Consider the following 56,472-nt stretch of genomic DNA (forward strand, 5'->3'; position numbering starts at 1 on the left):
GCGTACGACGGCTCCCGCACGGCGGCCGGCGGGGCGCTGGTCGGGCTCGGGCGGAGCCTGGGCCGGGCGCTCGTTCAGGAGACCCCGGACTGGCGGAAGTTGGACCAGGCCGGGCTCGAGGCATGGTGGGCACAGGCGGACGGAACCGGTGTGTTCGGCGGGAAACAGCTGGATTCCGGCACCGGCCCGCATCCCCGCTGAGCACTCGTTTTGTTGTGTGCGTACGTTGATCCATAGGATCCGGCGATGATCATAAGAAAACGGCTGGCGGCGGGAACCTGTGTCCTGTTCGCCGCCCTGACCATGGGGCTGACGCCCGTCGGCGCCTCTGCGGCGGACAACCCCGACGGGCAGCCCACGGCCGCCCCGAAGGTCGAGCTCGTGCTCGACGTGAGCGGTTCCATGCGGGCTCGCGACATCGACGGCGGAAGTCGCATGGCCGCCGCCAAGCAGGCGTTCAACGAGGTGCTCGACGCGACGCCGAAGGAGGTCGAGCTCGGCATCCGCACGCTGGGCGCCAACTACCGCGGCGAGGACCGGAAGGTGGGCTGCAAGGACACCGCGCGGCTCTACCCGGTCGGCCCGCTCGACCGCACCGAGGCGAAGACCGCCGTCGCCACCCTCTCGCCGACCGGCTGGACGCCGATCGGTCCCGCGCTCCTGAAGGCGGCCGACGACCTGAACATCGACGCCGGCAGCGACGGATCGCGCCGCATCGTCCTCATCAGCGACGGCGAGGACACCTGCCAGCCGCTCGACCCGTGCGAGGTCGCGCGCGACATCGCGGCCAAGGGCATCAACCTCACCATCGACACGCTCGGCCTGGTCCCGGACGCCAAGACGCGTGACCAGCTCAGCTGCATCGCCGAGGCCACCGGCGGCACCTACACCTCCGTGCGGCACACCGACGAACTCACCGACCGCGTGGGCCAGTTGGTGGACCGGGCGGCCGACCCCGTGGTCAACCCCGTGGCCGTCGAGGGCGCCAAGGAGTGCACCGGCGCGCCGGAGGTCAAGCCCGGCCTGTACACGGACCGCGAGACGTTCGGCGAGCACCGCTTCTACCGCGTGGCCGTCGCCCCCGGACAGGAGCTGCGCGCCTCTGTCAGCGTCGCCGCGGACCGCGCCGTCGACAAGGACTACGGCGTGCTGCTGCGCGCCGTCACCGAGCACGGGCGTGAGATCGTCCGGGGCTCGGAGGCGGGCGACGGGCGTACGGACGTGATCTCGACAGGTCTGCGCTACCCGAAGCCCGAGCAGGACGACGACGAGGCGGCGACCGAGACCGTGTGCCTCCAGGTGTCGAATTCCTACTCGGCCCCCGCGTCGGTCAAGACGACGCCGGGCCTCCCGGTCGAACTGACCGTCGACGTCGTGGACGCGCCGAGCGCCGCGTCCGACGTGGCCGCGTTCGGCCTGGGCCGCGGCTGGTGGCTGCTCGGCGCCCTGGTGGTCACCGGCTTCGCCGCGGGTGTGCTGTGGGGCTGGATCTCGCGCTGGCGGGTCGCGGTCTGGAGGACCAACTGATGCGTACGACCAAGCTGTCGACGACGGCCGGACTCCTCGGCGCGTGCGCGCTGACCGCACTGCTCGGGGCGGGTACGGCGTTCGCCGGCTCCGGCGACTCCGGCTCCTCCGGTGACGACAGGGCCCCCACCGAGGCGGGCACGTCGTTCCGTACCGCGCAGGAGGTGCAGCAGGGCCTGCGGGCCACCGCGGACGCCTCCACGGGCGACTACCTGTACTGGTCGTTCCCGGCGGACGCCGGGCAACGGCCCACGGTCAAGGCGACGGTGAAGCTGCCGGACTCGGCCGCGCGCCCCTCGGGCGCGACGTGGCGGATCGACGTGTACGACGGGCTGAGACGCCGTCAGTCCTGCATGTACGGGACGCAGTCGAGGGCGGCGGCGCAGGACGCGACGTCGGTCGGGCTGTCCTGCACGCTGCGTACGGTGCGGGCCTGGTCGGAGCAGTGGGCGAACGACCCGCTGCCCGGCACGTACTACGTCCGGCTCACGGCGGCCGTGATGACACCCTCGGACCAGGGGCTGCCCGTCTCGACCGAGGTCGAGGTGACCTCCAAGGAGGTCGGCGGCTCCTCGGCGGTGGACGGCTCGCTCGCCGCCCCCCTCGTGCCGGGCTCGACGACGCAGGAGGCCGCTGCCGCCTCCGACGACGCCTCCGACGACGCCTCTGCCGACGCCTCCGACGAGAAGAACGGCTCGTCGGCGAGCCAGGCCCTCGCGACGGGTGAGCCCGAGGACGGCTGGTCCTCCGGCTGGTGGTCGGACCGCTGGGTCTGGACGGCGGCGGGCGGCATCCTGGCGGCGCTCGCCGGTATCGGCGGCTACGCCCTGACGCGCGGCACGGGCCGCCCGTCCCGGGTACCGCCGGGCATGTGACACCCCCGCCCATGGCGCCCGCGCACACCAAGTGCCGGGTGCCATGGGCGTGTCGGCCCCCGCCTCACGCCACCCGCAGCGCCTTCGCCAGGGCGCCGTCCCCGGACACGGCGACATGGCCGGCGCGGGCCGCCTCCTCCAGCGTCAGCTCGCCCCGCACCACGGCGACGCAGGTCTCCGTCCCCAGGACGAGCCGCGCCTCGGGCTCACCCGCGACGGGCCCCTCACCGTAGACAGGCCCGTCCGCGCCCGCGCCGCCGACCCGCACATGGAACTCCCCCTCGTCGAGGCGCACTTCCACCACACCCTCGCCACCCAGCCGCTCCAGATGGCTCAGCAGAGGCAGGGCGAACCAGTGCGCGCGCACCGCGTCCGTCGGCCCGCGCTCGTCCAGAGCGGGTGCACCCCACTCCCCGAGCGCCTGGAGCACCGGCAGCAACTGCCGCCCGCGCGGGGTCAGTTCATAGACGTATGCCGAGGCCGGCGCGGGCAGCCTGCGGCGCTCCGCGACGCCCTCGCGCTCCATGTCCTTCAGGCGCGAGGCGAGGACGTCCGTGCTGACGCCGGGCAGGTCGGCGTGCAGATCGGTGTAGCGGCGCGGCCCCGCGAGGAGTTCACGGACGATCAGGAGCGTCCAGCGGTCCCCGACGGCGTCGAGGGCGCGGGCGGCGGCGCAGTACTGGTCGTAGCTTCGGCGTGGCATGGCTCGCAGTCTATGCAACTTGTTGGACTTTCCAAGCAGTCACTTGGTAAAACCAAGTCACACACGTCACGGGCAGTCCGGGAGGGCACCACATGGAGTTCCGGCAGTCGAGCAAGCTCAGCGAGGTCTGTTACGAGATCCGCGGCCCGGTGATCGAGCACGCCAACGCCCTTGAGGAGGCGGGCCACAGCGTCCTGCGCCTCAACACCGGCAACCCCGCGCTCTTCGGCTTCGAAGCGCCCGAGGAGATCGTCCAGGACATGATCCGGATGCTCCCCCAGGCCCACGGATACACCGACTCACGGGGCGTCCTGTCCGCCCGCCGCGCCGTCGCCCAGCGCTACCAGGCAATCGGCCTCGACGTGGGCGTCGACGACGTGTTCCTCGGCAACGGCGTGTCCGAGCTGGTCACCATGGCCGTACAGGCACTCCTGGAGGACGGCGACGAAGTCCTCATCCCCGCACCGGACTTCCCGCTGTGGACGGCCGTCACCACGCTCTCCGGCGGAAAGGCCGTGCACTACGTGTGCGACGAGTCGGCCGACTGGTACCCCGACCTCGACGACATGGCCGCGAAGATCACCGACCGCACCAAGGCCGTCGTCATCATCAACCCCAACAACCCCACGGGCGCGGTCTACCCGAAGGAGATCGTCGAGGGCATCCTCGACCTCGCCCGCCGGCACGGCCTGATGGTGCTCGCCGACGAGATCTACGACCAGATCCTGTACGACGACGCGGTCCACCACAGCGCCGCCGCCCTCGCCCCCGACCTGGTCGTCCTCACCTTCTGCGGCCTCTCCAAGACATACCGCGTCGCGGGTTTCCGTTCCGGGTGGCTGGTCGTCACGGGACCGCAGCAGCACGCCCGCGACTACCTGGAGGGCCTGACAATGCTCGCCTCCATGAGGCTGTGCGCCAACGCCCCCGCCCAGTACGCCATCCAGGCCGCGCTCGGCGGCCGCCAGTCCATCCGCGAACTGACCGCGCCGGGCGGCCGGCTCCTCGAACAGCGCGACAAGGCCTGGGAGAAGCTCAACGAGATCCCGGGCGTCTCCTGCGTGAAGCCCAAGGGCGCCCTGTACGCGTTCCCGCGCATCGACCCCAAGGTCCACCCCATCGTCGACGACGAGAAGTTCGTCCTCGACCTGCTGCTGCGCGAGAAGATCCAGGTCGTCCAGGGAACCGGCTTCAACTGGCCGCGCCCGGACCACTTCCGCATCCTCACCCTCCCGTACGCTGACGATCTCGACGCCGCGATCAGCCGGATCGGCCGCTTCCTGAGTGGGTACCGCCAGTGACGTTCTGCACCACCTGCGCCCTGCCGAGCCTGACGCAGTTCGCCTCGCCCGAACTCGTCGAGGCGATCGTGGAGGGCGGCCACGACCGCGCCGACGACCCCGCATGGGAGACCTCGGGCGCGGCCACGGCGGAGGACTACGCTCTGTGGTGCGGCCATCTGTGCGGCATGACGTGCCTGCGCATGGCCCTCGGCCCGGACGCGCCCAGCCTCTTCGACCTGCGCGACGGAGCGCTCAAGTACGGCGCGTACACGGTGGACACGGAGGGCGGCATCCACGGCCTGATCTACGCACCGTTCGCCGAGTACGCCCGCGAGGAACTCGGCCTGGACGCGACCGTCCACCGCACCCTGACGGTCGACGAGATCGCCGGGCTGCTCGATCAGGGCCGTACGGTCATGGCCTCGGTCCACTACGGGATCCGCCGCCCCCGGCGGCCCGCGCCCGGCCGGGGCGGACACCTGGTCCTGCTCACGGCCCGCGAAGGCGACCGCCTCCACTTCCACAACCCGTCGGGGATCAGCCCCGAAACCCGTTGCGCGGAACTGCCGTCGGCGACGTTCGAGAACTTCTTCGCGGGGCGGGGCGTCTCGCTGGGCCGGGCATGGAGCGGGTCCGAGGGCGTAGCCGGCCCCCGGACCCCATGAATGCCGCTCACATCACACGCCGACTCGCTTGAGGACCCGGGTCAGTGTCAATGCCCTGCGTCCTGCCTTTGGACTACCGCCCATCGAGCTGGGCGGGCCGGATTCGAACCGGCAATTCGGGGCCTGGGGCCCGGGTCCGATCGATGCGGCGATGAGCGGCGCATACTGAGTCTGGAGCAGGAGTCTGAGATTGATGGCGGTCCGCGTGTGCTGTGCGGACCGCACCGTCACGACAAGCTTCAGCTTCAGCTTTGCGCTCCTCGCGCACCCCGGCCGCCGGCTCTGCGGCGCCCGGGGAGTCTTGAATGTGCCGCTGGATCAGCCGAAGAGGTAGCTGAACACGGGGTCACCCGCCCGCTGGTCGTCGACCTCCGCCGCGTTCGCCTCCTCGCGGGCGAACTTGACGGCCTGCTGGAGCCTCTCGATCCGCTCGAGCAGTTCGTTCACCCTGCGCGCGGGCAGCGCGCCGGAGAACTTCACGGTCGTCCAGTACCCGACGGGCACGTCCTCGTAGTAGACCTCGACCTGCGCCGGGTGCTTCTCGGTCGCCTCGGCCTTCACGTGGTTGCGCGGCACTTTCTTGGTGCGCAGCGTCCGCACCGGCTCCGTCTTCCAGTCATCCGTCGACGGGTCCTGCGTCCACGCCTCGGAGGCGTCGAGCACGGGCAGTTTGCGCACGAAGGCGTTGAGGTCGACGAGCTGCTTCTCCAGGAAGAGCAGGTACGCGACCGGCACCTGGCTCAGGACGGCCCGTCCGTCGACCGTGACATCGGCCCGCGCCTCGCAGTTCGCCCAGTCCTTGGTGGCAGTCACATCGAACAGCCGGGTGAGCGTCTTCGCGGTGTCCCGCAGCACGTGCTCGGCCCTCACCTGGACCCGCGTCGACTCGGGCGGCAGCTGCTCGCCCTCCTCGTCCTTCGGCTGGTAGGTACGCGAGATCCCGGCCAGGAGCGCCGGCTTCTGAAGCCCGTGATGGGCCGCCGTCAGGTCCTGGTGTGCCTTGGACTTGACGCCTTTCTCGACTGCGATGATCTGATTGAGTTTCGTTGCCACGCGAGAACGGTAGTCAGGCACCGCACTTCGAATCGAATGGTTTTTCCCCGGACCACGAGGAGCAACTCACCATGGATGCGGCGCTGATAGCCGTGCTCGGCACCCTGCTCGGTTCCGTCGTCACCCACTTCTTCCAGGCGCGGTCCACGGAGCGGGTCGCCGGGCTCGCCCGTGCCGAGCAGCTGCGTCAGGAGCGGATCTCCAGTTACAGCGCGTTCGCCGGGGCCCTGTTCGACTACCGGCGCAGTCAGAACGACCGGTGGTTCCGGGCGCAGGAGGTGCCGGGTTCCTCCCAGGCGGAGGAGGCCCGCTTCGCGTCGTACGAGGCACGGATCAGCGCGCGACAGGCGCTGGCGCGGCTCCAGTTGGTGTGCGACCAGGCAGACACTCGTCAACTGGCCGAATCAGCGTTCGAGTTGGCGAACTGTCTGCACGAGTCGGTGGACGAGGAGGACCGGGACCGGCGGTCGCGGCGGTGCAAGGACGCCCTGACGAGGTTCATCGAGTCGGCGGCCCCGAGCGTGCGCTGACCGTGTCCGACGCCGCGATGAGCGATCACCGGTCCCGGTGGGCAACACCTGTGCATGACAGACAGACCGCTGCTCCTCCTCGACGTCGACGGGCCCCTCAACCCGTACGCCGCCCGCCTGCCCCGCCTGCGCGGATACACCGCTCACCGCTTCCACCCGGCGTCCTGGCTCTCGCGCCAGACACCAGGCTCCCGCCGCCACCGCCGCGGCTTACGGGTCGTGCTCCACCCGTCCCACGGCCGGCGCCTGGTCGGCCTGCCCTTCGAACTGGCCTGGGCGACCACGTGGATGCACGAGGCGAACGAGATGATCGGCCCGGCGATCGGACTGCCCGCCGCGCTGCCCGTGATCGAGTGGCCCGAGCTGTTCGCCCGGGACCCCGACGGCCTCTACTGGAAGACCCGCCCGCTGCTCGACTGGGCTGCCGGACGGCCGTTCGCCTGGGTCGACGACATGATCACGGACCTGGACTCCCGCCATGTCACCGCGCACCACGACGCTCCGGCCCTGCTCCTGCGCATCCACCCGCGCCACGGGCTGCGTGAGAGGGACTTCACGACGCTGACGCGGTGGGCCGCCGCGTTGTGAACCGTCGCACTCGGCCTCCGCCGGCCCGGCCCGTCAGCGGCCGAGCAGCGCGGTGAGGGCGCCGACCGGGTCCGTGTCGGGCGTGCCTCTCGGCCACCAGTCCTCGCGGCCGGGGTCCGACTCGTAGCCGTACCAGAGGCCTTCGCGGCCGAGGCGGAGCTGGAGGTTGTCGGTCGAGAGCCTGTTGCGGTGGGGGCGGAAGTGGGGGAAGTCCGCAGCGATGAGGGCCGGGCGGGCGCGGTCGAAGGGGCCGGCCGGCGGGTCCCACTCCCCTTCGAGGACGTCCAGGCCCGCGAGTCCGCCCTGGCGCCAGGCGGCGACGGCACGGGCCAGGTCGGTGGCCGTGCGTCCCGTGCCCTGGGCGAGAGACTTGTACAGCGTGCGCGTGGACGCCGCGAGGCCGGAGCCGGGGTGGGCGGCGGCGAGCCGGACCGCGTCCTGCCAGGGGGTGAGTCCGGCGATCGGGTCGATGCCCCGCGTGAGGAACGTGTGGGCGCGGGCCGCGGCCTCGGTGGCGAGGAGGTCGAGGGCGAGCGGGTCGGGGGCGCCGGACGCGTGCGGGTAGACGGGCGGGCGGCCCGGGTGCGCGGGGGCCGGGAACGGCGGGGGCAGGAGCGGCAGGGTACGGGGAGCGAGGGCTTCGCGGGCCTCGACCGAGGGCAGTGCGGGGGCCGTGGCGGCGCGCTCTCCAGCGGCGCGCGCCGCGTTGCGCCGGGTCAGGTCGGCGAGGAGCTCCTGTTCGCCGCGGCCACGCAGCAGGAACAGGACGAACGGGTCCTCGTCGAGCAGACGCGCCGTCTGGTAGCAGAGCGCGGCCGCGTGCTTGCAGGGGTGACCGTCGTCCGGGCAGGAGCAGTCGGGGATCAGGTCACCGACGGCGGGCAGGAGGTCGGCGACGGCGGCCAGCGCGTGCGGGACGTCCTTGTCGAGGAGCGCGGCCATGTGGTCGGGGCGGGCTGCCGCCGCGTCGAGGATGCGCTCCCAGTCGTCGTCGTGGAGGGTGCGCAGACGGATCTCCGTGCGGTACGGCCGGGGGCGTGAGCCGTGGACGTAGGCCATGACGCGGCCGGGGGTCGCGGTGATGGCGTCGACGTGTCCTCGGTCGGCGTAGGCGCGGCCTCGGGTGAGGCGGGCGGTGTCGAGGGCCGTGTCCACGAGGGCGTCCACCCACGCGTTCCCCCACCAGGTCAGCGCGAAGGCGTCGGCCGTGCGGGTGCGGGGCGGCAGCGGCGGGAAGGTGCGGCGGCGGTCGTCGACGCGGGCGCGGGCCTGGGTGTGCGCGCCGGCGCGGCCCGGTGTGTGGGGGGTCATGCCGCCCTCCTCAGGGAGACGAGGTCGGCGAGCTCCCGGTCGGTCAGCTCGGTCAGCGCGGCTTCGCCGGAGCCGAGCACGGCGTCGGCGAGGGCCTTCTTGGCGGCGAGCATCTCGGCGATGCGGTCCTCGACGGTGCCCTCGGTGATGAGACGGTGGACCTGGACGGGCTGGGTCTGGCCGATGCGGTAGGCGCGGTCGGTGGCCTGCTCCTCGACGGCCGGGTTCCACCAGCGGTCGAAGTGGACGACGTGGCCCGCGCGCGTGAGGTTGAGGCCGGTGCCGGCGGCCTTCAGGGAGAGCAGAAAGACGGGGACCTCGCCGGACTGGAAGCGGTCGACCATGCGCTCGCGTTCGGCCACGGGCGTTCCGCCGTGCAGGAGCTGGGAGGGGATCGCGCGGGCGGCCAGGTGGGTCGCGAGGAGGCGGGCCATGGACACGTACTGCGTGAAGACGAGGACGGAGCCGTCCTCCGCGAGGATCGTGTCGAGGAGTTCGTCGAGCAGGGAGAGTTTGCCGGAGCGGCCGGTGAGGCGGGATCGGGGGCCGTCCGCCTCTTTGAGGAACTGCGCCGGGTGGTTGCAGATCTGCTTGAGCGATGTCAGGAGTTTCATGATCAGGCCGCGGCGTGCGATGCCTTCGGCGGCCTCGATCTCGGCCATCGCCTCGCGGACGACCGCCTCGTAGAGCGAGGCCTGCTCGCGGGTGAGGGGGGCCGGGTGGTCCGACTCGGTCTTGGGCGGCAGCTCGGGAACGATGCCGGGGTCGGACTTCTTGCGGCGGAGCAGGAACGGCCGCACGAGGCGGGCCAGGCGCTCGACGGCCTCGGCGTCCTCACCGGTCTCCACGGCGCGCGCGTGGCGGGCGCGGAAGGACTTGAGCGGACCGAGCAGCCCGGGGGTCGTCCAGTCGAGCAGGGCCCACAGCTCGGAGAGGTTGTTCTCCACGGGCGTGCCGGTGAGCGCGACACGGGCGGGCGACGGGATCGTGCGCAGCGCCTTGGCGGTGGCGGAGAAGGGGTTCTTGATGTGCTGCGCCTCGTCGGCGACGACCATGCCCCAGGTCTGCCCGGCCAGTTCGGCGGCGCGGGTGCGCAGGGTGCCGTACGTGGTGAGGACGAAACCGCCGTCCAGGCCGTCGAGGGTGCGGTCGGTGCCGTGGAAGCGGCGGACCGGGACGCCGGGGGCGAAGCGGGTGATCTCCCGCTGCCAGTTCCCGAGGAGGGACGCCGGGCAGACGACGAGGGTGGGTGCCGTCTTGTTCCTGCGCAGGTGGAGCGCGATGAGGGTGACCGTCTTGCCGAGGCCCATGTCGTCGGCGAGGCAGCCGCCGAGGCCGAGCGAGGTCATGAGGTCGAGCCAGGCGAGGCCGCGCAGCTGGTAGTCGCGGAGCGTGGCGTGCAGGCCGGCGGGCTGGCCGGCGGCGGCGGGGCCTTCGACGAGGCGGTCGCGCAGGTGGGCGAGGACCCCGGTGGGGACGGCCTCGACGCGCTCGCCGTCGATCTCGGCCTCGCCGGTGAGGGCCACGGCGAGGGCGTCGACGGGCTGGAGCAGCCCCAGTTCGCGTTTGCGGGCCTTGCGTACGAGGTCGGGGTCGACGACGACCCACTGGTCGCGCAGCCGGACGACGGGCCGGTGGGACTCGGCGAGTTCGTCCATCTCACGCTCGGTGAGCGGGTCCCCGTCGAGCGCCAACTGCCAGTTGAACTTGAGGAGTTCCTCCCCGTCGAAGAACGGGGTGCCGTCGGTGGCGGAGCCGGGCGCGGCGGCGCGCACCACGGCGGTGGCGGTGAGGGCGCGGGCCAGGTCCCTGGGCCAGTGGACCTCGACGCCCGCGTCCGCGAGGCGGGCCGCGGCCGGCCCCAGGAGGTCGAGGAGTTCACCCTCGGAGAGCGCGAGGACGTCGGGCACGTCACGCTCCAGGACGCGGCCGAGCGGGGGCCAGACGCGGGCGGCGCGGCGCAGGGCGAGAACGGCGTCGATCCTGGCGCGCGCGCCGAAGTGCGCCTCGCCGTCGCCGGCCCAGAGCCGCGCCGCGTCGACGACCTGGGTGGGGTCGGCGAGGCTGTGCACCTGGACGAGGGCGGCCCCGGCCCGCCGCCGCTCCTCGGCACCGGCGCTTCCCGGGCCGTCCTCACCGGCGGATGTGTCGGCGGGGTCGGGGGCGTCGTCCGTGTCGAAGAGGGTGAAGTTCGACAGGTCCAGGCGCAGGGAGACCCGCACGCCCGCGTCCATGCCGGCCGCCGCCTCGACCGCCCAGGCACGCGCGCGGGGCAGGTGCTGCGGCGCGAAGGAGGCGAAGGGCGCCCCGGCCGCGAAGGGGGCGGCGGGGCTGCGCGGCAGGGAGTCGGCGACCGCGTCGAGGAACGCGCGCACGAGAGCTTCGGGCTCGGGCAGCCGCAGCGGCTTGGAGCCTGCCACCGGCGCGGCATGGGCCTCGTACGGCATGGCGGCGGCGATGGCGCGCAGCTGTGCGATGTCGTCCGCGTCGAGCGGGCCCGCGCGCCACGCGTCGTGATCGGAGGCCGTGAGGCCGGGCAGGAGACGGCCGCGGCCCACGAGGTGCAGGGCGTGCAGGGCGGCGGCGCCCCAGCAGGCCGCGGCGGGATGGGCGCCGGGCGTGTGCCGGGCTCGCACGAGCAGGGGCAGGGCGTCGGTGACGGGCATCCGGACGGCGGGGACGGTCCCGCTGCGGGCGCCCGCGCCGTGCGGCCGGACGACGGTGAGCGGGGTGGCGCCGGGCAGGTCCGTGCCGTCCGGGTGCCAGAACGCGACCGTGCTCTCGCGCGGCAGAGGCGCGGGGAGGAACACGGCGGCCGCGGAGACGGTGACGCCCCTGTGGTCGGTCTGCTCCGTCATGGCCGGGCTCCTTTCCCCGATCGGCAGGCTTGCGTTCGCCGTGGTCGGTGCGGCGCGTGTCACCCCCGTCCGGCGGGAACGGTGACGTCTACGACCTTACGGGCGGGGTCTGACAATCAAGGCCGGGCGTCCCTCCCGCACCGCGTGTACGGTTCGAACGACGGCCCGTGCAAGATCGCCGGGCCCGACCGACGGCAGCCTCGGAGAGAACAGGACGGTCGCATGGGTGACCTGCTGCTGGTCCGGCACGGCGAGACCGAGTGGGCCCTGTCCGGGCAGCACACGAGCTGGACCGACATCCCGCTGACGGAGAACGGCCGCGAGCAGGCGCGCAGGCTCGCCCCGCTCATCGGCAGCTATCACGTCGGTGCCGTCTTCTCGAGCCCGATGGTGCGTGCGCACGAGACCGCGAAGCTCCTCGGTCTCGGGAACGTACGGGTCGACGCCGACCTGTGCGAGTGGGACTACGGCGCCTACGAGGGCGTCACCACGCTCGAGATCCAGCGCAACCGGCCCGGCTGGTTCCTCTTCACCGACGGGGTCGCGCCCGGACCTCCGGAGCACCCCGGCGAGAGCCCCGAAGAGGTCGGGGCGCGGGCCGACCGGATGCTCGCGAAGGTGGACGCCGCGCTCGCGGAGTACGAGGGCAGCGTCGTCCTCGTCGGCCACGGCCACTTTTCGCGGGTCCTCACCGCTCGCCGGCTCGGCCTGACCCCGGCGGACGGGGCGCACTTCCTGCTGGCTACGGGCACCGTGAGCAGGCTGAGTACCGAGCACGGCCGTCCGGTCGTCGCCGGGTGGAATCTGCGGCCCTGACACGCCTTCGGCCCCGGCCGTTGTCAGACCCGTGCTGCACCATCGGAACGTAGGGAGCACGTACCGGCCGAGGGACGGAATCAGGGGGTGGCGTCATGACCAGGCCGCTGTCCGCCGCGCAGCGGCGCATCGTCGAGGAGGCCCGACCCGGTCACCGGACGGCTGAAGGGCGGCGACGCCCAGCTCGCGCGCCTCGTCCTGATGAAGCTCGCGTTCCGGCACCCGCGCCCGCCGCACGACCACTTCCTGACACCGGCCGGACACCGGATACGGGAGGCGGGGGACGAGACGGAGCGCGCCGAGCGGCTCCCGCCGCCGGAGCCGTCCGGCGGCGGTCCGTTCGCGGCGCGGGTGGGCGGAGAGGCGCCGGGCCCTCACGGTCCGGCGCGGGCGCGCGAGGTGCGCAGCGCCTGGCAGGGGCTCGTGGAGATGCGTCGCATGACCAATCCCGACGGCGCCACCGACCGTCCGTGCGCCTGGGAGCGCGGCCATCTGGTGCAGGCCGCCGCCCTCGCTCTGGAGGCGGCGGGCTGCCGGCCCGCGGAGGGTACGACCGGGGACGGCTACAGGGTCGGCGGCACACCACAGCCGGAGGCCGTGGCCGTGAAGGGGCACGGGCCGGACGGAATCGCGGCCTGCGCCGCCGCGTTGGAGCGGGCGGGGTGGCAGGTCAGCGAGCACGCGGAACCCCGCACCGGGGGCCGGTACTTGCTGGCGTCACCGAGAAGAGCATGACGATCAAGCACCAGCCGAAGCAGCAGACCAGGTAAGCGTCGAAGGGGACATCGTGGCCGAGCCGTTCACCGTGCGCATTCAGGTGCGTGGGTACGAGACCGACTCGCAGGGGCACCTCAATCAGAGCGTGTATCTGCAGTACGCGGAGCACGCGCGATGGGCGCTGCTCCAGCACGGCGGGATCCGGCAGGCCGACCTGCTGGCGAAGGGGGTCGGCCCGGTCGCCCTGGAGACGACCATCCGCTACCGCCGCGAGCTGCGCGCGGGCGACGAGGTGGACGTGAGCTGTGCGTTCGTGTGGGCGGAGGGCAAGACGTTCCGGATCGAGCAGTCGGTGCGCAGGACCGACGGCACGCTCGCGGCGGAACTGACCGGGGTGGGAGGCCTGATCGACCTCAAGGAGCGCCGGCTCGTGGCGGATCCGCGCGAGTACTTCCGGGCACTCGCGTCGGATCCACGCGCCTTCGGCCTCTGATTCCGCAAGGAGCACACGCTTCCCGAACAGGCCCTCCCCCTCCTGGGCAGGACCTCCCCTTCCCGGCCGGCACCTCCCCTTCCCGGGAGGGCCTCCCGCCCAACAGCTCTACAGGAATGCCTCCTTGTGCTCCTCGGCCCACATGGCGAAGGTGCGGGGCGGGCGCCCGAGGACGCGTTCGACGTCGTCCGTGACGATCGCGTTGTGACCGGCGCGGACGTAGGCGAAGCCTTCGAGGACGCTGTCCACGGACTCTTCGGCGATGCCCGCGGCGAGCACGTACTCGCGGGCGGACTCCGGGGGCAGTTCGACGGTCTCGACGGACCGGCCGGCCGCCGCGGCGACGGTGGCCGCCTGGTCGGGCACGGTGAGGAGTTCGGGCCCGGTGAGGGTGTAGACACGGCCGTCGTGCCCGTCGGCGAGGAGGGTCTCCACGGCCGCCTCGGCGATGTCGCGCGGGTCGATCACACCCTGGGCACCGTCCCCGAACTGGTTGGGAACGGGCCTCCCCGCGCGGATCTCCGGCGCCGACCACAGGAAGTTCGACGCGAACGTCGTGGGACGCAGCACGGTCCACTCCATGCCGCTCGCCCGGAGCGCCTCTTCACCCGGGGCGTGCCACATGCCGAAGCGTCCGGCGCCCGGCTCGCCCGTGCCGATCGCCGAGAGCTTCACGACCCTGCGCACGCCCGCCGCCACGGCCGCGTCCAGCAGCGCCTTGTCCTGGACGCCGGGCCCGGAGCCCGAGCCGGGCAGGGTCACCATGAAGACGGCCGTGGCACCGGCCACCGCCGCGTCGAGCGTCCCCGGGTCGTCGAGGTCCCCGCGGACGACCTCGGTGGCGGGTCCGAAGGCGGCGCGGTCCGGCTCGCGGGTCAGGGCGCGGTGCGGGACGCCGCGCGCGACGAGGAGGCGGGTCACTTCACTGCCGATGGTGCCGGTGGCACCGGTGATGAGGATCATGGCTTCGACGTTGCCGGTCAACGGGCTGTCGCGGCTAGGAAATTCCGGCACAGTCGGCGGCCCCCGGGCGGCACAACCCCCGGTTAACGTGGAGGGGTGACCACGCTGCGGGACAGGACGGCCGAACAGGCCGCGACGCCGGACCACACCGGCACCAGCGCCTCCGGGCACTACAGCACCCCCGGACGCTACGGCACCCCTGTCGCGCCGCCCGAGGCGCTGCGGCCGTGGATCACCGAGATCGACTCGATCAACTCCGTCGACGCCCCGGCCGTCGGTCAGGGGGACACCGGGCCGATCACCCATGTTCCGGACGCGGCGACGCGGCTCGTGTTCCGTGTGCTGCCGGACGGCGGCACCGACGTGCTCGCCGTCGGGCCGCGCGCCAAAGCGTCGTACTACGAGGAAAAACGGCTCCCGATGTGTCTGCAGCTGCGGTTCCGGCCCGGTGCCGCGCGCCCTCTGCTCGGGATGTCCGCACGCGAACTCGTGGGCCGGGCCGAGTCGTTGGAGTCGCTGCCGGGCGAGGCGGGCCGACGGCTCGCGCGCGGGCTCGCCGCCCTCGGGCCCGCTCCGGACCCGGAGGCCGTGCTCGCGCGCATGGCGGAGATGCTGCCGGACGGCCTCACGCCTCGCGACCGGGGCGAGCGTGCCCGCGACGGCCTGGTGCGGGCGGCGGTCGAGGCGCTGTCGACGGCCCCGGGGCGTGACCGGCCGGGGACGGTCACGGAGGTGGCCCGGCAACTGGCAGTGAGCGAGCGCCAGTTGCGCAATCTCTTCGCGGACGGCGTCGGCCTGTCCCCCAAGCACTTCGCTCGGATCGACCGGGTGCGCCACGTGCTCGCCGGGGCGCCCACCGAGGGGAACCCGCGGTGGGCGGGACTCGCGCATGCCACCGGTTACTACGACCAGTCGCACATGACGGCGGAGTTCCACGCGCTGTTCGGCGTACCGCCGACGGCATTCGTCTCGGGACGACTCCCGGCCGCGCGCCCCTGCGGCCCGGGCCACTGACCCACCCGACGCCGCACCCCCTCCCCGCCACATGGAGAACCGCGGTCCACGTGCAGGAACGTCTGCGCCGGCACGGAACCCCCTCCCTCGAACCCCCAACTCGCCTCCGCTTGACGGGTATACGTCACCCGAAATCTCTGGTAGGAAACCTTCCTAACAGTTCGCGGAACAACGAGCTCCCCCCATGGAGGTCCCGTGCACACCCCCCACATCCGCACCTCGCGTCGCACCCTGCTCGCCCTGATCGGCGCCTCGCTCGTCTCGGCCCCGCTCCTCACGACCCAGCTCGCGACGGCCACACCCCTCTCCGCCGGCGGGCTCGACGACCCGGCGAAGAAGGAGATCGCCATGAAGCTGGTGTCGAGCGCGGAGAACTCCTCGCTCGACTGGAAGGCCCAGTACGGCTACATCGAGGACATCGGCGACGGCCGCGGATACACCGCCGGGATCATCGGCTTCTGTTCCGGCACCGGCGACATGCTCGACCTCGTGGAGCTCTACACCCGGCGCAAGCCCGGCAACGTCCTGGCGAAGTACCTGCCCGCCCTGCGCGAGGTGGACGGCACCGACTCGCACGACGGCCTCGACCCCGACTACCCGCGCGACTGGGAGGAGGCGGCCGAGGACTCCGCGTTCCAGCAGGCCCAGAACGACGAGCGCGACCGCGTGTACTTCGACCCGGCGGTCGCGCAGGGCAAGTCCGACGGCATCGGCACGCTCGGGCAGTTCGCGTACTACGACGCCATCGTGATGCACGGTGACGGCGACGACGCGACCGGCTTCCGCAGCATCCGCAAGCGCGCTCTCGCCCAGGCGAAGCCGCCGGCGCAGGGGGGCGACGAGGTCGCGTACCTGAACGCGTTCCTCGACGCGCGAGTGTGGGCCATGAAGCAGGAGGAGGCCCACAGCGACACGAGCCGCGTCGACACCGCGCAGCGCGTCTTCCTGAAGAACGGCAACCTGGACCTGGACCCACCGCTGGACTGGAAGGTCTACGGGGACAGTTACCACATCGGCTGACAACTCCACGTGCGCGGCGGCGCGTTCGACACCTGCGAGTGCCGGGGGCGCCGCTCTCGCGCAGGCCGAACAGTCGACATCACGCTCGGCCAGAACGGTCCGCCGTGACACATGGGCATCGCGAGCGCCGTCCCGCCGGGCCTCGCGGTCGTCGTCGCCGGCATCGCGAGCCCGGCGGAAGTCGCCGTGGGAGGAGAAGCGACGGTCAGTGCGGGAGGGCCGGTTCGGGCGCCGTGGCCGAACTCGCCTTCCTGCCCAGGTGATTGAAGAGAAGGTTGAGGCTGACCGCCAGAATGCAGCCCGTCGAGATGCCCGAGCCGAGAACGATCTGCGCCCAGTCGGGGAAGGACGCGTAGAAGGAGCCGTTCACCGCCGGGATGAGGCCGACGCCGATGGTGACGACGGCGATCAGGGTGTTGTCGCCGCGCTGCAGGTCGGCGCGGAGCAGCATCTGGATGCCCGAGAGGGCGATCGAGCCGAACAGGAAGAGGGAGACGGCGGCGAGGACCGGCATCGGGACCACCGCGATCAGCGCGCCCGCGGCCGGGCTGAGACCGATGAGGATGAGGATCGCGCCGGACAGGGCGACGACGAAGCGGCTGCGGACGCCGGAGATCACGACCAGGCCGATGTTCTGCGCGAACGCCGAGTTGTGGAACCCGTTGAAGAAGGGGCTGACGGCCGAGCCGAGTGCGTCGGCGCGCAGACCGCGGGCGATCGTCCTCTCGTCGACCGGCCGGTCCACGATCTTGCCGAGCGCGATCATGTCGGCGGTCGACTCGGTGAGGATCACCAGCATCACGACGCACATGGAGAGGATCGGCGCGAGGGAGAACGACGGCGCGCCCCAGTGCAGCAGGCTCGGGAGGCCGAAGGCGTCCGCTTCCTCGAGGGCCGAGAAGTCGGCGAGGCCCATCGGGATCGCGAGCAGCGTGCCGAAGACCAGTGCGATGAGCATGGCGATCTGCTTGACGAAGCCGGTCGTGAACTTCTGCAGGAGCAGCATGACCAGGACGGTCGCCGCCGTCAGGGCGATGTTCTTCGGGTCGTTGCGGTGCGAGTGGGCCGTCGGGTCGACGATCCAGCCGTAGGCGACGGGGAACAGCGAGACGCCGATGAGGGTGATCACCGAGCCGGTGACCACCGGCGGGAAGAACTTCACCAGGCGCGAGAAGTACGTGGAGACCAGGAAGCCGAAGAGGCTGGACACCAGGATCGCGCCGAAGACGACCGGCATGCCCGCCTGTACGCCGCCCTCGGTGGCGAGGATCGTCAGCATGACGCCCACACCGGCGAACGAGACCCCGTTGACGAACGGCAGGCGCGAGCCGATCAAGTTGCCGATGCCGAGCGTCTGGAGGAGCGTCGCGAGGCCCGCCATCAGGAGGCTGCCGGCCATGAGTACGGCGGTGTCCCCCGCCGACATCTTCGAGGCGACCGCGATGACGATCGGCACGGAGACCGCGCCCGCGTACATGGAGGCGACGTGCTGGAAGCTCGCGACCAGCATCCGGCCGGGAGGCAGGATCTCGTCCACCGGATGCACGTCGGACACGGCGACCGCGTCGGACACTTCGGACTCGGCGTGCGCGTCGAGAACGCCGCGATCGTGGCGCTCGCCGGGCACTTCGCGCCCGTCCCGTACGGCCTGCACGTCAGGGGTGTCATTCATGGGTGGCGCTTCTTCCGTGCTGTGACGCCGGGGCCGGTCCCGTCGCGCTGCGGCTCACGCGGGACCGGCAATCCGGGTTAACTGGAAAGTAACTTCCGCCATACGGTCGGCGGCGTCACGCACGTTACGTCAGTGCACCCCTGCTGCGGAAGACCCTGCCGAGGTGGAGGACCCGGCGACCGTGCGCGTCTCGGCGATCTCACCGCCGGGTTCCATCGGGGCCGTCACGTCGTCCGCGTCCCCGCTGCGGCCGATGTGGTTGAACAGCAGGTTGAGGATCACCGCGGCCACACAGCCCGTGGAGATGCCCGAATCCAGGATGATCTTCGCGGTGTCCGGGAACGCGTGGTAGAACTCCGGGGCCGCGATCGGAATGAGGCCGACGGCCAGCGAAACGGCCACGATCAGAACGTTGTTGTCCCGCTCCAGGTTCGCCTTGACGAGCGTCTGGATGCCGCTCGCCGCGACCGAGCCGAAGAGCACGACGCCCGCGCCGCCGAGGACGGGGCGCGGCACGACGGCGATCAGCGACGCGGCCATCGGGCACAGACCCATCAGGACGAGGAAGCCTCCGCCCGTGGCGACGACGTACCGGCTGCGGATCTTCGTCATCGCGACGAGGCCGATGTTCTGGGCGAACGCGCTGCACATGAAGCCGTTGAACAACGGGCTGAGCGCCGAGCCGAGCGTGTCGGCCCGCAGGCCGGCCGCGATCGTCTTCTCGTCGGCGGGACGCTCCACGATCTCGCCGAGCGCCAGCATGTCGGCCGTGGACTCGGTCATCGAGACGACCATGACGACGCACAGGGAGACGATCGCCGCGGCGGCGAACTGCGGGGCGCCGAAGTGGAACGGCGTCGGGAAGCCGATGACGTCCGCGTCGCCGATCGGGCTGAAGTCCGTGACGCCGAAGGGGATCGCGACGAGGGTGCCGATGATCAGGCCGAGGAGTACGGCGATCTGCTTCACGAAGCCCGTGGTGAACCTGCGCAGCAGCAGGACGATCACCAAAGTGATGCCCGCCAGCGTGAGATAGGTCGTCGAACCGTAGTCCTTCGCCGCGGGATTGGGACCCTGGGCCCAGCCGAACGCGACGGGCATCAGCGACACGCCGATGAGGGTGATGACCGTGCCGGTCACGACCGGCGGGAAGAACCGCACCAGCTTGCTGAAGAAGGGGGCGGCGATGAAGCCGAGGACGCCGGCGACGATCACGGCCCCGAAGATGACGGGCAGCGCGTCCTTCTTGTCGTCCGTCGAGTTGACGACCGCGATCATGGGCGCGACGCCGGCGAAGGTGACGCCGTTGACGAACGGCAGCCGGGCGCCGATCTTCCAGAAGCCGAGGGTCTGGAGGAAAGTGGCGAGCCCCGCGGTGAAGAGGCAGGCGCCGGTCAGGAAGGTGAGCTCCTTGGGCGACAGGCCCACGGCGGCGCCCACGATGAGCGGCGGCGCGACGACGCCCGCGTACATGGCGGCGACGTGCTGGAGGCCGGTCGTCGCCATCTTCAGCGGCGGCAGCTTCTCGTCCACCGGGTGTTTGCCCGCCGGATGTTCGGTGTGCCCCTCGGATATCTCCTCGGGGGTGGTGCCTTGCTTGGTGAACCTGGGCTTGATGGCCACAGCGGCTCCTCCGGTTGTTTTCCAGTGCCTGGGCGGCACTCGCTTCTGGGAGGTGGTACGACGTGCAAGGACTTGCCGGTATTCGGTTGTGGGTACTGCGCCCAGGTAGTGCTCACCGCCCCGGGATCGTGAAGTGTTGGGCCACGATCCGGGGCGGCACTTGAGCAGCCCGCTCGGCAGCTCAAGTCCGGTCGGGGGCCGTCCCCCCCGACCGGAGTTCTAGGGTTGTGGATGGCCGCCGGGCCGCCGCGACGCCGCGGAGATCCGGTGGCCACCCGCTATGCCTCGGCGGTGATCCGCGCGAGGCGCTGTGCCTCCTGACGCGCATCGCGGGCGATGGCGTCCTCGTCGGCGTGCAGCAGGCGTCCGTCCTCGACGACCGGCTTTCCGTTGACGAGGGAGAGGGTGACGGGGGCCGCGGCGCCGAAGACGATGGCGGTGACCGGGTCGGCGATCGAGGAGTGCCCGATGCCGTCGATCTTCCACAGGACCAAGTCGGCGAGCTTGCCCGCCTCCAGGGAACCGATCTCGGCGGCGCGGCCCAGGACCCGGGCACCGCCGGCGGTGCCGAGCCGGAGCGCCTGACGGGCGTTCAGGGCGGCCTCGCGGTGGGCGCCGAGCCGGTTGATGAGGAGCGCGTTGCGCAGCTCGGTGTGCAGCTCACCCGACTCGTTCGACGCGGTGCCGTCGACACCGAGACCGACGGGGACGCCTGCCTTGAGCATGTCCGGGACGCGGGCGATGCCGGCCGCCAGACGGGCGTTGGACGACGGGCAGTGCGCGACACCCGTGCCCGTACGGGCGAAGGCGGCGATGTCCGAGTCGTTCATGTGGACGCAGTGCGCCATCCACACGTCCTCGCCGAGCCAGCCCGTCGACTCGAAGTAGTCCGTCGGGCCCATGCCGAAGAGCTCGTGGCAGAACTTCTCCTCCTCGACCGTCTCGCTGCCGTGGGTGTGCAGCCGCACCCCGAGCCGGCGCGCCAGCTCGGCGCCCTGCTTCATGAGTTCGGTGGACACGGAGAACGGCGAGCAGGGGGCGACGGCCACCTGGGTCATCGCGCCGAAGGAGGCGTCGTGGTGCTGGTCGACGGTCTCCTCCGTGGCCGCGAGCGCGCCCTCGAGCGTCTCGACCGCGAAGTCCGGCGGCAGGCCGCCGTCCTTCTCGGAGCGGTCCATGGAGCCGCGGGCGAGGGTGAAGCGGACACCCATGTCGGAGGCGGCGCCGATGATGGCGCCGGACAGGTCGCCGGAGCCCTTCGGGTACACGTAGTGGTGGTCCATCGCGGTGGTCACACCGCCGCGGGCCATCATCGCGAGAGAGCCCTGCGCGGCGACGCGGGCCATCTGCTCGTCGATGCGCGCCCACGTCGGGTAGAGCGCGACCAGCCAGTTGAACAGGTTGTGGTCCGTGGCCAGGCCACGGGTGATCCACTGGTAGAAGTGATGGTGTGTGTTGATCAGGCCGGGCGTGACGAGATGCCCGGTGCCGTCGACGCGGCGCACGACGTTCTCCAGGCCCGCGGGTGCCTGGCCCGCGCCAATGGATTCGATCTTGTTGTCGGCGACGACCACGTACCCCGAGGCGTACTCGGTGTCGTCGGCGTCGACCGTCGCGATGGCCGCGTTCTCGATGACGATGCGGGAAGGGGCTGCCGAAGGTGCCATGGTGCTTCCTTCATGGATGAGTGGCGATTGGGCACGGCAGGACCCTAGGAGGATTTGAGTGCCGCGGCGGCGGTGGCGCGGCCGCGGGTGCCGAGATGGTGAAAGAACAGGTTCAGCGATACGGCCACCAGGGCGCCCGCGCTGATGCCGGAGCCGAGCACGGTCTGCGCCCAGGCCGGGAATTCGGCGTAGAAGGTGGGCGCGGCGAGCGGGATGATGCCCGCGCCGAGCGAGACGGCCACCAGGATGATGTTCGAGCTGTCGTCGAGGCCGGCCTCCGACAGCGTACGGATGCCGCTGACGGCGATGGAGCCGAAGAGGACGATGCCCGCGCCGCCGAGGACCGGCATCGGCACCGTGGAGACCACCGCGCCGAGCACCGGGAAGGCGCCGAGGACCAGGAGCGCGCCTCCCGCGGCGGCGACCACGTAACGGCTGCGCACCTTCGTCAGCGAGACGACGCCGACGTTCTGGGCGAAGGCCGAGGTGGGGAAGCCGCCGAAGACGGGGCCGAGAAGCGTGGCGAGGCCGTCGGTGCGCAGGCCGCGGGTGATGGTCCTGCCGCTGGTCTCACGGTCGCAGATCTCGCCGATGGCGAGCATTCCGGCGCTGGACTCCGTCATCAGGACGAGCATCACCAGGCAGAGCGAGAGGATCGCGGCGGGCTGGAACTCGGGCGTGCCGAACGCGAACGGCGTGGGCAGCGCGGCGACCGGGGCCGACCCGAGGGCACCGAAGTCCGCCATGCCGAACGGGATCGCGGCCAGTGTGCCGATCAACAGGCCCAGAAGCAGGGCGACTTGCTTGACGAAGCCGCGCCCGAAGCGCTGGATCAGCAGGATCACGACGAGTGTGAAGGCGGCGAGTCCCAGGTACTTCATGTCGCCGAAGTCGGCGGCGGTCTTGTCGCCGCCCTGCGCCCAGGCGACCGGGACCGGCATCAGGGTCACCCCGATGAGGGTGATGACGACGCCCGTGACGAGGGGCGGGAAGAAGCGCAGGAGCCTGCCGAAGAACGGGCCGATCGCGAGACAGAAGACGCCGGCGACCATCACCGCGCCGTAGATGGCGGGGAGTTGGTCACCGCGGGCGTTCGTCTCGGCGATGGCGAGCATCGGGGCGATGCCGGCCGAGGACGCGGCGTTGACGAAGGGCAGCCGGTTGCCGACGAGTCCCTTGACGCCGAGGGTCTGCAGGAGGGTGGCCACGCCCGCGATGAGCAGGCTGGCGGCGATGAGGCGGGTCTGGCCCGCCGCGTCGAGGTGGACGGCCTGACCGATGATGAGCGGGGGCGTGACGACGCCCGCGTACATCGCGGCGATGTGCTGGAGTGCCGCGGGGACGAGCCGCGAGGGGTGGAGCTTCTGGTCAACCGGGTGGACGGTCAAGTCCTGTGCCATTGACGTCTCCTGAGCTGCAGTAAACTGCTCGTCTTCCTACGGGAGGGCGGTCAGGGCTTGACCGTCATGAGGCCGTACGGCCGAGTGAAAAGACCCTTGGGGCGGAGTCACTGCTGTTCCCTCCGGTGATGTCACCGGTCGTTCCGGGAACTCGGCCCCCGGGGCCCGTGCAGGGCCCCGGGGACATCGGTCGCCGTCAGAGGTTGGTCATGTCGACCGGGATGTGCGGCTCGCAGCCGTCGCGCAGGATGGTGGCCTCGATCAGGCCGTAGGGGCGGTCGGCCGCGTAGTACACGGCGCCGTCCTTGGCTTCGTTCTCCAGACCGAAGGCGGAGAGGTCCTGCCGGAAGTGGTGCTTGTTGGGGGCGGAGAAGCGGATCTCGTCGATCTCGCTGCGGTTGTTGATGACCCGCGAACCCATTTGGTACAGCGTCTGCTGGAGCGAGAGCGAGTACGTCTCCACGAACGCCTGGAGGATGTGCTTCTTGGACTGCTCGTAGGACTTCTCCCACTGCGGCATGCGCTGCTCGTCGGAGGTCCAGTTGTGCCGCCACCACGTCGACAGGGACGTGGCGAGGATGCGGTCGTAGTCTTCCCGGAGCGTCGTGTACTTGTCCTTGATGTAGCCCCAGAACTCGGAGTTCGTGGAGTTCATCACGGTCAGGTCCTTGAGCCCGGACAGGACTTCGAACTTCTCGCCGTCGTACGTGATCTGCGCGAGGCGGGTCTCCTGGCCCTTGCGGACGAAGGAGTGCTTGACCTCGTCGGCGCCGATGAACTTGGAGTTGCCGTCGGAGCCGGCGATGCGCTCCCAGGCGTACTCCTCGATGCGGATGCGGGCGCGGTGGATGGACGGCTGGCTGTCCACGAAGTGCCGGGCGAGGTGGATGCCGTACTGCTCGGCCGACTCGATGCCGTACTCCTTGGCGAACGCGAAGCAGGTGTTCTTCGTCGTGTCCGTCGGAAGGCAGTTGGCGTTGGAGCCGTTGTAGTGGACGTCGTCGAGGTCGCCGGAGAGGGCGACGGAGACGTTCAGGTCCTTGATGTGGTGGGTGTCGCCGTCCCGCGTGATCTTGACGACGCGGTTCTCTGCTTTGCCGTACTGGTTCTGGCCGAGAATCGTGGGCATGTCTGCTAGCTCCCTCGGTAAACGGAGTAGCCGAACGGGTTGAGCAGCAGCGGTACGTGATAGTGCTCGCCCGGCTTGACGGCGAACGTGATCGCCACCTCCGGGAAGAACGCACCGCTGTCCCTTACGCGGGGGGCGTCCTGCTGCGCCTCGGCTTGCTTCTTTTCGAAGTACGTCTCGACGGCGAAGTCGAGGCGTACGTGGGTGGTGCCCTCCGGCAGTGCCGGCAGGTCCTTGCAGCGCCCGTCCGCGTCGGTCGCGGAGCCGCCGAGCGCCACCCACTCGGCGTCGCTGCCCGAGCGGGCGGCGAGCGAGATGGCGACGCCCTCGGCGGGGCGTCCGATGCTGGTGTCGAGAATGTGCGTCGACACCGACGCGGTGGTCGCGGTGCTCATCAGTCCTTGTCCTCTTCCACTTCTACGTCTTCTTCGGCGAGGCGGGTCAGGCGGATACGGTTGATCTTCCCCAGTTCGGTACGCACGATCTCGCGTTCCGTCCCGGTGTCGTTCCCGATCCTGGCCTTCAGCGCGTCGCGCATCTGCTCGCCGGTCGCCCCGGTGGCACAGATCAGGAAGACATGACCGAACCGCTCCTGGTACGCCAGGTTCAGTTCGAGCATCTCGGCCTTGAGCTCCTCGGAGGCGCCGGCCATGCCCCGCTGCTCGCGGGACGAGGTCGGGTCGCCCGGCTTCGGGCGGCCGATCGGGGGGTGCCCCGCCATCGCCTCGGCGAGATCCTCCGCGCCGAGCTCGGCCATGGCGGCGTCGCTCGCGGCGAAGAGTTCCTCAGTGGTTTCGAAGGGGCGCTGGGCGAGGAGCCTGCTCCCCCACGCCGAGCTGGCACACACCTCGTGGAGCGCGGCAGCGGCCGCGTTCTCGTGAAGCGCGTTGAACCGGGAAAGCCCCGGCATCGGACGTGAAGTCACGGGAAGCCTCCGTGGCCTTGTGCTGGACGGGCTGCGGATAGCTAACGCCCTCCGAAACACCACGTCAACACTTTGTTGAAAACTCGGAGTTACAAAAACCGCCGCCCGGTATCCGGACGGCGGCTGGTTCGACACCTTGGCGTGCTAGTGGGCGGCCTACTCCCCCTTGGCCGCGTTTTCCCTGTTCAGATAGTTGTAGACGGTGAACCTGGACACCCCGAGCGCCCCGGCCACGGTCTCCACTCCGTGCCGCACGGAGAAGGCGCCTCGTGCCTCCAGTATCCGTACGACCTCCTGCTTGGCCTTGCGGTCGAGAGCCGACAGGGGCATGCCCCGCCCGCGCTCCATGGCCACCAGGATGTGATCCAGGGAGTCGGCCAGCTGGGGCAGCCGTACGGCGATGACCTCGCGCCCCTCCCAGTGCAGGACGACGTCGTCCTTGCCGGCCTCCTGCGGCGGCAGCATCTCGCCCCCCATGGCGTCCACCAGCGGCTTCACCGCGCTGACGAAGGGGACGTCTCCTGTAGCGGTCACTTATCGCCCTCCCCCATCACATTGACCTGGAGCGAGACGCGGGTGGCGCCGGCCGCCAGGGCCTGGCGCAGCAGCGCGTCCACCGCACCGAGCACGGCGTCCGCCTCCCCTTCGGCGGTGTTGCCGAAGGGCCCGACATCCACCGCGTCCAGTTCGGCCTTCTGGATGACCTCGCGGGCGACGACCGCGTGGGGCGGTGCCTCGTCGAGGTCGAAGGGCTCGGTCGTGAACTCCACTCTCAATCGCACGGGGTCAACCTACTGCCGCGAGCTGTTTTTCCGGCAGCCCCTCTTGACAAGAGCGAAGCATCCCCGGCAGTCTTCCATCAAGCAGAAACGAACTTCCGCAATACGGAACTCGACATCGAGTGCCGTACGGATCTCGATACGGAAGGGAGCGCCGACCCCCATGGGATTCGCAGACCAGCGCTTCAACGTCAACCTGTCGATCCTCTTCACGGAACTCCCGCTCCTGGAGCGCCCCGCGGCCGCCGCCGCGGCGGGCTTCACCGCGGTCGAGCTGTGGTGGCCCTGGGTCGACGCCCCCACCCCCGAGCAGTCCGAGCTCGACGCCCTCAAGAAGGCGATCGAGGACGCGGGCGTACAGCTCACCGGGCTCAACTTCTACGCCGGACAGCTGCCGGGCCCCGACCGCGGCGCCCTGTCGGTCCCCGGCGAGGAGAGCGACAGGTTCCGCGCGAACATCGACATCGCGGCGGACTTCGCACAGTCCCTCGGCTGCAAGGCGCTCAACGCGCTGTACGGCAACCGCGTCGACGGCGTGGACCCGGCCGCGCAGGACGAGCTCGCCCTGGAGAACCTCGCGCTCGCGGCCCGCGCCGCCGACCGCGTCGGCGCGATCCTCCTGATCGAGGCACTGAACAAGCCCGAGTCGCCGCTGTGCCCGATCGTGAGCGCCCCCAAGGCGATCGAGATCGTGGACAAGGTGAACGCCGCCACGGGCCTCGGCAACGCCAAGTTCCTCATGGACCTGTACCACCTGTCCATGAACGGCGAGGACCTGCCCGCGGTGATCGAGCAGTACACCGCGAAGACCGGCCACGTGCAGATCGCCGACAACCCGGGCCGCGGCGCCCCCGGCACCGGTTCGCTCCCGCTCGAGGAACTGCTCGACCAGCTGGCGAAGACAGGCTACGAGGGCTACGTCGGCCTGGAGTACAAGCCCGGCGACAAGCCGAGCGCCGAGGCCTTCGACTGGCTGCCCGCCGCGGCCCGCGCCGCGCGCTGAGCGCCATACGGCGCGCCAACTCACCTACGTACGACCGCAGTTAGAGAGGCACCCTCATGAGCAACCTCCCCAAGATCGCGTGGATCGGACTCGGCATCATGGGCTCCCCCATGTCCGAGAACCTGATCAAGGCTGGTTACTCGGTGACCGGCTTCACCCTCGAGAAGGACAAGCTGGAGCGGCTCGCGGCCGCCGGCGGCACCGCGGCCGGCTCGATCGCCGAGGCCGTCAAGGACGCCGACGTCATCGTCACGATGGTGCCCGCCTCTCCGCAGGTCGAGGCCATCGCGTACGGCGAGAACGGCATCCTCGAGAACGCGAGGTCCGGCGCGCTGATCGTCGACATGTCGTCGATCACGCCGCAGACCTCGGTGGACCTCGCGAAGGCCGCCAAGGACAAGGGCATCCGCGTCATCGACGCCCCGGTCTCCGGTGGCGAGGCCGGCGCGATCGAGGCCGTTCTGTCGATCATGGTCGGCGGCGAGCAGGCCGACTTCGACGAGGCCAAGCCGCTCCTCGAGGCCCTCGGCAAGACCATCGTGCTGTGCGGTCCGCACGGCTCGGGCCAGACCGTGAAGGCCGCCAACCAGCTGATCGTCGCCGTGAACATCCAGGCGTGCGCCGAGGCCGTGGTCTTCCTGGAGAAGTCCGGCGTGGACCTGACGGCCGCGCTCGACGTCCTCAACGGCGGCCTGGCCGGCTCGACCGTCCTGACCCGCAAGAAGGACAACTTCCTGAACCGGGACTTCAAGCCCGGCTTCCGGATCGACCTGCACCACAAGGACATGGGCATCGTCACCGACGCCGCCCGCAACGTGGGCGCCGCCCTGCCCGTCGGTGGTGTGGTCGCCCAGCTCGTCGCCTCCCTACGCGCCCAGGGCGACGGCGGCCTCGACCACTCCGCGCTGCTGCGCGGCGTCGAGCGCCTCTCCGGTCAGCAGGTCTGACCCCCCGGACTTCCGGGCCGTGGCGGCGCTGACACCTGTCCTGTCGCGCCCAGGCGTCGCCACGGCCCGGAACCATGCCTTTCAATTCAACAAACTGTTGACCACAACTTCAACAAACTGTTGACGTAGCTGTTCAGAGCCTCTTACGCTCCGGTTCACCGTCAGCAGTCCCAGCAGTTCCGTACGGAAGGTCACCCTCGCCACCATGTCGAAGCGTGTGCTCACGACCGAGTCCGGCGCTCCTGTCGCCGACAACCAGAATTCCGCCACCGCCGGCGTCGGTGGCCCGCTTCTCCTCCAGGACCAGCACCTCCTCGAGAAGCTCGCTCGCTTCAACCGCGAGCGCATCCCGGAGCGTGTCGTCCACGCGCGCGGTTCCGGCGCGTACGGCTACTTCGAGGTGACGGACGACGTCACCGGCTTCACCCACGCCGACTTCCTCAGCACGGTCGGCAAGCGCACCGAGACGTTCATCCGCTTCTCCACCGTCGCGGACAACCTCGGCGGCGCGGACGCGGTCCGCGACCCGCGCGGCTTCGCGCTGAAGTTCTACACCGAAGAGGGCAACTACGACCTCGTCGGCAACAACACCCCGGTGTTCTTCATCAAGGACCCGATCAAGTTCCCCGACTTCATCCACTCCCAGAAGCGCGACCCCTTCACGGGCAAGCAGGAGGCGGACAACGTCTGGGACTTCTGGGCGCACGCCCCCGAGGCCACGCACCAGATCACCTGGCTCATGGGCGACCGCGGCATCCCTGCCTCGTACCGCCACATGAACGGCTACGGCTCGCACACCTACCAGTGGACGAACGCCGAGGGCGAGGCCTTCTTCGTCAAGTACCACTTCAAGACGAACCAGGGCATCCGCTCCCTCTCCGGCGAGCAGGCCGCCGAGATCGCGGGCAAGGACCCCAACTCGCACCAGACGGACCTGCTCCAGGCCATCGAGCGCGGCGTGAACCCGTCCTGGACGCTGTACGTGCAGCTCATGCCGGTCGCCGAGGCGGACGACTACCGCTTCAACCCCTTCGACCTCACGAAGGTGTGGCCGCACAAGGACTACCCGCTGCAGCGCGTGGGCCGCCTGGTCCTCGACCGCAACCCGGACAACGTCTTCGCCGAGGTCGAGCAGGCCGCGTTCTCCCCGAACAACTTCGTGCCCGGCATCGGCCCCTCCCCGGACAAGATGCTCCAGGGCCGCCTGTTCGCCTACGCGGACGCGCACCGTTACCGCCTGGGCGTCAACCACACGCAGCTCGCGGTGAACGCGCCGAAGGCGACCGCTGCCGACAACTACGGCCGCGACGGCCTGATGGCGTCGAACGCGTACGGCCGTGACCGCAAGAACTACGAGCCCAACTCGTACGACGGGCCCGCCGAGACCGGCCGCCCGCTGTCGGCCCCGCTCGCCGTCGCCGGCTACACCGGCACGCACGAGGCGCCCGCCCACACCAAGGACGACGACTTCTTCCAGGCGGGCGAGCTGTTCCGCCTCATGTCGGAGGACGAGAAGTCCCGCCTGATCGCCAACATCGCCGGTGGCCTCTCGCAGGTCTCGCGCGACGACGTGATCGAGAAGAACCTGGCTCACTTCCACGCCGCCGACGCCGAGTACGGCAAGCGCGTGGAGGAAGCGGTCCGCGCCCTGCGCGAGGACTAGCACCCGAGCCGCGTCCGGGGCCTGACGGGAGGTCAGGCCCCGGACGCGAAGCCCGCGCCACTGTGCAGACCCGGATGAGGGGTGGTCACACGGCGGTGCGGGCGGTCCGCCCCAGGCGGACAGGCACGGTCCGCGGCGGCTCTGCGAGCCAGTGCGGTGGTCAAGATCCTTGCGGCTCCTTCTCGACCTGAGGGAAAGGCAGCCGCCGGGGTTCATCCCAGGCCGCCGCGGTACCGGCCACACCACGGAATCCGCCCGGCGGCACGCATGCATGTTTCGCCAGTCGCGTGCCTTCGGGCGGCACCAACTCCCTTCGGGGACAGCTCCCTTCAGGGAATCCTCCCTTCGGGGGAGGCTCGCTTCGGGGGAAGCGCAGAACGCCGAGTACGGACGGTCCCGTACTCGGCGTTCTTGCGTTGCTCAGGACGCGCCGCCGGCCGCCCGCGCGATCAGCTTCTCGCGCAGCACCGTCCACTGCGCCGTCATGTCGTGCACCAGACAGAGGTCGCGCCGCCGCGTCCAGGCCTGGCCCGACTCGGGTCGTACGTGCCCGGCATCTCGAAGCCGGCGGGCGCGTACGCCGTCATGCCGCGGTCGTGCGTGGTCTGCACACAGCGCTTGACGTGGTCGCGGAATCCGATGACGCCCGCCGTACCGATGCCCTCCGGCAGCTTCTCGCTGATCTCCACGACCCGGGCGGCGACCCCGTCCGTGCTCAGGTAGGCGAGGGCGCCGTCCGGCGCGACGACCGGCTCGATCGACGTCACCCGGGTCATGCCGTACTTGGACTTCAGGAAGCGCGATCTCCCACTGCGCGTACACCGGTACGTCCCTGCGGGCGCGCACACGGGCGACGGTGTCCGCCAGTTCCTCGTTGACCGGGCCCGGCTCGTACATGACCTTCGTGGGGTCGCCGCCCCCGGCAGGCGGACGGTTGCCGAAGCCGTGGGCGACGAGGAAGTCGATCCGGTCCAGGGCCGCCGTCGGCGGGTGCCGGTCGAAACCGATGTCGTGGACGTGGGGCTCGACGGCGCGGGCGGTGGCCCGGTCGTCGAGTGCGTCGCCGAGCGCGGCCCGCATGTTCTTCCTCAGCCGGTCGTCGCCGTGCGAGGGGACGGGGGCCGCGCCGAGCAGGGCGGGGGCGGCGGCCGCTGCCGCGATGCCCGCGGCGAATCCACGTCGCTCCATGACCGGATCGTCGCCGTCCAGGACGGCTCACCGCGCCGACACCGGGCAGCGGGCGGGTGTCGGCGCGGTGTCGTACGCGAGTTCCGGTGACATGCCGAGGGGGCGGTCCACCCCCCATCGGGTGGACCGCCCCTGGTCGGACCGGCAGACGCCTGATCAGGCCGTCAGCGGCCGGATCGCGGTCGGCGCGTGGCCGGGCTCGGTGGCGAGCTCCTCGAACTCCTTGACGGCGCTGATGTCGGCCGTCGGGCTCATCGAGATGTTCGTGATGCGCTCCAGGATCGCCTCGACGACGACCGGCACCCGGTACTGCGCGGCGAGCTTCTTGGCCTCCTCGAAGGCCGGCAGGAGCTGGTCGGGCTCGGTGACGCGGATCGCCTTGCAGCCGAGGCCCTCGGCGACCTTGACGTGGTCGACGCCGTAGACACCGAGCTCGGGGCTGTTCTGGTTCTCGAACTCCAGGTTGACCTGGAAGTTGATGTCGAGACCGATCTGCGCCTGGCGGATCAGGCCCAGGTAGGCGTTGTTGACCAGGACGTGGACGTACGGGATGCGGTGCTGCGCGCCGACCGCCAGCTCCTCGATCATGAACTGGAAGTCGTAGTCGCCGGAGAGCGCGACGACCTGGGTGTCCGGGTCGGCGGTGGCGACACCGAGCGCGGCCGGGATGGTCCAGCCGAGCGGACCGGCCTGGCCGCAGTTGATCCAGTGGCGCGGCTTGTAGACGTGCAGCATCTGCGCGCCGGCGATCTGGGAGAGGCCGATGGTGGTGACGTAGCGGGTGTCGGGCCCGAACGCCTTGTTCATCTCCTCGTAGACGCGCTGGGGCTTCATCGGCACGTTGTCGAAGTGCGTGCGGCGGTGCAGCGTGCCCTTGCGCTCCAGGTGGGAGGCGACCCACGCGGAGCGGTCGGGGAGCTTGCCCGCGGCCTTGAGCTCGCGCGCGACCTCGACGAACAGCTCGAGCGCGGCCTTGGCGTCGGAGGCGATCCCGTAGTCCGGGGCGAAGATCTTGCCGATCTGGGTCGGCTCGATGTCGACGTGGACGAACGTGCGGCCCTCGCGGTACACGTCCAGCTTGTAGCCGGTGTGACGGTTGGCCCAGCGGTTGCCGATGCCGAGGACGAAGTCCGACTCCAGGAACGTGGCGTTGCCGTAGCGGTGGCCGGTCTGCTGGCCGACCATGCCCGCGTTCAGGTCGTGGTCGTCCGGGATGGTGCCCCAGCCCATGAGGGTCGGGACGACCGGCGTGTTGGTGATCTCGGCGAACTCGACCAGGAGGTCGGAGGCGTCCGCGTTGATGATGCCGCCGCCGGCGACGATCAGCGGGCGCTCGGACTCCAGGAGGAAGGAGATCGCCTTCTCGATCTGGGCACGGGTCGCGGCCGGCTTGTAGACGGGCAGCGGCTCGTACGTCTCCGGGTCGAAGTCGATCTCGGTCTGCTGGACGTCGATCGGCAGGTCGATGAGGACCGGGCCGGGACGGCCGGAGCGCATCAGGTGGAACGCCTGCTGGAAGACGCCGGGCACCTGGGCCGCTTCGAGGACCGTGACGGCCATCTTGGTGACGGGCTTGGCGATCGAGGCGATGTCGACGGCCTGGAAGTCCTCCTTGTGCAGGAGGTGGCTGGGCGCCTGGCCCGTGATGCACAGGATCGGGATGGAGTCACCGGTGGCCGAGTAGAGGCCGGTGATCATGTCGGTGCCGGCCGGGCCCGACGTACCGATGCAGACCCCGATGTTGCCCGGGTTGGTACGGGTGTAGCCCTCGGCCATGTGCGAGGCGCCCTCGACGTGGCGGGCCAGCGTGTGGCTGATGCCGCCGACCTCCTTGAGGGACTTGTAGAAGGGGTTGATGGCGGCACCCGGCACGCCGAACGCGTTCGTGACGCCTTCGCGCTTGAGGATCTCAACTGCCGCGCTGGCAGCGGTCATACGAGCCATTGAGTTCTCCTGCTTCGGCTGTCGGATTCGCGCTCCCGTCGCGCCCCGCGGCGAGCTGTGAGTCCGTGTCGTCTTCGTACTGTCTTCAGCTTCTAATTTCCACATTGCGGAAACTAGGTTCTGCTATATGGAAGCAATGTAGGCGGCAGCCCTCCGACCGTCAAGGGAGGGCCTCTCTCCGACGGATCCGGAGGGATCTCGCCCGACTCCCCGCCACGGCCGGGGAGTTTGGAGGACGATGGGCACCGAGGGCGGGAAGCCATCGCGTGAGCCCGGGTGCGAAGCCCCGGGCCGATGCCGGGAGTGGGTCATGGCTCAGAACGTGCCGGTGCGGTGCCCCGCCTGCCGGCGTGAACAGGTGTATGTGCCACCGGTCTATCCGTGCTCGTGCGGCGCGCCCGTCGTGGCGCCGCTGCGGCGCGGGGCGGCCGCGGAGCCGGTCACGCACCGCACCTGGCTCGACGACTGGGTGACCGTGCGGTGCGGGGCCTGCGGGCGCCGGGACCGCTGGCCGCGCCCGGAGCTCGGCTGCGCGTGCGGCACGGTGCTGCGGATCCCGGTCGAGGGCGATCCTGCGCCGAGCCACGACGCGTCACCGGACTCCGACGCGGTGGGCGGCGCGACCTGGCCGGGACCCGCGCATCCGCCCATGGCCGACGGTCCGGATCCGGCCGGTACGACGCGACCGGGGCCCGCCCACATTCCGCTGCCGCCCACGGCTCCCGTCCCTCGCCCCGCGTTCCGGCCGGTGGCCATCCGCACGGCGCGCGACGCCGTGACCGCCGTCGCCCTCTATCTGCGCTGGCTCGGCTACCGGGACGTCCGCCGCGCCGACCAGCGCCCCTCGTCGGGCATCGGCCTCGCGGCCCGCGGCGTCGTCGCCCAGGTCGAGCCGTCGGTACGGCCCGCCACCCTGCGGGACGTGGAATGCCTGTGGCTGACCGGGATGACGGAGTCCGCGGTCTGCGTCTACTTCTCCCTCGCGGGCTACGACGAGGAAGCACGCACCCGCGCCGACGAACTCGATGTCCCTCTCTTCGTCCTCGACCTGGCGGGCGTGCCCCAGCCGGTCAACAATCCGGCGGACGAACTGATAGCGGCCGGGGCGTAGGCCCTGCCGGGCTCCGCCTCAGGGACGGGCACGCGGGCGGGGTCTCACCCGGGCCGACCGCGCCCGGGTGAGACCCCGCAGACATCCGTACGATCCACGCGCCTCAGCCGGCGTCGTCCCCGTACCCCTCCCGCAGTTCGATCTTGCGGACCTTGCCGCTCACCGTCATCGGGAACGCGTCCAGGATGCGCAGCCGGGCCGGCGTCTTGTAGTGGGCCAGCCGGTCGCGGCAGTACGCGCGCAGCTCCTCCAGGGTGAGCGTGTCCTCGGGGTCGCGGAGGATGACACAGGCCAGGACCTCCTCCCCGTACCGCTCGTCGGGCACGCCCACGACCTGGACGTCCGCGATCTTCGGGTGGGCGTAGAGGAACTCCTCGATCTCGCGCGGGTAGACGTTCTCGCCGCCTCTGATGATCATGTCCTTGATGCGGCCGACGATCTGGACGTAGCCGTCCTCGCGCAGGACCGCGAGGTCGCCGGTGTGCATCCACCGTCCCGGGTCGATGACCTCGGCCGTCTTCTCGGGCTCGTCCCAGTAGCCGAGCATCACGCTGTAGCCGCGTGTGCACAGCTCGCCCGGCTCGCCGCGCGGCAGCGTCACGCCGCTGACCGGGTCGACGACCTTGACCTCGATGTGCGGAAGGACGCGGCCCACCGTGCCGGTGCGGCGCTCCAGGTCGTCGTCGCGCCGCGTCTGCGTGGAGACGGGCGACGTCTCGGTCATGCCGTAGCAGATGGACACCTCCGCCATGTGCATCTCGGCGACGACCCGCTTCATGACCTCGACGGGGCACGGCGAACCCGCCATGATGCCGGTCCGCAGCGACGACAGGTCGTACGTCGCGAAGTCGGCGAGGTTCAGCTCGGCGATGAACATCGTCGGGACGCCGTACAGCGACGTGCACCGTTCGCGCTCGACCGCGTGGAGCGTGGCGACGGGGTCGAAGGACGGGGCGGGGATGACGATGCAGGCGCCGTGCGACGTGGCGCCGAGGTTTCCCATCACCATGCCGAAACAGTGGTAGAAGGGCACGGGCAGACAGACCCGGTCCTGCTCGGTGTAGCCGACCGTCTCGCCCACCCAGAAGCCGTTGTTCAGGATGTTGTGGTGGGAGAGCGTGGCACCCTTCGGGAAGCCGGTCGTGCCCGAGGTGTACTGGATATTGACCGGATCGTCACAGCTCAACTCGGCTTGCCTGGCCTCGAGTTGCTCCACCGTCACCGCTGCCGCGCCCGCCGTCAGGGCGTCCCATCCGGGGTCGCCGATGAAGACCGTCTCGCGCAGCTCGGGGCACCGCTCCCGCACCTGCCGGACGAGGGCCCGGTAGTCGCTGCCCTTGTGTTCGGTCGAGGCGATGAGGATCGAGACGCCCGCCTGCTTGAGCACGAACTCCAACTCGTGCGCCCGATAGGCGGGGTTGATGTTCACCATGACCGCGCCGATGCGCGCGGTCGCGTACTGCACGAGGACCCACTCGGGGCAGTTGACCGCCCAGATCCCGACCCGGTCCCCCTTGAGGACACCTCTGGCGAGCAGTCCGCGCGCCAGTTCGTCGACGTCCGCGCCGAACCGGGCGTAGGTCCAACGGCGTCCGGACGGCACGTCGACCAGCGCGTCACGGTCGGGGTGGGCGGCCACGGCCCGGTCGAGGTTGCGGCCGATCGTGTCGCCGAGGAGCGGGGCCGGGTCCGTCCCGTGCGCGTACGACAGGGGCGGGGTCTCGGTCGTCGTGAGCGATTCGCGTGTCATCGGAAGTCCTCCTCGCGGTACTCGGCCGTGGAACCCCGCGCCGTGCGCTCGCGCAGCTCGATCCGCCGGATCTTGCCGGAGACCGTCTTCGGCAGCTCCGCGAACTCCAGGCGCCGGACACGCTTGTAGGGCGCGAGGACCTCTCGCGAGTGCTCGAACAGCAGCTTCGCCGTGCCGGCCCCGGGTTCGTACCCCTCGGCGAGGACGACGTACGCCTTGGGGACCGCGAGCCGCAGCTCGTCGGGAGCGGGCACGACCGCCGCCTCGGCGACCGCCTCGTGCTCCAGGAGCGCGCTCTCCAGCTCGAACGGGCTGATCTTGTAGTCGGAGGCCTTGAACACGTCGTCCGAGCGGCCGACGTACGTGAGATAGCCGTCGGCGTCACGCGAGCCGATGTCGCCGGTGCGGTAGTAGCCGCCCGCCATCGCCTCGGCCGTGCGGTCGGGGTCCTCGTGATAGCCGGTCATCAGGCCCACGGGGCGCTCGGACAGGTCGAGGCTGATCTCGCCCTCCTGCGCGCCGGGTTCGCCCGTGACCGGGTCCAGCAGCTCCACCTTGTAGCCGGGGCTGGGGCGCCCCATGGAACCGGTCTTCAGCTCCTGGCCGGGGCTGTTGGAGACCTGCACGGCCGTCTCCGTCTGCCCGAACCCGTCCCGGATGGTGACCCCCCAGGCGCGCCGCACCTGCTCGATGACCTCGGGGTTCAGCGGCTCCCCCGCGGCGACGACCGCGCGCGGCGGCGTCGCGAGCTGTGTCAGGTCGGCCTGGATGAGCATGCGCCACACGGTGGGCGGGGCGCAGAAGGACGTGACGCCCGCGCGCTCCATGACCTCCATGAGCCGGCCCGCGTCGAAGCGCGTGTAGTTGTAGAGGAAGACGGTCGCCTCCGCGTTCCAGGGCGCGAAGAAGTTCGACCAGGCGTGCTTGGCCCAGCCGGGCGACGAGATGTTCAGATGGACGTCCCCGGGACGCAGGCCGATCCAGAACATGGTCGCCAAGTGCCCCACGGGATACGACACATGGGTGTGCTCGACGAGCTTGGGCCGTGCGGTCGTGCCGGAGGTGAAGTACAGCAAGAGCGGGTCCTGCGCGAGGGTGGCGCCGTCGGGCTCGAAGGTCTCGGACGCGTCGTCGGCGTCCTCGTACGAGAGCCAGCCGTTCGTCGCGCCCGCGTCGCTCGCGCCGACCACGGTCCGGGTGAAGTCACCGGGGACCTCGGTGAACTTCTCGACGTCCTCGGGCCGCACGATGACGTGCCGGGCCCGGCCGCGGTCGACGCGGTCACGCAGGTCGGCGGGGCCGAGCAGCGGCGTCGCGGGGATGACGACGGCCCGCAGCTTCATCGCGGCGAGCATGATCTCCCACAGCTCCACCTGGTTGCCGAGCATCAGGAGGACCCGGTCGCCCGCGCGAACTCCCTGGCCGCGCAGCCAGTTCGCGACGCGGTTCGAGCGGCGGCGCAGCTCGTCGAAGGTGAAACGGCCCTCGCGACCGTCCTCCTCGACGATGTGCAGGGCCGTCTTCCCGTTGCCGTCGGCGACGGCGTCGAACCAGTCGAGGGCCCAGTTGAACCGCTCGGGGCGCGGCCAGGCGAAGCCCTCGTACGCGGTGGTGTAGTCGTCCGCGTTCCGCAGCAGGAAGTCCCTGGCCGTGCGGAACTGCTCGGTCGGGCTCGGATCCGTACCGCTGGTCGCCGTCGTCATGTGTCCTCCTCATTGCGGACCGTGCGTGCCATCGTGTAATCCGTGACGCAGATCTCACCACCCCCGGACGGGGGTGGTGTACGACCCGCTCTCTGGAGGGACACGGCGAGTGAGCGCAGACGGGGCCGACGCGGTGGAGATGCGGGCCGCTCTGGTGCGGCTGCGGCGGGGCACCGGACTGCCCGTCGCCTTCGGCGGACTCATGGCGGGCGGCCCCGTGACGGGCGGCGCCGGCTCGGTGCGCATCGGCGAACTGAGCGGCGCGGTGACGGGCGCGCTGCGCGGTCTCGCCATCGCGACGGGCAACGGTCTGGGCGGCAAGGCGCTCGCCCTGTCCCGGCCGTGCGCCGTCACGGACTACCCGGTGTCGCGGCACATCAGCCACGAGTACGACGCGGCGGTCGAGGCCGAGGGCCTGCTCTCCGTCCTCGCGGTCCCCGTCGTCGTGCGCCGCCGGGTCCGGGGCGTCCTCTACGGTGCCCTGCGCACCGCCCAGCCACTGGGCGATCGCACACTGGGCGAGGCGGTCGCGGCCGCGCGCGACGTGGAACAGGCCCTGGTCGTACGGGACGAGGCACGCTCGTTGCTGGCGGCGGTGGCCGGAGCGGGAGCCGCCGGTTCGGTCGCTGGTGGGGTGGCCGGGTCGGTTGCCGGTACGGGTGGCCCGGCGGCCGGTCCGGGAGCCGGCGCGGCGGTCGGTGCGGCGGCGTGGGAGGAGGTGCGGGAGGCGCACGGCGCGCTGCGGGCGCTCGCGCCTCGTGTCGTGGATCCCGTACTGCGCGAGGAACTCCTCGCGGTGTGCGGGCGGCTCGCCTCGGCGACGGCTCCGCCACGGGTACGCGACGTGGGCCTCACGCCACGCGAGACGGACGTCCTCGCGTGTGTGGCCACGGGCGCGACGAACGCGGTCACGGCCGAGCGGCTCGGGCTGCGGCCCGAGACGGTCAAGGCCTATCTGCGGTCGGCGATGCGGAAACTGGGCGCGCACACGCGCCTGGAGGCGGTGGTGGCGGCACGGAGGGCGGGGCTGCTGCCTTAGCCGTTCCTCGAGGGCCACGCTCTCGGACGTCGGGAGCACTGCCCTGCAGTGCTCCATGGACGGGCAAGGGGGGTGCGGGACATGCTGGGGACCATGGTGTCCACCGACCGGTATCTCGCCTTCGCGGCGATGTCGCTCCTCGTGATCGTGATCCCTGGGCCGAGCGTGCTGTTCGTGATCGGGCGCGCGCTCGCGCACGGCCGGCGGACGGCGGTCGCGACGGCGCTCGGCAATGTCGTCGGCTCGTACGTGCTCGTGATCGCCGTGGCGCTCGGCATCGGTTCCCTCGTGGAGCGCTCGGCAACGGTGTTCATGGCGGTGAAGCTGGCGGGTGCCGCGTATCTGGTCCTCCTCGGCGTGCAGGCTTTCCGGCACCGCAAAGAGATGAGGGCCGAGGACATCCGGGGGCCACAGGGCCCGCCGCGCGGCGATCTGCGTACGGTCGCGGACGGCGCGCTCGTCGGGGTCACCAACCCCAAGGGCATCGTCTTCTTCGCGGCGGTCCTGCCGCAGTTCGTGGACCACTCGGCCGGTCAAGTGCCCGCGCAGATGCTCCTGCTGGGGCTGATGCCGATCTCGATCGGCCTGGTCACGGACACGCTGTGGGGCCTGACGGCGTCCGCCGCGCGTACCTGGTTCGCCCGGTCCGACCGGCGTCTGTCCCTGATCGGCGGCACGGGAGGCTTCGCGATGATCGGCCTGGGCGTGACGGTCGCGGCGACGGGCCGCGCCGACTGAACCCCGACGGTCGGCCCGGCGCCTCGGCTGCCGCCGGCCGGGCCGTACGGTCCCGCACCTGAGGCCGCAGGCGCCCGCGCCGCCCGGCGTGCGCGCGGTGGCCTCGGCCTCGTGCGGCGCCTCAAGCCACCGGCCCCGCCGGACCGCCTGTCTTCCTGCCTTCCTCCTCCCCTGCCTTCCTCCTCCCCTGCCCTCCTGCCCTCCTGCCGGAGAGGGGCCCACCTCGCATTCGCTCTCCCCGACGATCACCCCGCACCGGCCGTATTTGGGCCATATATCCTGCACAGTGGCCGAAGTGACAGCCGTTTCGACACGCAAGGCGGAGACATGGCAGAGCGGCGGGCCCGCCCCGGAGCGGAACCGAGGAAGTACACGTGGCGCCGCACCGCCGGACAGCCGCCGGTGAGCCCGCCCGAGAGCAACGCCACTTCACCCTCGCCCGCCACGCCCGCGAACCCCGTGTCGGAGACGGGCAGCGTGGTGCAGGCCGCGCTGTACCGGGACGGAGTACGGGTGTCGTCGCCCGCGACGCTCGCCGAGACGTTCCGTGAGCTGGGCCAGCAGCCGGACGGCATGGCGTGGATCGGCCTGGCCCGCCCGACCGAGGCCGAACTCCTCTCCCTGGCAGGCGAGTTCGACCTCCACCCGCTCGCGGTCGAGGACGCGCTGGAGGCACATCAGCGGCCGAAGCTGGAGCGGTACGGCGACACGCTGTTCGTCGTCCTGCGCGCCGCCCGCTACCTGGACGCGCCGGAGGAGGTCGAGTTCGGGGAACTGCACGTGTTCGTCGGCGCGGACTTCGTCATCACGGTCCGCCACGGCGCGGCGCCCGACCTGTCCGGTGTGCGCCGCCGCATGGAGGACTCCCCCGAGCTGCTGAAACTCGGCCCCGAGGCGGTGCTCTACGCGATCCTCGACGCGGTGGTGGACGGCTACGCCCCGGTCGTCGCCGGCGTCCAGACGGACATCGACGAGATCGAGACGGAGGTGTTCACCGGTGCGCCCGAGGTCTCCCGGCGCATCTACGAACTCTCGCGCGAGATGGTCGAGTTCCAGCGCGCGACCCGCCCCCTGGTGGGCATGCTGCACGGCCTGATGGCGGGCTTCGCCAAGTACGGCACGGACGAGGAACTCCAGCGCTACCTGCGGGACGTGGCCGACCACGTCACGCACACCAGCGAACGGGTCGACGGCTTCCGCCAGGCTCTCGCGGACATCCTGACGGTGAACGCGACGCAGGTGACCCAGCAGCAGAACGCGGAGATGCGGGCACTGGCGGAGGCCGGCTTCGAGCAGAACGAGGAGATCAAGAAGATCTCGTCCTGGGCGGCCATCCTCTTCGCCCCGACGCTGGTCGGCACGATCTACGGCATGAACTTCGACCACATGCCGGAGCTGAGCTGGGGGTTCGGCTACCCGTTCGCGATCCTGCTGATGGCGGTGGTGTGCGTGAGCCTGTACTTCATCTTCAAGCGGCGGGACTGGCTGTGACGACGAGCGGACCGGCGACCGCCGGCGTGCCGTAGTCGCCCCGGATCGGGTTTTCCTCGCCGGGGAAGTCCCGCACGCGGGCGTCCTCCACAGGATGGTCGGCCTGGAAGGCGACCGCGAAGGACACGGCCACGCAGATCCGGGCGACGGCGACCGGGGTGAGTGCCGACGCCGCGCGGGCGGCGGGATCGAACCCGGAGCCGATGTGCCCGGGGCGCCACATCACCGCGGCCACCGGCGAGGCCGGCGCGATGAAGGTGCTCACCGTCGATCGGCGGCGTTCGGGGAGCCACTGACTCCGACGGATGTCGTCCCGCGCCGGCAGTGCCCCGTTCGCGGCCGTCTTCCGTCGTCCGTCAGGCGGGGGGTTCGTCGTCGGTCCGCTCGGTGCGGCCGAGCGCGAGAGCGATGACCAGTCGCCAGTTCACGGCCCGTGCGGGTGCGACGGTGCCCGGACGGTCACGCGGCACCAGGACCCGCAGGGCGCCGGCGCGCAGCGTGCACACGACCGGGGTGGGCATCTGCAGCGCCTCGCCGTCGACCGCGACGGGGATCTCGCCCGTGCCGGCGGTCACCTCGACCCGCTGTGCGGTCATGACGGTCAGCCCCGTGGACTGCGTGCCCCGCACGGCCAGGTCGGCGGCCTGCGCGGCGTCCTCCACCCGGATCCCGAGCACGCCCAGCTCGCCGTCGTCGAGACTGGGCCGACGGCCGCCGGCGCCGATCTCGTCGAGTGAGGCGTACGGGTTGTTGCTGACCAGCAGTGCCTGCCGGGCGCGGAGCACGGTGCCGTCGACCTGCGCGTCGAGGCGTCGCACCCCTTCGCCGAGCAGCAGGTCCGGCATGAGGGACAGCACCGTGCCCGCCTTGTCGTCGCGGTACTCGGGCCGTTGCACGACGTCGGCGTACACCCCGAAGGACACGGTGTTGACGAAGGCCCGGCCCCCGACGTCGCCGAGGTCGACCCGGAGCTCCTCGCCGTCGGTCAGCGCGCCGAGGCAGCGAGAGGGGTCGGAACGGTCGAGGCCCAGGTCCATGGCGAAGTGGTTGCGGGTGCCGGCCGGGACGACGAGGAACGGCAGGTCGTGCTCGGCGGCGACCGCCGCGACCAGGGCCTGGGTGCCGTCGCCGCCCGCGACACCGAGCAGGTCCGCGCCCTCTGCCACGGCCCGCCGGGCCAGCGCGGCGACGTCGGCCGGGACGGACGGGTCGAGCAGGATCACCCGCGCGCCGAGTTCCTCCGCACGCTCGACCAGCCCGAAGCGGCCGACCTTCCCGCCCCCGGACTTCGGATTCATGATCAGGACGGGCCGGTTCGGCGGGGGCACGGCGCTCGCCCGCCACGGGCGTTCGGGACGCGACCTGCGCAGCGCCGCCCGGGCGAACGCCGCCGCCGCGGCCCAGCACAGGTACAGGCCCAGAGCCGTCAGCCACAGACGGTCGTGCGCGAAGACCACCAGGACGGCGACGGGTGCCAGGACCGCGAGGAGCGCCCCGAGCAGCCGCACCGCGCCGCGGTGTGCCACGAACCACCAGACGCCCGCGGCGCAGGCGACCAGCCCGAGGAGCCCGGACCCGACGATGACGAGCCCGCCCTCCCCCAGTGCGAGCACGAGCACGGCCACCGAACCCATCGCCGCGAGCACGGCCAGACGCGCCAGCAGCCGCGCGGCCCCACTCTGTTCGGGGCCCTGCGCACCCATCCTGCCCATGATGTCCTCTCCGTGCCGTCGCCGGCCGCGAGCCAGGTCCGAGACATGGCGCCGGCCTGCGCACTCCCGTACCGCACAGCATCCCAGCGGGCCGTGAGGCGGCCCCGTACACCGCGCTGAGACGGGCAAGAACAAATGAATCCCTCTCCACGTGCCGCCGTCGCCGCTCCAAGGCGTAGGCGTGGAGGGGCTGTTGGGGACGGCAGGAGCTCCGGACGCGGACTGCCACGTCACGTCACCCCAGGTCGAGGAGCCCCTTGTGCGAGCCGCCGAAGCCCCCGTGCTCGTCGAGCAAGGTGATCTCCAGCAGCCAGTGGGCCTGCCAGCCGTCCTCGGCCGTACGGCGCAGGGGGCGGTCGTTCGCCGGGGAGATGTACGCGTCGGACCGGGCGCAACGGGCGTCCGTTCCCACGATGTGGCCCGCATGACGTCCGCCCAGTGTCCAGCCCGCCTCGGTCGCCAGGGTCCGGACCTCGGCGTGCAGACGGCTGCCGGTCAGGGTCCGGTCCGCGTGGAACGCCTCGCGGGCCGCCGTGAACAGCCTCGGGAGGTCATCGCTGAGGCGGCGTCTGTCCGGGTCCTGGCCGATGACGACCGTACGTACGAATCCCGATGCGTAACCGGCGAGGACCGGGCCGAGGTCGGCGATCACGATGTCGTCCTCCCCGATGATCCGGTCCTCCGGTGGTTCCTGGCCGGCCGGCAGGGCGCAGTGCGGCCCCGATCGCACGGCCCGCCAGGAACCGCACGTGCGCCAGGCGGGTGCTTCCCGCGCCAGGGCGCCGATGCGGTCGCTCACCTCACGTTCGCTGCTGCCCGGGGCGATCAGACCCCGGGCGGCGACCTCGGCGAACAGGGCCTGGGCCATCCGCTGGCCCTCCACGAGGCCCAGGGCGCGCAGCCGTTCGTCCATCCGGTCGGGTGCTGCCATGCTGCGGTTCCTCTTCCGTTCCGTCCGGACTCCGTTCGGCCCGGGTCAGGCGCCCGGAACGGACCGGTGCCGGTCGAGGGCGAGCCAGACACGGTCCCGGGTGACCGGCATCTCGGTGAACCGGATGCCGGTGGCGTCGCGCAGCGCGTTGGCGAAGGCGGGGGCGACCGGGTTGAACGGGCTCTCGCTCATCGACTTGGCGCCGAGCGGGCCGATCGCGTCGGTGGTCTCCATGAAGTGGACCTCGGTGCGCGGGACGTCGGCGTACTGCGGGAGGCGGTAGCGGCGGAAGGCTGCGGTCGTGACCTCGCCGCGGTCGTCGACGCGTACCGTCTCGAAGAGCGTCGCCCCGAGCGCCTGCGCGACGCCTCCCTCGACCTGGCCGCGGCACTGCATCGGGTTCATGACCTTGCCCGCATCGGCCGCGTGGACGCTGCGCAGGATGCGGATCTCGCCGGTGTCGGGATCGACGGCGAGGCGGAACCACTGGGCGTTGAAGGCGACGGAGCGGGGCGATCCGCCCCAGTGGCCGTCGGCGGCCACCTCGTCCGTCGCGCCCTTCGCCTCGGCCGCCTCGTACAGCTCCTTCAGCGTCACCACCCGGCCCGCGCAGTCGACGGCCTCGGCCCCGAGCACGCACAGGTGCCGGGCGACCCCCGTGTGCCGGGCGGCGAAGGTCCGCAGCCGTTCGGCGAGCGAGCCGGCGGCGAGGAGGACGGCCTTGCCGGCCACCACCGTGCCCGCGGAGCCGAAGGCCCCGGTGTCGTGGCGGACGACGTCGGTGTCGGACTGCCGGACCGTGAGGCGGTCCTCGGTGGTGTTCAGGGCGCCCGCGGTGATCTGCTTGTGGACGGTGGTGGTGCCGTTGCCGAACTCGGCCGTGCCGACGGCGATGTCGTACGTCCCGTCGGCCAGGAGGGACACGCGGGCGTCGGCGTAGTGCCCGCCGGGCGGGCCGGTCGCGATCATGGCCATGGCCGTGCCCTGCCCGACCAGCCAGCCCTCGGGGGCCTGCTGGGCGCTGGTGTCCTCGGCGATCGCCTTGCGCACGACCCCCAGGCACTGGTCGAGACCGTACGAGGCGATGTGGAGGTCCTCCTCCTCGCCGATCGGGCTGAGCATGTGCTCGCCGGGGCCGATGATGTTCTTCTCCCGGAAGACGAGGGGGTCCATGCCGAGCCGGCGGGCCAGCTCGTCCATGACCGATTCGACGGCGAAGGTGACCTGGCCGAGGCCGTAGCCGCGGAAGGCGCCGGCCGGGACGACGTTCGTGTAGACGGAGAACGCGTCGACCTTCTTGTGCGGGGCGCGGTAGACGGCGAACGACTCGCCGACGCTGTGGAACATGACGGCGGGGCCGTGGTTGCCGTAGGCGCCGGTGTTGGCGACGACGCGCATCTGGATCGCGGTCAGGGTGCCGTCGGTGCGGGCGCCGACCTTGATGCCGACGGTGAAGGGGTGGCGGGTGGTCGCTCCGTAGAACTGCTCCGCGCGCGTGTACTCCAGCTTCACCGGCCGCCGCAGCTTCAGCGCCGCCAGCGTGACGACGTCCTCGGTCAGCATCTCCTGCTTGCCGCCGAAGCCGCCGCCCACGCGCCCGGCGACGACGCGCACCTCGTCCTCGGGCAGCCCGTACAGGGCGCACAGGGCGCGGCGCGTCAGGAACGGGGTCTGGGTGGAGGAGCGGACGGTGAGGCGTTCGCCGGTGCCGTCCTCCTTGGGCTCGAAGTACGCGACGCAGCCGTGGGTCTCCAGGCTGGCGTGCTGGACGCGCTGCGTGCGGAAGGTCTCCTCGTGGACGACGTCGGCGTCGGCGAAGCCGTCCGCGACGGAGCCGATCTCGCCGTGCACTTCGCCGGCGACGTTGTTCTCCACGCGGGAGATCCGTACCTCGGGGCCCTTGCCCTCGTGGATGACGGGGGCGCCGGGGGCCATCGCCTTCTCGGGGTCGGTGACGTACGGGAGTTGCTCGTAGACGACGTCCACCCGTCGGCAGCCCTCCTCGGCGGCCTGTTCGCTGTCGGCGACCACGGCGGCGACGCGCTGGCCGACGTGGCGGACGGTGTCGTCGAGGACGCGGGTGTCGTCGGGGTCCTCGGTGGGATGCTCGTGACGGGCCGAGGAGTACAGGGTCTCGGGGGCGTCCTCGTGGGTGAGGACGGCGTGCACGCCGGGCACGCGCAGGGCGTCCGCGGTGTCGATGGAGACGATGCGGGCGTGCGGATGCGGGGAGCGCAGCAGCTTCATGTGGAGGAGGCCGGGCACCTCGACATCGAAGGTGTAGCGGGCGGTGCCGGTCACGACCTGGGGGCCCGCGGGCGCGCCGAGGCTCTTGCCGACCGCCTTGCCCGCGCAGGGGCGTTCGGTGTGCCGCACGCCCCGCACGGAGTCCTCGATCGCGCGGTAGCCGGTGCACCGGCAGATGTTGCCCTTGAAGGCGCGGGGCAGGTCGTCCAGTTTGCCGTCGTCGTGTTCGGTGCCCCGCTCGGCTTCGAGGGCGGCCGTCGTCATCAGGAATCCGGCGGTGCAGAAGCCGCACTGGAACCCCTGGGCACCGAGGAACTTCTGCTGGACGGGGTGGAGTTCACCCTCCGGGGAGGCGAGCCCCTCGACGGTCGTCACGGAGCGGCCCTGTGCCCGTACGGCCGGGTACAGGCAGCTGTGGACCGGCTCCCCGTCCACATGGACCGTGCAGGCGCCGCAGTCGCCCGCGTCACAGCCCTTCTTCACCCCGAACCAGCCGCGCTCGCGCAGATACGTACGCAGACACTGGCCCGCCCGCGGCTCGGTGTCGAAGTGCTGGGCGTTGACCTCGATGTCGAAGCTCATCGTGCACCGTCCTGGGAGAGCCGGGTCAGTTCGTGGCGGACTTCCTCGGCGAGGCGGAAGCCCATGTGCCGCCGCCACTCGGGCAGTCCGTGGATGTCGTCGAACCAGTCGTCCTCGCCCACGGCCGCTTCGATCGCCCGCCGGAGTTCGCCCTTGTCGGGCGGCAGCGGGAACCAGAGGCGGAACGGCCGTACGGTCGCCGCGCTGATCGTCACCGCCATCGACCCGTCCACCGGATCGAGCGTCCCGATGACCAGCGCTCCCGAGCGGCCGAGCCCGTACAGCGACGCCTGGCGGAAGGCCGTACGGCAGCCGAGTGCCCGCGCGGGCACGGTGACCGAGCGGAGCAGTTCGCCCTCGCCGAGGTCCTTGCGGCCCGCGCCGGTGATGAAGTCGGCGACCTTCACGGTCCGCCTCACCCCTGCCTGCGACTGGAGCAGACAGGTGCCGTCGAGTGCGGCGGTCAGCGAGATCATGGGTCCGGCCGGCAGCCCGTTGCACAGGTTCCCGCCCACGGTCGCCATGTTCCAGATCTTGAACGAGGCGAGAAAGGCACGACAGCACTGCTCGATCAACGGAGCCGCCGGGGCCCCGAACTTCCGCCCGAACCGGGAGAGTTGGGCGATGGTGCACGTGGCCGCGATCTCCAGCGAGCCGTCCTCGCCGAGGGTGAGGGACTCCCAGCCCATGCGGCTCAGATCCACCAGGCGCCGCAGATGGGGCTGCGGCTCGGAGAACAGGTACGTGCCCCCGCCGAGCCAGGCGTCGCCCGGTTGCCAGGGCTCGCGCAGCCGCGCGTCACGCACTTCCTTCACCGTGTTCAGATCCATGTCTCCAACCCCCCTCAGCTGCTGCCTCACAGCCAGTGAAGCCGGGAGCGGGGCCGGAAACGACTGGTGCACCACACGGAAAACGTCACCCCCGCGCCGTGGGCATTGGTTGAACGACCAAGCAGCTTTCGGTTCCGGCACACCGGCAATACGAGCGGAATCTGTCCGCAAGAGCTGCCAGGGTGGCTTGAGGGACGCCTACGCACCGTCCCGCGGACCTCGCCCGCGCACACGCACCCTGCTACGAACGGAGCACCCCCGTGAGCCGCCACATCCAGGTCACCTTCGACGCCCACGACCCGAGGGCGCTGTCGTCGTTCTGGCGCGACGTACTGGGCTACGTCCACCCCGGGCCGCCCGGCGTCGAGGTCCCCGAGGGCGCCGACCCGCTGGCCGCGTGGGACGACTTCCTCACGCGGATCGGCGTACCGGAGGAGCAGCGCAACACGCGGTCCGCCATCGAGGACCCGGAGGGGCGGGGTCCGAGGCTGTTCTTCCAGCAGGTGCCGGAGGACAAGGCCGCCAAGAACCGCGTCCACCTCGACGTCCGCGCGGCCCCTGGTCTGGAGGGGGAGGAGCGGATGACGGCGCTCGAGGCCGAGTGCGCCCGGCTCGTCGCCCTCGGCGCCGCGCGGGTGCGCCGCGACGAGCCCGCTCCCCCGCTGAGCACGGGCTACATCGTGATGACCGACCCGGAGGGAAACGAGTTCTGCCTGGACTGACGCGTCACGGCGGTACTGCGCGGGGCCTACCTGCGTCCGGGGCGCAGTGCGTGCTGGGCGGCGAGACGGACGGGGGCGTTCTGGGCTCCGTAACCGCGGTACCCGCCGTCGCGCTGGACCACTTCGAAGAAGACGCGGCCGACCGTCTCCGTGTAGAAGTGCCGGAAGGTGCCGTGCTCGTCACGGTCGTAGAGGATGCCGAGCTCCCGGTACGCCTCCGCCTCGCCCGGGGCGAACTCGAAGCGCGCCGCCAGGTCGTCGTGGTAGTTGGGCGGTACGGGCAACGGGCGCCCGCCCGCGTCCTGGAAGGCGCGCGCGGCGGCGACCACGTCGTCCGTCGCCAGGGCGATGTGCTGGGCGCGGCCGGCGTCGTCGGCGGGGCCGGGGCCGATGCCGAGGGCGATCCGCACCGTGCCGTCGTCGTTCGTGACGGCGCGGCTGCGCAGCAGCCCGTAGGGGTCGGCGACGTCGACGCTCTCCTCGGGCTCGAGGCCCAGGACCGTGCGGTGGAAGAGAGCGGCCTCGTCGAACTGGTGCCAGGGCTGGGTCAGGGCGAGGTGGTCGATGCACAGGACGGCGCCCCGCGGATCCGGTTCTCCGGCGCCGTCGCCGGTCAGGGGCGGGAAGTCCTCCCTCCAGTTCGGCAGGCCCGCCCGGTCCGTCGCGCAGAAGAAGATCTCCACGCCGTCGGGCGCCGCCACCGCGTCCAGCGGGGCGTCCTCCGGTGCCCGGTAGCGCGGCAGCACGGGGGCGAGGAGCGACTCGGCGCGGGCCGCCGCCCCCGCCGGGTCGGGGGATTCCAGGCCGAGCGCGGCGAGGGCGAGCCCGTCGCGGTGGCGGACCGGATCCGTGGTGACGAGGATGCGGGCCTCGCCGCGCTGCCACAGTTCGACGGGCTTGCTGCGGTGCCTGGCCGTCCGGGCCAGGCCGAGCGCGCCGAGGAGTGCGGACACGGCACCGGCGTCCGGGGTGGTGAGTTCCGCGAAGGCGAAGCCGGTGGGCTGGACCGGCGCGGGCGGCGCCGCGATCTGTGCGGCCTCCTGGAGGAGCATCAGGGAGCGCCGGGCGTCGACGGCGGTGGGGCCCGCGTCGGCCTGCCGGAAGACGTCGTTGAACACTTCCAGCGAGAGCGGGCCCGTGTAACCGGCGTTGATCACGTGCCGGACGAGTCCGGTCACGTCCAGGCCGCCCTGCCCGGGAAAGCAGCGGTAGTGGCGGCTCCACTGGAGCACGTCCATCGCCATCAGCGGGGCGTCGGCGAGCTGGAGGAAGAAGATCTTCTCGCCGGGGATGCCCTCGATGCCCTTGGGGTCGCAGCCGCGGGCGAGGATGTGGAAGCTGTCCAGACAGGTGCCGAGCGCCGGGTGCCCCGCCGCCTCGACGATGCGCCAGGCATGGTCGTAGGTGCTGACGTGGCGGCCCCAGGCGAGTGCTTCGTAGGCCACGCGTACGCCGTGTTCCTGCGCCGACTCCGCGAGCCTGTGGAGGTGTTCGGCGGCGAGCGCGTCGTCGTCGACGGCGAGGGGCGAGACGCTGGAGCACACCAGGACGGTGTCCGTGCCGAGCCGGTTCATCAGCCGGAACTTGTGTTCGGCGCGGCGCAGGTTCCGCTCGAACTCCTTCGGCGGCACTGCTTCGATGTCCCGCATCGGCTGGTAGAGGTCGATGGTCAGGCCGAGGTCGGCGGTGCGGGTCCTGATCTCCTCGGGGGTCAGGGGACTCGCGAGGAGGTCGTTCTCGAAGATCTCCACCCCGTCGAATCCGGCGGAGGCGGCGGCGGTGAGTTTCTCGGTCAGGGATCCACTGAGCGAGACGGTGGCGATCGAGGTGCGCACGACGGTGCTCCTTCGGAGGGGACGGGGTGGGGGTGGGCGCGTCGGCCGGGGCGGGCGGGTCAGCCCCGTGCGGCCGCCGCGCCCGCGAGTTCGGCGATGTCCGCGAGCATCCGCGCGCTGTCCGGCTCGCGGCGTGTGAAGAGCCGGAACGCGTCGGCGGCCTGGAACACCGCCATGCCCGCCCCGTCGAGCGTGGCGCAGCCCAACTCCCTCGCGGTGCGGAGCAGTTCCGTCTCCAGCGGCCGGTAGACGACTTCCGCGACCCACAGGGACGGGCGCAGGAGCCGGGCGGGGAGCGGGAGTCCGGGGTGGGCGGCCATGCCGGTGGGCGTGGCGTGGACGAGGCCGTCGGCGCGGGCGAGGTGCTCCTCGATACGGTCCTGGGTACCGGCGGACGCGCGGCCCTCGCCGAAGTGCCTGTTCAGCGACGTGGCCAAGGCCGCGGCGCGTTCGGCCATCGCGTCCACGACGGTGAGGTGGCCGCCGCCCAGCGTGAGCACGGCGTGCGCGACGGCCGCGCCCGCGCCGCCCGCGCCGAGCTGCACGACCCGGTCGAGCGGGGCCTCGGGCAGGCCACGGGCGAAGGACGCTGCGAATCCGGTGACGTCGGTGTTGTGGCCGACGGCGCGCCCGCCCTCGAAGACGACCGTGTTGACGGCGCCGAGCGCTTCGGCCTGTGGGGCGAGCTCGTCGAGGTGCGGGATGACGAGCTGCTTGCAGGGGTGGGTGATGTTCAGGCCGTCGTAGCCCACGGCCCGGGCCGCCCTCACCAGGTCGCCGACCTGGTCGGGGGTGGCCCCCAGGGGGTCGATGTCGATCAGCCGGTAGAGATAGCGCAGGCCCTGACGGTCGGCCTCCCGCTCGTGGAGCGCGGGGCTCAGCGAGGGGCCGATGCCCGAACCGATCAGACCGACGAGGCAGGAGTCCTGAGGCACCGTTTCTCCTAATGTACGAACTGGTTCGTTAGTGATACCAGGAACGCGGCATCCTGGAAAGGGCAGCCGGCCACCGGCCCCGGCGCTGCTTCTACAATCACCAGCACCGAACCGACCCGGAGGAACGCATGGCCACAGTCGAAGAGCCGACGCGACCCGCCGGACGGATCCGCGACGCCGCCCGCACCAAGGCCGAGATCCTCGACGTCGCCACCCAGGAGTTCGCCCGCGCCGGGTACACGGGCGCCCGCGTCGACGAGATCGCGGCCCGCACCCGCACCACGAAGCGGATGATCTACTACTACTTCGGCGGCAAGGAACAGCTGTTCACGGCGGTTCTGGAGCACGCGTACTCGGCGATCCGGCAGGCCGAGCAGGAGGTCGACGTCGACCACCTGGACCCGGTCGCGGCCATCCGCCGGCTCGCCGAGCTCACCTTCGACCACCACGAGGCGCACCCCGACTTCATCCGCCTGGTCGCGATCGAGAACATCCACGAGGCGGAGCACATCGCCGCCTCCGAACAGCTCGGCGCGCTCAATTCGCCCGCGATCGAGGTGATCCGGCGCATCCTCGACGCCGGGCGCGCGTCGGGCCTGTTCACGGCCGACATCGACGCCGTCGACCTGCACGCGATGATCAGCTCGTTCTGCTTCTTCCGGGTCTCGAACCGGCACACGTTCGGCGCGCTCTTCGGCCGTGACCTGGTGGCGGCGGAGCAGCGCGAGCACTACCGGACCATGCTCGGGGACATGGTCATCGCCTATCTGACGGCGGACCGCACGGACGGCTGAGGCCGGGCGCCGGGCGGGCCGCCCGTGCGGAAGTTTTCGCGGCCCACCCCTTGACACACGGGTAACGCCAGCGCAACATCCGTAGCCATCCGCTACTAACTACCCAGTGGGTTAATTAGCCGCATCGCCCCACCCCAGGGCCGCGAAAGACACCACGACACCACCCCGCACCCCTCCGCTCGCTTCACCGCCGAAGCGTCCCCCTAGGAGTACGCCGTGACCGTCCCCTCCCCCGGCGCCGCCGCGCCGCCACGGGCCCCCGAGGGCCAGCCGCGCAAGGCAGCGCTCGCGGCCTGGACCGGCAGCGCCCTGGAGTACTACGACTTCTTCATCTACGGCAGCGCCGCCGCGCTGATCTTCCCCAAGGTCTTCTTCGACGAGTCCGACCCGGCGAACGCGACGCTGCTCTCCCTCGCCACCTTCGGCGTCGCCTACGCCGCCCGCCCCGTCGGCGCCTTCTTCCTCGGCCACATCGGCGACCGGCTCGGCCGCAAGAAGATCATGGTCTTCACGCTGATCCTCATGGGTCTGTCGACGTTCCTCATCGGCTGCCTGCCGAGCCGCGCGCAGGTCGGCTCCCTCGCCCCCCTCCTGCTCGTGCTCTGCCGTGTCCTGCAGGGCGTCTCCGCCGCGGGTGAACAGGCGAGCGCGAGCTCGATGACGCTGGAACACGCACCACCGGGCCGCCGCGGCTTCTTCACCAGCTTCACCCTCAGCGGCACCCAGGCCGGCCAGCTCATCGCCACCCTCGTCTTCATCCCGGTCGCGGCCCTGCCCGAGGACCAGCTGCTCTCGTGGGGCTGGCGCGTCCCGTTCTGGCTGAGCGTCGCCGTCGCCGTCGTCGGGTACGCGATCCGGCGCTCCCTGGAGGAGACCCCCGCCTTCGCCAAGCAGGCCGCGACCGAGGGCGTCGTGAAACTGCCGCTGGCCGTCCTGCTGCGCGACCACTGGGCCGACGTCCTGCGCGTCGTCGCCGGGTCCCTGATCGCCTCCGTGAGCACGATCTTCACCGTGTGGGCCCTGTCGTACGCGACGAGCGACTCGGTGGGCATGGACCGGACCGGGATGCTGTGGGTGGGCGCCCTCGCCAACGTCGCCGCCCTCGGCGCGATCCCGCTCTGGGCGAAGCTCTCGGACCGCATCGGCCGCAGGCCGGTCTACCTCGTGGGAGCGGTCGGCAGCGCCGTGCTGATGGCCTGCTACCTGTGGGCGATCAGCACGGGGTCGTACCCGCTGGTCCTCGTCCTCGGCATCCTGACCTTCGGCGTCGTGTACAGCGCGGCCAACGGCATCTGGCCGTCCTTCTACGGCGAGATGTTCTCGACCCGGGTGCGGCTCTCCGGTATGGCGATCGGTACGCAGATCGGCTTCGCGGTGGCCGGGTTCGCGGTGACGTTCGCCGCGCAGATCGCGGGTCCCGACGGCGACGACTGGTCCGCGGTCGCCCTGTTCACCGCGGCGCTCTGCGTCCCGCCGGTCATCGCGGCCCTCACCGCGCGCGAGACGCACCGGGTGCCCGCCGAGCAGCTCGGCCTGAGCCGGCAGACCGAGGCCGCCGGCCGCGTACCGACCGGGGTCTGACCCGACCTCTCTCGCCCGGACCTCAACTGCCCTGCGCCGCCCCGCACTTCACCGCCGAATTCATACCGCGCCGAAGCGGTCCCGGTGCGGCGGCGGCGCCGTAGGGTTGATCTCCCGGCCACAGATGGGGGATGGCATGCAGCGCTACGAACGGCTCCGGCAGATCCGGCGGCTCGACCCGGACCGGGACTGGCTGACGATCTACCGGCTGACCGCCACCTACGAATTCCCGTGGGACCTCACGCGCGCACTGGAGCTGGCGCTCTACCGCACCTACGCCGTACCGAGCATCGGCCGGCTGCTCGACCGCACGGCCGAACTGACGGAGCGCACGCAGAAGCGGTACGACGACACCTCGCTGCTGCTCGACACCGTCGTCGAGCACGGCTTCGACAGCATCCAGGGGCGCACGGCGATCCGCCGCATCAACCAGATGCACCGGAGCTACGACATCAGCAACGACGACATGCGGTACGTGCTGTGCACGTTCGTCGTCGTGCCCAGGCGCTGGATCGACACCTACGGCTGGCGTCGCCTCTCGCGCCACGAGGTGATCGCCTCGGCGCACTACTACCGCGCGCTCGGCCGGCACATGGGAATCCAGGACATCCCGGAGTCCTACGAGGAGTTCGAGACCTGCCTCGACGACTACGAGGCCGAGCACTTCGGCCGGGACGAGGCCGGACGGCGGGTGTCGGACGCGACGCTCACCCTCATGGCGTCCTGGTATCCGGGCCTCCTGGAACCGGCGCTGAAGAAGGCGACGGTCGCGCTGCTCGACGAGCCGCTCCTGCGCGCCTTCGACTACGAGACGCCGAGCCCGCTCACGCGCACCCTCGTCCGGGGCGCCGTCCGCCTGCGCGGCCGCGCGGTACGTCTGCTGCCGCCCCGCCGCGCGCCGCACCAGGCCCGCCAGAACTGGGAGATCAAGAGCTACCCGAAGGGCTACCGCGTCAGTGAGCTCGGCACGTTCCCCACGCCGGGCCTGCGCGGCTGCCCCGTCCCGCACGCGGCGCCGCCCGGCGAGGGCTCAGGCGATCACAGGCCGCCCCCGCGCACGACATGACTGCACCGCGTGTACGAGCATCCCGGCCTGATCCCGCTCCTGGCGGCGCGTTCGAAGACGGCCGCCGTCGTGTCCGCGCCGTGCTTGTGCGGGAAGTGCTGACTCGTACTCCCTCCTGAAGGAGGAAGTTTCCGGCCGTCCCGCTCGTTGCCGTGCCGCTGCGCGGCGCGTGCCTGGGGCGGGATTCCGTGACTTCCTGTTTCTTCGCGCTGCGCCAGAACGGATTCTGGTCCTACCGGCGCTCCGCAGGCCGATGCCGCCGGTCCGGCGGCCGCTTTCACATTCCTGGCCGCATGGCGGTCCCGGTCACGCCGGGTGCCGTAAGCGGGGCAGATCCACTCGCGTACAAGAAGACCGCCCCCTGGCTGCCCCGGCCCCGCGTGCCCCCACCCTCCTCTCGGCCCCCCCCAACCGCCAGGCGTCGCGCCAGAGGGACACCGTCCGCAAGGGCGCACGCGCTGCCGATCGTGCGCGCACGCCCGGTCCGACCCTGCCCGCCGCGTCCACGGGGCGGATCAGCACGCATCGCAAGGTATCGCAGCAGGCCAGACCCCTATACACCCCGACTATACATAGCGCGTATACGCGCTATGTATAGTCCTCGCATGCCTACCGCGATTCAGAAGATGAGCAAAACCAGGGCCGCATTCCGCGCCGCCGCCGCGCTCTGCACCGCCGCCGCCCTGACCTTCGGCCTGAGCGGCTGCACGTCGTACGACACGACCTCCCCGAGCGGAGCCAGGGCCGACAGGAGCCGCGCGGACGCCGAGAACGCGGGGGCGTCACTGGGGACCGTCGACTGCCGCAAAGCGAAGTGTGTGGCGCTCACGTTCGACGCGGGCCCGAGCGAGCACAGCGCGCGGCTGCTCGACATCCTGAAGGAGAAACACGTTCCCGCGACGTTCTTCCTGCTCGGCAGGAACCACATCGCGAAGTACCCGGAGCTGGTCAGACGCATGGAGCGCGAGGGGCACGAGGTCGCGAGCCACACCTGGGACCACAAGATCCTCACCGACATCGACGACGCGCGGATACGGGAGGAGTTCGAGCGGCCGGACGACGCGATAGAGAAGCTGACCGGAAAGCGGCCGACGCTGATGCGGCCGCCGCAGGGCCGCACGAACAACCACGTCAGCGAGCTCGCCGAGAAGGAGGGCCTCGCCCAGATCCTGTGGAGCGTGACGGCGAAGGACTACACGACGAACGACTCCGCCCTGATCAGGAAGCGCGTCGTCGACCAGACGAAGCGCGACGGCATCATCCTGCTGCACGACATCTACCAGGGCACCGTGCCCGCCGTGCCCGGCGTCATCGACGAACTCAAGGCGAAGGGCTACGTGTTCGTGACCGTCCCGCAGCTCTTCGCGCCGGGGAAGGCCGAGCCGGGCAAGATCTACAAGCCCTGAACCGCCTTCCCCCGCATCGCACGGGTCCCTACAGGGTGACCCTCAACTCGCGGTAGCCGTAGCCGATGAAGGACTCCACGTGCGGGGCCGCGCCCTCACTCACGTCGAGAGCCAGGCCGGGGAAGCGCTCGAACAGCGCGGGCAGCGCAATCGCCGCTTCGAGGCGGGCGAGCGGGGCGCCGACGCAGAAGTGGACCCCGTACCCGAAGGCGAGGTGCTCCTTGTCCACGCGCGCGATGTCGAAGGATCCCGCGTCGTCGCCGTGGCGGAGCGGATCGCGCCCGGCCGAGGCGTACGTCGCGAGAATCGGGTCGCCCTGGGGGATCTTGACGCCGTCGGGCAGCTCGATGTCCTCGACGGCGTACCGCAGCGGCAGGTTGGCGATCGACGGCGCCCAGCGCAGGGTCTCCTCGATCACGTCGCTCCAGGGGATCTCGCCCGCGCGGACGCGGGCCAGCTGGTCGGGGTGGCTGAGCAGGGCCTGCACGGCGTTGCCGATGAGGTTGACGGTCGTCTCGTGACCGGCGCCGATGACGAGCAGCAGCGTGTCGATGAGCTCCTGCTCGGTCAGGCCCGAGCCGTCCTCCTCGTCGCGGGTGGCGATCAGGACGCTGGTGAGGTCGTCGGCGGGCGCCTCACGCTTGAGGGCGACCAGGCCCCCGAGGAGCTCCTGCACCTCCTGCCAGACGGCCATGGCCTGCTCGGGCGTGACGGTGGTGTCCATGATGCCGGCGACGAGGCGGGCGGCATCGGCCCGCCGGTCCTCGGGCAGTCCGAACAGCTCGCAGATGACCTGCATCGGCAGCGGGTGCGCGTACGCGGCGCGCAGGTCGGCGCGGCCGTCGGGCGACTGGGCCATCCGGTCGAGGAGGCCGGCGGTCAGCTCCTCGATGCGGGGGCGCAGGCCGTCGGTGCGGCGCTTGGTGAACGCGGGCGAGATCAGTTTGCGCAGGCGGCGGTGGTTGCTGCCGTAGGCGGTGAACATGTTGGTCACGCCCACCCAGGAGTTGACCCAGGTCTCGCGGAACTCGCCGCTCATCCACGCGGGCCAGTGCTGGTTGGGGTCCTTGGACACGCGGTCGTCGGCGAGGAGCTGCTTGAGCACCGCGTACCGGGTCGGGGCCCAGGCCCGTATGCCGCCCGGGAGTTCGACGAGTGCGGCGGAGCCGCGCGTGCGCAGCAGGTCGGCCTCCGCGTGGAGGTCCCGGCCCGCGGGGTCGATGACGTGGGGGGTGTGTGCCATGGGGCGCTCCAGCCGGCGTGAGGAGATCATGATCAAATCGGCACAACAGATCGTAGGGTCTTGGGAGTTGGGAAGCACGGAGATCCGGCACGCGCCGGGCGGCACCGCGAAGGGCGCCCGCGGTTCTAGGATCCGGGCGTGGCCTTCTTCCGAATCACCCGTGAATCGCCGCTTTCCGCCGCCGAGGCGTGGCGCCGCATGACGGACTGGGAGCGGCACGGGGACGTCGTCCCCCTCACCCGTGTCAGGCTCGCGACCCCGCCCCCGACCGGCGAGGGCACCGTCTTCGTGCCGCGGACCGGCGTCGGGCGCCTCACCTTCGACGACCCGATGGAGGTCGTCGACTGGGCACCCCCGTACGGCGATTCGGCCGGGCGGTGCCGCCTGGAGAAACGCGGCA

The 56,472-nt window shown here is 71.3% G+C and carries 51 protein-coding genes and 1 pseudogene (2 of these 52 running past the window's edge); 26 read left to right on the plus strand and 26 right to left on the minus strand.

Annotated features, from left to right (window positions below; genetic code table 11):
- The 3 genes in view from ACFC96_RS02145 to ACFC96_RS02155 are tightly spaced (at most 45 nt apart) and all read left to right on the plus strand, a layout consistent with a single transcriptional unit that may run on beyond the window.
- Positions 1 to 201: the final stretch of an FAD-dependent monooxygenase gene (locus ACFC96_RS02145; RefSeq protein ID WP_376609656.1), read on the plus strand. 1,059 nt of this gene lie to the left of the window's left edge; 201 of the gene's 1,260 nt are visible here — the last part of the coding sequence; its start codon lies off the left edge, out of view; its stop codon occupies positions 199 to 201.
- A 45-nt stretch (positions 202 to 246) separates the two neighbouring features.
- Entirely contained in the window at positions 247 to 1,527 is a 1,281-nt protein-coding gene (locus ACFC96_RS02150; RefSeq protein ID WP_376609658.1) for a VWA domain-containing protein, read from the plus strand.
- Positions 1,527 to 2,402, plus strand: a complete 876-nt coding sequence (locus ACFC96_RS02155) for a hypothetical protein (protein ID WP_376609660.1) — start codon at positions 1,527 to 1,529, stop codon at positions 2,400 to 2,402. Before ACFC96_RS02150 ends, ACFC96_RS02155 begins: the two co-directional genes overlap by 1 nt.
- Before the next feature lie 64 nt (positions 2,403 to 2,466).
- On the opposite strand, the gene ACFC96_RS02160 is transcribed toward ACFC96_RS02155, so the two are convergent.
- Positions 2,467 to 3,105 carry a winged helix-turn-helix transcriptional regulator gene (locus ACFC96_RS02160; RefSeq protein WP_376609661.1) on the minus strand — a complete coding sequence of 213 codons (639 nt, stop codon included), beginning with the start codon at positions 3,103 to 3,105 and terminating at the stop codon, positions 2,467 to 2,469.
- 92 nt (positions 3,106 to 3,197) lie between these two features.
- On the opposite strand from ACFC96_RS02160, the gene ACFC96_RS02165 reads away from it, so the two are divergent.
- Positions 3,198 to 4,406 carry a pyridoxal phosphate-dependent aminotransferase gene (locus ACFC96_RS02165; RefSeq protein WP_376609663.1) on the plus strand — a complete coding sequence of 403 codons (1,209 nt, stop codon included), beginning with the start codon at positions 3,198 to 3,200 and terminating at the stop codon, positions 4,404 to 4,406.
- Entirely contained in the window at positions 4,403 to 5,053 is a 651-nt protein-coding gene (locus ACFC96_RS02170; RefSeq protein ID WP_376609665.1) for a peptidase, read from the plus strand. Before ACFC96_RS02165 ends, ACFC96_RS02170 begins: the two co-directional genes overlap by 4 nt.
- Before the next feature lie 318 nt (positions 5,054 to 5,371).
- Here ACFC96_RS02170 and ACFC96_RS02175 read toward each other — a convergent pair whose 3' ends face one another.
- Positions 5,372 to 6,106 carry a hypothetical protein gene (locus ACFC96_RS02175; protein ID WP_340458757.1) on the minus strand — a complete coding sequence of 245 codons (735 nt, stop codon included), beginning with the start codon at positions 6,104 to 6,106 and terminating at the stop codon, positions 5,372 to 5,374.
- Positions 6,107 to 6,177: 71 nt separating this feature from the next.
- Between ACFC96_RS02175 and ACFC96_RS02180 the strand changes: the two genes are divergently transcribed.
- Complete coding sequence (locus tag ACFC96_RS02180; RefSeq protein WP_340458758.1) at positions 6,178 to 6,636, plus strand: hypothetical protein; 459 nt, start codon at positions 6,178 to 6,180, stop codon at positions 6,634 to 6,636.
- A gap of 54 nt (positions 6,637 to 6,690) precedes the next feature.
- Positions 6,691 to 7,224, plus strand: a complete 534-nt coding sequence (locus ACFC96_RS02185) for a hypothetical protein (RefSeq protein ID WP_376609667.1) — start codon at positions 6,691 to 6,693, stop codon at positions 7,222 to 7,224.
- Between the two features lie 33 nt (positions 7,225 to 7,257).
- Here ACFC96_RS02185 and ACFC96_RS02190 read toward each other — a convergent pair whose 3' ends face one another.
- Together ACFC96_RS02190 and ACFC96_RS02195 are read right to left on the minus strand one after the other, a co-directional pair.
- Complete coding sequence (locus ACFC96_RS02190) at positions 7,258 to 8,535, minus strand: SWIM zinc finger family protein (protein WP_376609668.1); 1,278 nt, start codon at positions 8,533 to 8,535, stop codon at positions 7,258 to 7,260.
- The gene (locus ACFC96_RS02195; RefSeq protein WP_376609669.1) at positions 8,532 to 11,393 is read right to left on the minus strand and encodes a DEAD/DEAH box helicase; all 2,862 of its coding nucleotides are present in this window, start codon (positions 11,391 to 11,393) and stop codon (positions 8,532 to 8,534) included. Before ACFC96_RS02195 ends, ACFC96_RS02190 begins: the two co-directional genes overlap by 4 nt.
- A 222-nt stretch (positions 11,394 to 11,615) precedes the next feature.
- On the opposite strand from ACFC96_RS02195, the gene ACFC96_RS02200 reads away from it, so the two are divergent.
- From ACFC96_RS02200 to ACFC96_RS02210, 3 genes and pseudogenes are all read left to right on the plus strand, one after another.
- Positions 11,616 to 12,209, plus strand: coding sequence for a histidine phosphatase family protein (locus tag ACFC96_RS02200; protein ID WP_376251298.1), 594 nt, complete (start codon positions 11,616 to 11,618; stop codon positions 12,207 to 12,209).
- Between the two features lie 95 nt (positions 12,210 to 12,304).
- A pseudogene (locus tag ACFC96_RS02205) lies at positions 12,305 to 12,944 on the plus strand (hypothetical protein).
- 52 nt (positions 12,945 to 12,996) lie between these two features.
- On the plus strand, positions 12,997 to 13,419 hold the full coding sequence (locus ACFC96_RS02210) for an acyl-CoA thioesterase (RefSeq protein WP_376251294.1): 423 nt from the start codon (positions 12,997 to 12,999) through the stop codon (positions 13,417 to 13,419).
- Positions 13,420 to 13,527: 108 nt separating this feature from the next.
- Here the strand turns inward: ACFC96_RS02210 and ACFC96_RS02215 are convergent, their stop codons facing one another.
- Complete coding sequence (locus tag ACFC96_RS02215) at positions 13,528 to 14,382, minus strand: SDR family oxidoreductase (RefSeq protein ID WP_376609670.1); 855 nt, start codon at positions 14,380 to 14,382, stop codon at positions 13,528 to 13,530.
- A 96-nt stretch (positions 14,383 to 14,478) separates the two neighbouring features.
- Here ACFC96_RS02215 and ACFC96_RS02220 point away from each other — a divergent pair, with 96 nt between their 5' ends.
- Both ACFC96_RS02220 and ACFC96_RS02225 read left to right on the plus strand, forming a co-directional pair.
- On the plus strand, positions 14,479 to 15,396 hold the full coding sequence (locus ACFC96_RS02220) for a helix-turn-helix domain-containing protein (protein ID WP_376609672.1): 918 nt from the start codon (positions 14,479 to 14,481) through the stop codon (positions 15,394 to 15,396).
- 195 nt (positions 15,397 to 15,591) lie between these two features.
- Positions 15,592 to 16,416 (plus strand): chitosanase, encoded by an 825-nt coding sequence (locus ACFC96_RS02225; protein ID WP_376609674.1) that lies wholly within the window; start codon positions 15,592 to 15,594, stop codon positions 16,414 to 16,416.
- A gap of 205 nt (positions 16,417 to 16,621) precedes the next feature.
- On the opposite strand, the gene ACFC96_RS02230 is transcribed toward ACFC96_RS02225, so the two are convergent.
- The 9 genes from ACFC96_RS02230 to ACFC96_RS02270 form a co-directional block, all read right to left on the minus strand.
- On the minus strand, positions 16,622 to 18,088 hold the full coding sequence (locus ACFC96_RS02230; RefSeq protein WP_376609676.1) for a nucleobase:cation symporter-2 family protein: 1,467 nt from the start codon (positions 18,086 to 18,088) through the stop codon (positions 16,622 to 16,624).
- Positions 18,089 to 18,217: 129 nt separating this feature from the next.
- Entirely contained in the window at positions 18,218 to 19,594 is a 1,377-nt protein-coding gene (locus ACFC96_RS02235) for a nucleobase:cation symporter-2 family protein (RefSeq protein WP_376252098.1), read from the minus strand.
- Positions 19,595 to 19,989: 395 nt separating this feature from the next.
- A complete protein-coding gene (locus ACFC96_RS02240; RefSeq protein ID WP_376251285.1) occupies positions 19,990 to 21,378 on the minus strand; it encodes an 8-oxoguanine deaminase in 1,389 nt (462 codons plus the stop codon).
- A gap of 44 nt (positions 21,379 to 21,422) precedes the next feature.
- Complete coding sequence (locus tag ACFC96_RS02245) at positions 21,423 to 22,778, minus strand: nucleobase:cation symporter-2 family protein (RefSeq protein ID WP_376251283.1); 1,356 nt, start codon at positions 22,776 to 22,778, stop codon at positions 21,423 to 21,425.
- Between the two features lie 196 nt (positions 22,779 to 22,974).
- Positions 22,975 to 23,907 (minus strand): factor-independent urate hydroxylase, encoded by a 933-nt coding sequence (gene pucL / locus ACFC96_RS02250; protein ID WP_340459930.1) that lies wholly within the window; start codon positions 23,905 to 23,907, stop codon positions 22,975 to 22,977.
- Between the two features lie 5 nt (positions 23,908 to 23,912).
- Entirely contained in the window at positions 23,913 to 24,302 is a 390-nt protein-coding gene (gene uraH / locus ACFC96_RS02255; protein WP_227298087.1) for a hydroxyisourate hydrolase, read from the minus strand.
- Entirely contained in the window at positions 24,302 to 24,832 is a 531-nt protein-coding gene (uraD, locus tag ACFC96_RS02260; protein ID WP_340459931.1) for a 2-oxo-4-hydroxy-4-carboxy-5-ureidoimidazoline decarboxylase, read from the minus strand. Before uraD ends, uraH begins: the two co-directional genes overlap by 1 nt.
- Positions 24,833 to 24,988: 156 nt before the next feature.
- Complete coding sequence (locus ACFC96_RS02265) at positions 24,989 to 25,366, minus strand: helix-turn-helix domain-containing protein (RefSeq protein ID WP_116508308.1); 378 nt, start codon at positions 25,364 to 25,366, stop codon at positions 24,989 to 24,991.
- Entirely contained in the window at positions 25,363 to 25,614 is a 252-nt protein-coding gene (locus ACFC96_RS02270) for a thiamine-binding protein (RefSeq protein WP_340459933.1), read from the minus strand. Before ACFC96_RS02270 ends, ACFC96_RS02265 begins: the two co-directional genes overlap by 4 nt.
- 160 nt (positions 25,615 to 25,774) lie before the next feature.
- Between ACFC96_RS02270 and ACFC96_RS02275 the strand changes: the two genes are divergently transcribed.
- The 3 genes from ACFC96_RS02275 (at position 25,775) to ACFC96_RS02285 (ending at position 29,224) form a co-directional block, all read left to right on the plus strand.
- Entirely contained in the window at positions 25,775 to 26,614 is an 840-nt protein-coding gene (locus ACFC96_RS02275; protein WP_376609678.1) for a TIM barrel protein, read from the plus strand.
- A gap of 56 nt (positions 26,615 to 26,670) precedes the next feature.
- Positions 26,671 to 27,561 carry a 2-hydroxy-3-oxopropionate reductase gene (locus tag ACFC96_RS02280; protein WP_376251278.1) on the plus strand — a complete coding sequence of 297 codons (891 nt, stop codon included), beginning with the start codon at positions 26,671 to 26,673 and terminating at the stop codon, positions 27,559 to 27,561.
- 205 nt (positions 27,562 to 27,766) lie between these two features.
- The gene (locus tag ACFC96_RS02285) at positions 27,767 to 29,224 is read left to right on the plus strand and encodes a catalase (protein ID WP_340460786.1); all 1,458 of its coding nucleotides are present in this window, start codon (positions 27,767 to 27,769) and stop codon (positions 29,222 to 29,224) included.
- A gap of 482 nt (positions 29,225 to 29,706) precedes the next feature.
- Here the strand turns inward: ACFC96_RS02285 and ACFC96_RS02290 are convergent, their stop codons facing one another.
- Positions 29,707 to 30,000: a hypothetical protein gene (locus tag ACFC96_RS02290; RefSeq protein ID WP_376609680.1), complete on the minus strand. Its 294-nt coding sequence runs from the start codon at positions 29,998 to 30,000 to the stop codon at positions 29,707 to 29,709.
- 169 nt (positions 30,001 to 30,169) lie between these two features.
- Between ACFC96_RS02290 and ACFC96_RS02295 the strand changes: the two genes are divergently transcribed.
- Positions 30,170 to 30,502 (plus strand): hypothetical protein, encoded by a 333-nt coding sequence (locus ACFC96_RS02295; protein ID WP_376609682.1) that lies wholly within the window; start codon positions 30,170 to 30,172, stop codon positions 30,500 to 30,502.
- 66 nt (positions 30,503 to 30,568) lie between these two features.
- On the opposite strand, the gene gcl is transcribed toward ACFC96_RS02295, so the two are convergent.
- Positions 30,569 to 32,347 carry a glyoxylate carboligase gene (gcl, locus tag ACFC96_RS02300; RefSeq protein WP_376251272.1) on the minus strand — a complete coding sequence of 593 codons (1,779 nt, stop codon included), beginning with the start codon at positions 32,345 to 32,347 and terminating at the stop codon, positions 30,569 to 30,571.
- A gap of 319 nt (positions 32,348 to 32,666) precedes the next feature.
- Between gcl and ACFC96_RS02305 the strand changes: the two genes are divergently transcribed.
- Positions 32,667 to 33,467, plus strand: coding sequence for a hypothetical protein (locus tag ACFC96_RS02305; RefSeq protein WP_340460009.1), 801 nt, complete (start codon positions 32,667 to 32,669; stop codon positions 33,465 to 33,467).
- 103 nt (positions 33,468 to 33,570) lie between these two features.
- Here the strand turns inward: ACFC96_RS02305 and ACFC96_RS02310 are convergent, their stop codons facing one another.
- Positions 33,571 to 35,217 (minus strand): AMP-binding protein, encoded by a 1,647-nt coding sequence (locus ACFC96_RS02310; protein WP_376609683.1) that lies wholly within the window; start codon positions 35,215 to 35,217, stop codon positions 33,571 to 33,573.
- Positions 35,214 to 36,920, minus strand: coding sequence for an AMP-binding protein (locus ACFC96_RS02315; protein ID WP_376251266.1), 1,707 nt, complete (start codon positions 36,918 to 36,920; stop codon positions 35,214 to 35,216). The genes ACFC96_RS02310 and ACFC96_RS02315 overlap by 4 nt, the downstream gene beginning before the upstream one ends.
- 109 nt (positions 36,921 to 37,029) lie before the next feature.
- On the opposite strand from ACFC96_RS02315, the gene ACFC96_RS02320 reads away from it, so the two are divergent.
- The 3 genes from ACFC96_RS02320 (at position 37,030) to ACFC96_RS02330 (ending at position 40,188) form a co-directional block, all read left to right on the plus strand.
- Entirely contained in the window at positions 37,030 to 37,959 is a 930-nt protein-coding gene (locus ACFC96_RS02320) for a response regulator transcription factor (RefSeq protein WP_376609685.1), read from the plus strand.
- A gap of 93 nt (positions 37,960 to 38,052) precedes the next feature.
- The gene (locus tag ACFC96_RS02325) at positions 38,053 to 38,697 is read left to right on the plus strand and encodes a LysE family translocator (protein WP_376609687.1); all 645 of its coding nucleotides are present in this window, start codon (positions 38,053 to 38,055) and stop codon (positions 38,695 to 38,697) included.
- Positions 38,698 to 39,024: 327 nt separating this feature from the next.
- On the plus strand, positions 39,025 to 40,188 hold the full coding sequence (locus ACFC96_RS02330) for a magnesium and cobalt transport protein CorA (protein ID WP_376609689.1): 1,164 nt from the start codon (positions 39,025 to 39,027) through the stop codon (positions 40,186 to 40,188).
- Here ACFC96_RS02330 and ACFC96_RS02335 read toward each other — a convergent pair.
- The 5 genes from ACFC96_RS02335 to ACFC96_RS02355 all read right to left on the minus strand — a co-directional run bounded on the left by ACFC96_RS02335 (position 40,166) and on the right by ACFC96_RS02355 (position 46,490).
- Positions 40,166 to 40,453 carry a hypothetical protein gene (locus ACFC96_RS02335; RefSeq protein WP_376609691.1) on the minus strand — a complete coding sequence of 96 codons (288 nt, stop codon included), beginning with the start codon at positions 40,451 to 40,453 and terminating at the stop codon, positions 40,166 to 40,168. The genes ACFC96_RS02330 and ACFC96_RS02335 overlap by 23 nt on opposite strands.
- Before the next feature lie 91 nt (positions 40,454 to 40,544).
- Positions 40,545 to 41,900, minus strand: coding sequence for a diacylglycerol/lipid kinase family protein (locus tag ACFC96_RS02340; protein WP_376609693.1), 1,356 nt, complete (start codon positions 41,898 to 41,900; stop codon positions 40,545 to 40,547).
- 235 nt (positions 41,901 to 42,135) lie between these two features.
- Positions 42,136 to 42,831: a M24 family metallopeptidase gene (locus ACFC96_RS02345; protein ID WP_376609695.1), complete on the minus strand. Its 696-nt coding sequence runs from the start codon at positions 42,829 to 42,831 to the stop codon at positions 42,136 to 42,138.
- 45 nt (positions 42,832 to 42,876) lie between these two features.
- Positions 42,877 to 45,660 carry a molybdopterin-dependent oxidoreductase gene (locus ACFC96_RS02350; RefSeq protein ID WP_376251254.1) on the minus strand — a complete coding sequence of 928 codons (2,784 nt, stop codon included), beginning with the start codon at positions 45,658 to 45,660 and terminating at the stop codon, positions 42,877 to 42,879.
- Positions 45,657 to 46,490, minus strand: a complete 834-nt coding sequence (locus ACFC96_RS02355; protein WP_376609697.1) for an FAD binding domain-containing protein — start codon at positions 46,488 to 46,490, stop codon at positions 45,657 to 45,659. Before ACFC96_RS02355 ends, ACFC96_RS02350 begins: the two co-directional genes overlap by 4 nt.
- A gap of 260 nt (positions 46,491 to 46,750) precedes the next feature.
- On the opposite strand from ACFC96_RS02355, the gene ACFC96_RS02360 reads away from it, so the two are divergent.
- Positions 46,751 to 47,212 (plus strand): VOC family protein, encoded by a 462-nt coding sequence (locus tag ACFC96_RS02360; protein WP_376251250.1) that lies wholly within the window; start codon positions 46,751 to 46,753, stop codon positions 47,210 to 47,212.
- 26 nt (positions 47,213 to 47,238) lie between these two features.
- Here the strand turns inward: ACFC96_RS02360 and ACFC96_RS02365 are convergent, their stop codons facing one another.
- Complete coding sequence (locus ACFC96_RS02365; protein ID WP_376609699.1) at positions 47,239 to 49,047, minus strand: bifunctional sugar phosphate isomerase/epimerase/4-hydroxyphenylpyruvate dioxygenase family protein; 1,809 nt, start codon at positions 49,045 to 49,047, stop codon at positions 47,239 to 47,241.
- Between the two features lie 59 nt (positions 49,048 to 49,106).
- Positions 49,107 to 49,982, minus strand: coding sequence for a shikimate dehydrogenase (locus ACFC96_RS02370; RefSeq protein ID WP_376609701.1), 876 nt, complete (start codon positions 49,980 to 49,982; stop codon positions 49,107 to 49,109).
- 128 nt (positions 49,983 to 50,110) lie between these two features.
- On the opposite strand from ACFC96_RS02370, the gene ACFC96_RS02375 reads away from it, so the two are divergent.
- The 4 genes from ACFC96_RS02375 (at position 50,111) to ACFC96_RS02390 (ending at position 54,829) form a co-directional block, all read left to right on the plus strand.
- Positions 50,111 to 50,776: a TetR/AcrR family transcriptional regulator gene (locus tag ACFC96_RS02375; protein ID WP_376251245.1), complete on the plus strand. Its 666-nt coding sequence runs from the start codon at positions 50,111 to 50,113 to the stop codon at positions 50,774 to 50,776.
- 216 nt (positions 50,777 to 50,992) lie between these two features.
- On the plus strand, positions 50,993 to 52,357 hold the full coding sequence (locus ACFC96_RS02380) for an MFS transporter (protein ID WP_376251243.1): 1,365 nt from the start codon (positions 50,993 to 50,995) through the stop codon (positions 52,355 to 52,357).
- A 136-nt stretch (positions 52,358 to 52,493) separates the two neighbouring features.
- On the plus strand, positions 52,494 to 53,423 hold the full coding sequence (locus tag ACFC96_RS02385) for an oxygenase MpaB family protein (RefSeq protein ID WP_376609703.1): 930 nt from the start codon (positions 52,494 to 52,496) through the stop codon (positions 53,421 to 53,423).
- Between the two features lie 626 nt (positions 53,424 to 54,049).
- Positions 54,050 to 54,829 carry a polysaccharide deacetylase family protein gene (locus ACFC96_RS02390; protein WP_376609912.1) on the plus strand — a complete coding sequence of 260 codons (780 nt, stop codon included), beginning with the start codon at positions 54,050 to 54,052 and terminating at the stop codon, positions 54,827 to 54,829.
- 28 nt (positions 54,830 to 54,857) lie between these two features.
- Here the strand turns inward: ACFC96_RS02390 and ACFC96_RS02395 are convergent, their stop codons facing one another.
- Entirely contained in the window at positions 54,858 to 56,072 is a 1,215-nt protein-coding gene (locus ACFC96_RS02395) for a cytochrome P450 (protein WP_376609705.1), read from the minus strand.
- A 138-nt stretch (positions 56,073 to 56,210) separates the two neighbouring features.
- Between ACFC96_RS02395 and ACFC96_RS02400 the strand changes: the two genes are divergently transcribed.
- Positions 56,211 to 56,472: the 5' portion of an SRPBCC family protein gene (locus tag ACFC96_RS02400; RefSeq protein ID WP_376219936.1), read on the plus strand. The gene runs 179 nt beyond the window's last position; only the first 262 of its 441 coding nucleotides appear in the window; it begins with the start codon at positions 56,211 to 56,213; the stop codon falls past the right edge of the window.

The sequence above is a fragment of the Streptomyces sp. NPDC055955 genome (genome assembly GCF_042270245.1).
In the GTDB taxonomy this organism is placed as follows: Bacteria; Actinomycetota; Actinomycetes; order Streptomycetales; family Streptomycetaceae; genus Streptomyces.

Bases quoted from the DNA above. Each gene is read 5' to 3' on its own strand.
- ACFC96_RS02185 (WP_376609667.1), top strand. From the start codon at position 6,691: ATGACAGACAGACCGCTGCTCCTCCTCGACGTCGACGGGCCCCTCAAC.
- ACFC96_RS02150 (WP_376609658.1), top strand. From the start codon at position 247: ATGATCATAAGAAAACGGCTGGCGGCGGGAACCTGTGTCCTGTTCGCC.
- ACFC96_RS02305 (WP_340460009.1), top strand. From the start codon at position 32,667: ATGGCTCAGAACGTGCCGGTGCGGTGCCCCGCCTGCCGGCGTGAACAG.
- ACFC96_RS02240 (WP_376251285.1), bottom strand. From the start codon at position 21,378: ATGGCACCTTCGGCAGCCCCTTCCCGCATCGTCATCGAGAACGCGGCC.
- ACFC96_RS02310 (WP_376609683.1), bottom strand. From the start codon at position 35,217: ATGACACGCGAATCGCTCACGACGACCGAGACCCCGCCCCTGTCGTAC.
- uraH (WP_227298087.1), bottom strand. From the start codon at position 24,302: ATGAGCACCGCGACCACCGCGTCGGTGTCGACGCACATTCTCGACACC.
- ACFC96_RS02190 (WP_376609668.1), bottom strand. From the start codon at position 8,535: ATGACCCCCCACACACCGGGCCGCGCCGGCGCGCACACCCAGGCCCGC.
- ACFC96_RS02200 (WP_376251298.1), top strand. From the start codon at position 11,616: ATGGGTGACCTGCTGCTGGTCCGGCACGGCGAGACCGAGTGGGCCCTG.
- ACFC96_RS02375 (WP_376251245.1), top strand. From the start codon at position 50,111: ATGGCCACAGTCGAAGAGCCGACGCGACCCGCCGGACGGATCCGCGAC.
- ACFC96_RS02275 (WP_376609678.1), top strand. From the start codon at position 25,775: ATGGGATTCGCAGACCAGCGCTTCAACGTCAACCTGTCGATCCTCTTC.
- gcl (WP_376251272.1), bottom strand. From the start codon at position 32,347: ATGACCGCTGCCAGCGCGGCAGTTGAGATCCTCAAGCGCGAAGGCGTC.
- ACFC96_RS02245 (WP_376251283.1), bottom strand. From the start codon at position 22,778: ATGGCACAGGACTTGACCGTCCACCCGGTTGACCAGAAGCTCCACCCC.
- ACFC96_RS02385 (WP_376609703.1), top strand. From the start codon at position 52,494: ATGCAGCGCTACGAACGGCTCCGGCAGATCCGGCGGCTCGACCCGGAC.
- ACFC96_RS02235 (WP_376252098.1), bottom strand. From the start codon at position 19,594: ATGGCGACGACCGGCCTCCAGCACGTCGCCGCCATGTACGCGGGCGTC.
- ACFC96_RS02350 (WP_376251254.1), bottom strand. From the start codon at position 45,660: ATGAGCTTCGACATCGAGGTCAACGCCCAGCACTTCGACACCGAGCCG.
- ACFC96_RS02395 (WP_376609705.1), bottom strand. From the start codon at position 56,072: ATGGCACACACCCCCCACGTCATCGACCCCGCGGGCCGGGACCTCCAC.
- ACFC96_RS02215 (WP_376609670.1), bottom strand. From the start codon at position 14,382: ATGATCCTCATCACCGGTGCCACCGGCACCATCGGCAGTGAAGTGACC.
- pucL (WP_340459930.1), bottom strand. From the start codon at position 23,907: ATGCCCACGATTCTCGGCCAGAACCAGTACGGCAAAGCAGAGAACCGC.
- ACFC96_RS02345 (WP_376609695.1), bottom strand. From the start codon at position 42,831: ATGGCAGCACCCGACCGGATGGACGAACGGCTGCGCGCCCTGGGCCTC.
- ACFC96_RS02290 (WP_376609680.1), bottom strand. From the start codon at position 30,000: ATGACCCGGGTGACGTCGATCGAGCCGGTCGTCGCGCCGGACGGCGCC.
- ACFC96_RS02340 (WP_376609693.1), bottom strand. From the start codon at position 41,900: ATGGGCAGGATGGGTGCGCAGGGCCCCGAACAGAGTGGGGCCGCGCGG.
- ACFC96_RS02325 (WP_376609687.1), top strand. From the start codon at position 38,053: ATGGTGTCCACCGACCGGTATCTCGCCTTCGCGGCGATGTCGCTCCTC.
- ACFC96_RS02330 (WP_376609689.1), top strand. From the start codon at position 39,025: ATGGCAGAGCGGCGGGCCCGCCCCGGAGCGGAACCGAGGAAGTACACG.
- ACFC96_RS02285 (WP_340460786.1), top strand. From the start codon at position 27,767: ATGTCGAAGCGTGTGCTCACGACCGAGTCCGGCGCTCCTGTCGCCGAC.
- ACFC96_RS02180 (WP_340458758.1), top strand. From the start codon at position 6,178: ATGGATGCGGCGCTGATAGCCGTGCTCGGCACCCTGCTCGGTTCCGTC.
- ACFC96_RS02355 (WP_376609697.1), bottom strand. From the start codon at position 46,490: ATGGATCTGAACACGGTGAAGGAAGTGCGTGACGCGCGGCTGCGCGAG.
- ACFC96_RS02160 (WP_376609661.1), bottom strand. From the start codon at position 3,105: ATGCCACGCCGAAGCTACGACCAGTACTGCGCCGCCGCCCGCGCCCTC.
- ACFC96_RS02230 (WP_376609676.1), bottom strand. From the start codon at position 18,088: ATGAATGACACCCCTGACGTGCAGGCCGTACGGGACGGGCGCGAAGTG.
- ACFC96_RS02280 (WP_376251278.1), top strand. From the start codon at position 26,671: ATGAGCAACCTCCCCAAGATCGCGTGGATCGGACTCGGCATCATGGGC.
- ACFC96_RS02315 (WP_376251266.1), bottom strand. From the start codon at position 36,920: ATGACGACGGCGACCAGCGGTACGGATCCGAGCCCGACCGAGCAGTTC.
- ACFC96_RS02155 (WP_376609660.1), top strand. From the start codon at position 1,527: ATGCGTACGACCAAGCTGTCGACGACGGCCGGACTCCTCGGCGCGTGC.
- ACFC96_RS02165 (WP_376609663.1), top strand. From the start codon at position 3,198: ATGGAGTTCCGGCAGTCGAGCAAGCTCAGCGAGGTCTGTTACGAGATC.
- ACFC96_RS02390 (WP_376609912.1), top strand. From the start codon at position 54,050: ATGAGCAAAACCAGGGCCGCATTCCGCGCCGCCGCCGCGCTCTGCACC.
- ACFC96_RS02195 (WP_376609669.1), bottom strand. From the start codon at position 11,393: ATGACGGAGCAGACCGACCACAGGGGCGTCACCGTCTCCGCGGCCGCC.